Source organism: Pseudomonas sp. GL_117 (assembly GCF_057835125.1).
This window is the reverse complement of record NZ_CM174418.1, coordinates 1320689-1378359: the sequence shown is the minus strand read 5'-3', so window position 1 is coordinate 1378359 and position 57671 is coordinate 1320689. Positions and strand designations below refer to the sequence as shown.

45 protein-coding genes and 10 pseudogenes (2 of these 55 running past the window's edge) are annotated in these 57671 nt (G+C 51.3%); 19 read left to right on the top strand and 36 right to left on the bottom strand.

The annotated features are described in order from the left end of the window. The 3 genes from rsxB to AC3ISR_RS06040 form a co-directional block, all read left to right on the top strand. Positions 1-95, top strand: the end of a protein-coding gene (rsxB, locus tag AC3ISR_RS06050) for an electron transport complex subunit RsxB (protein WP_192297302.1). Its footprint begins 868 nt before the window's first position; 95 of the gene's 963 nt are visible here — the last part of the coding sequence; its start codon lies off the left edge, out of view; it ends in the stop codon at positions 93-95. Between the two features lie 185 nt (positions 96-280). Then, a complete protein-coding gene (gene nth / locus AC3ISR_RS06045) occupies positions 281-919 on the top strand; it encodes an endonuclease III (protein ID WP_192297303.1) in 639 nt (212 codons plus the stop codon). A 107-nt stretch (positions 920-1026) separates the two neighbouring features. Next, the gene (locus AC3ISR_RS06040) at positions 1027-1209 is read left to right on the top strand and encodes a PA3496 family putative envelope integrity protein (RefSeq protein ID WP_192297304.1); all 183 of its coding nucleotides are present in this window, start codon (positions 1027-1029) and stop codon (positions 1207-1209) included. 94 nt (positions 1210-1303) lie between these two features. On the opposite strand, the gene AC3ISR_RS06035 is transcribed toward AC3ISR_RS06040, so the two are convergent. The 4 genes and pseudogenes from AC3ISR_RS06035 to AC3ISR_RS06020 all read right to left on the bottom strand — a co-directional run bounded on the left by AC3ISR_RS06035 (position 1304) and on the right by AC3ISR_RS06020 (position 3008). Beyond that, the gene (locus tag AC3ISR_RS06035) at positions 1304-1915 is read right to left on the bottom strand and encodes a response regulator (protein WP_489324835.1); all 612 of its coding nucleotides are present in this window, start codon (positions 1913-1915) and stop codon (positions 1304-1306) included. A gap of 71 nt (positions 1916-1986) precedes the next feature. Further along, a pseudogene (locus AC3ISR_RS06030) lies at positions 1987-2153 on the bottom strand (ATP-binding protein); the annotation flags it as partial. Beyond that, positions 2141-2513: pseudogene (locus tag AC3ISR_RS06025) on the bottom strand (IS21 family transposase); the annotation flags it as partial. The pseudogenes AC3ISR_RS06025 and AC3ISR_RS06030, both read right to left, overlap by 13 nt. A 225-nt stretch (positions 2514-2738) precedes the next feature. After that, positions 2739-3008: a helix-turn-helix domain-containing protein gene (locus AC3ISR_RS06020; protein ID WP_065890145.1), complete on the bottom strand. Its 270-nt coding sequence runs from the start codon at positions 3006-3008 to the stop codon at positions 2739-2741. A 1844-nt stretch (positions 3009-4852) separates the two neighbouring features. Here AC3ISR_RS06020 and AC3ISR_RS06015 point away from each other — a divergent pair. After that, entirely contained in the window at positions 4853-6256 is a 1404-nt protein-coding gene (locus AC3ISR_RS06015; protein WP_489324616.1) for a hypothetical protein, read from the top strand. A 287-nt stretch (positions 6257-6543) separates the two neighbouring features. On the opposite strand, the pseudogene AC3ISR_RS06010 reads toward AC3ISR_RS06015, so the two are convergent. Further along, positions 6544-7164, bottom strand: a pseudogene (locus AC3ISR_RS06010) (tyrosine-type recombinase/integrase). A 386-nt stretch (positions 7165-7550) separates the two neighbouring features. Then, positions 7551-7880, bottom strand: a complete 330-nt coding sequence (locus AC3ISR_RS06005) for a hypothetical protein (RefSeq protein ID WP_489324615.1) — start codon at positions 7878-7880, stop codon at positions 7551-7553. Between the two features lie 307 nt (positions 7881-8187). Here AC3ISR_RS06005 and tnpA (AC3ISR_RS06000) point away from each other — a divergent pair, with 307 nt between their 5' ends. The 3 genes and pseudogenes from tnpA (AC3ISR_RS06000) to AC3ISR_RS05990 form a co-directional block, all read left to right on the top strand. Further along, positions 8188-8511, top strand: coding sequence for an IS66-like element accessory protein TnpA (gene tnpA, locus AC3ISR_RS06000; protein WP_011600737.1), 324 nt, complete (start codon positions 8188-8190; stop codon positions 8509-8511). After that, entirely contained in the window at positions 8508-8843 is a 336-nt protein-coding gene (gene tnpB, locus AC3ISR_RS05995; protein ID WP_011600736.1) for an IS66 family insertion sequence element accessory protein TnpB, read from the top strand. Before tnpA (AC3ISR_RS06000) ends, tnpB (AC3ISR_RS05995) begins: the two co-directional genes overlap by 4 nt. A 61-nt stretch (positions 8844-8904) precedes the next feature. Then, positions 8905-10281, top strand: a pseudogene (locus AC3ISR_RS05990) (IS66-like element ISPpu19 family transposase); the annotation flags it as partial. Between the two features lie 30 nt (positions 10282-10311). Here AC3ISR_RS05990 and AC3ISR_RS05985 read toward each other — a convergent pair. The 3 genes from AC3ISR_RS05985 to tnpA (AC3ISR_RS05975) form a co-directional block, all read right to left on the bottom strand. Then, a complete protein-coding gene (locus AC3ISR_RS05985) occupies positions 10312-11838 on the bottom strand; it encodes an IS66-like element ISPpu19 family transposase (RefSeq protein ID WP_489324834.1) in 1527 nt (508 codons plus the stop codon). A gap of 61 nt (positions 11839-11899) precedes the next feature. Further along, a complete protein-coding gene (gene tnpB, locus AC3ISR_RS05980; protein ID WP_011600736.1) occupies positions 11900-12235 on the bottom strand; it encodes an IS66 family insertion sequence element accessory protein TnpB in 336 nt (111 codons plus the stop codon). Further along, positions 12232-12555 (bottom strand): IS66-like element accessory protein TnpA, encoded by a 324-nt coding sequence (gene tnpA, locus AC3ISR_RS05975; RefSeq protein ID WP_011600737.1) that lies wholly within the window; start codon positions 12553-12555, stop codon positions 12232-12234. The genes tnpB (AC3ISR_RS05980) and tnpA (AC3ISR_RS05975) overlap by 4 nt, the downstream gene beginning before the upstream one ends. Positions 12556-12645: 90 nt before the next feature. Here tnpA (AC3ISR_RS05975) and AC3ISR_RS05970 point away from each other — a divergent pair. The 5 genes and pseudogenes from AC3ISR_RS05970 to AC3ISR_RS05950 all read left to right on the top strand — a co-directional run. Next, positions 12646-12816 (top strand): annotated as a pseudogene (locus tag AC3ISR_RS05970) (transposase domain-containing protein); the annotation flags it as partial. 719 nt (positions 12817-13535) lie between these two features. Then, the gene (locus tag AC3ISR_RS05965) at positions 13536-14198 is read left to right on the top strand and encodes a hypothetical protein (protein ID WP_489324614.1); all 663 of its coding nucleotides are present in this window, start codon (positions 13536-13538) and stop codon (positions 14196-14198) included. A gap of 752 nt (positions 14199-14950) precedes the next feature. Then, positions 14951-15172, top strand: a pseudogene (locus tag AC3ISR_RS05960) (transposase); the annotation flags it as partial. Positions 15173-15394: 222 nt separating this feature from the next. Next, the gene (locus tag AC3ISR_RS05955) at positions 15395-16744 is read left to right on the top strand and encodes an IS110 family RNA-guided transposase (protein WP_489324613.1); all 1350 of its coding nucleotides are present in this window, start codon (positions 15395-15397) and stop codon (positions 16742-16744) included. A gap of 42 nt (positions 16745-16786) precedes the next feature. Beyond that, positions 16787-17626 (top strand): annotated as a pseudogene (locus AC3ISR_RS05950) (IS3 family transposase); the annotation flags it as partial. A 380-nt stretch (positions 17627-18006) separates the two neighbouring features. Here the strand turns inward: AC3ISR_RS05950 and AC3ISR_RS05945 are convergent. Continuing rightward, the gene (locus AC3ISR_RS05945; RefSeq protein WP_489324833.1) at positions 18007-18408 is read right to left on the bottom strand and encodes a winged helix-turn-helix transcriptional regulator; all 402 of its coding nucleotides are present in this window, start codon (positions 18406-18408) and stop codon (positions 18007-18009) included. Next, positions 18382-18573: pseudogene (gene tnpB, locus AC3ISR_RS05940) on the bottom strand (IS66 family insertion sequence element accessory protein TnpB); the annotation flags it as partial. The gene AC3ISR_RS05945 and the pseudogene tnpB (AC3ISR_RS05940), both read right to left, overlap by 27 nt. A 253-nt stretch (positions 18574-18826) precedes the next feature. On the opposite strand from tnpB (AC3ISR_RS05940), the gene AC3ISR_RS05935 reads away from it, so the two are divergent. Further along, positions 18827-19042 (top strand): DUF6429 family protein, encoded by a 216-nt coding sequence (locus tag AC3ISR_RS05935; protein WP_489324612.1) that lies wholly within the window; start codon positions 18827-18829, stop codon positions 19040-19042. Between the two features lie 245 nt (positions 19043-19287). On the opposite strand, the gene AC3ISR_RS05930 is transcribed toward AC3ISR_RS05935, so the two are convergent. From AC3ISR_RS05930 to AC3ISR_RS05855, 16 genes and pseudogenes are all read right to left on the bottom strand, one after another. Further along, on the bottom strand, positions 19288-19971 hold the full coding sequence (locus AC3ISR_RS05930) for a hypothetical protein (protein WP_489324611.1): 684 nt from the start codon (positions 19969-19971) through the stop codon (positions 19288-19290). Beyond that, entirely contained in the window at positions 19968-20831 is an 864-nt protein-coding gene (locus AC3ISR_RS05925) for an RHS repeat-associated core domain-containing protein (protein ID WP_489324610.1), read from the bottom strand. Before AC3ISR_RS05925 ends, AC3ISR_RS05930 begins: the two co-directional genes overlap by 4 nt. 32 nt (positions 20832-20863) lie before the next feature. Further along, positions 20864-24850, bottom strand: a complete 3987-nt coding sequence (locus tag AC3ISR_RS05920) for an RHS repeat domain-containing protein (RefSeq protein WP_489324609.1) — start codon at positions 24848-24850, stop codon at positions 20864-20866. A 360-nt stretch (positions 24851-25210) separates the two neighbouring features. Then, positions 25211-26319, bottom strand: a pseudogene (locus tag AC3ISR_RS05915) (DDE-type integrase/transposase/recombinase). Positions 26320-27212: 893 nt separating this feature from the next. Next, positions 27213-29441: a type II secretion system secretin GspD gene (gspD, locus tag AC3ISR_RS05910; RefSeq protein WP_489324832.1), complete on the bottom strand. Its 2229-nt coding sequence runs from the start codon at positions 29439-29441 to the stop codon at positions 27213-27215. 564 nt (positions 29442-30005) lie between these two features. Continuing rightward, entirely contained in the window at positions 30006-30608 is a 603-nt protein-coding gene (gene gspM, locus AC3ISR_RS05905; RefSeq protein ID WP_489324608.1) for a type II secretion system protein GspM, read from the bottom strand. Next, positions 30598-31569 carry a pilus assembly protein PilM gene (gene pilM, locus AC3ISR_RS05900; RefSeq protein WP_489324607.1) on the bottom strand — a complete coding sequence of 324 codons (972 nt, stop codon included), beginning with the start codon at positions 31567-31569 and terminating at the stop codon, positions 30598-30600. Before pilM ends, gspM begins: the two co-directional genes overlap by 11 nt. A 110-nt stretch (positions 31570-31679) precedes the next feature. Beyond that, entirely contained in the window at positions 31680-32396 is a 717-nt protein-coding gene (locus AC3ISR_RS05895; RefSeq protein WP_489324606.1) for a hypothetical protein, read from the bottom strand. Further along, positions 32393-33013: a prepilin-type N-terminal cleavage/methylation domain-containing protein gene (locus AC3ISR_RS05890; RefSeq protein ID WP_489324605.1), complete on the bottom strand. Its 621-nt coding sequence runs from the start codon at positions 33011-33013 to the stop codon at positions 32393-32395. The genes AC3ISR_RS05895 and AC3ISR_RS05890 overlap by 4 nt, the downstream gene beginning before the upstream one ends. Further along, on the bottom strand, positions 33010-33396 hold the full coding sequence (locus tag AC3ISR_RS05885; RefSeq protein ID WP_489324604.1) for a type II secretion system protein: 387 nt from the start codon (positions 33394-33396) through the stop codon (positions 33010-33012). The genes AC3ISR_RS05890 and AC3ISR_RS05885 overlap by 4 nt, the downstream gene beginning before the upstream one ends. Continuing rightward, positions 33393-33827 (bottom strand): GspH/FimT family pseudopilin, encoded by a 435-nt coding sequence (locus AC3ISR_RS05880; protein WP_489324603.1) that lies wholly within the window; start codon positions 33825-33827, stop codon positions 33393-33395. Before AC3ISR_RS05880 ends, AC3ISR_RS05885 begins: the two co-directional genes overlap by 4 nt. A 23-nt stretch (positions 33828-33850) precedes the next feature. Then, positions 33851-34273: a type II secretion system major pseudopilin GspG gene (gene gspG / locus AC3ISR_RS05875; protein ID WP_489324831.1), complete on the bottom strand. Its 423-nt coding sequence runs from the start codon at positions 34271-34273 to the stop codon at positions 33851-33853. Between the two features lie 16 nt (positions 34274-34289). Continuing rightward, positions 34290-35501 (bottom strand): type II secretion system F family protein, encoded by a 1212-nt coding sequence (locus AC3ISR_RS05870; RefSeq protein WP_489324602.1) that lies wholly within the window; start codon positions 35499-35501, stop codon positions 34290-34292. A 2-nt stretch (positions 35502-35503) separates the two neighbouring features. Next, entirely contained in the window at positions 35504-37210 is a 1707-nt protein-coding gene (gene gspE / locus AC3ISR_RS05865) for a type II secretion system ATPase GspE (RefSeq protein ID WP_489324601.1), read from the bottom strand. Positions 37211-37641: 431 nt separating this feature from the next. Then, entirely contained in the window at positions 37642-40056 is a 2415-nt protein-coding gene (locus AC3ISR_RS05860) for a S8 family peptidase (RefSeq protein ID WP_489324600.1), read from the bottom strand. A gap of 21 nt (positions 40057-40077) precedes the next feature. Continuing rightward, positions 40078-41061 (bottom strand): AAA family ATPase, encoded by a 984-nt coding sequence (locus tag AC3ISR_RS05855; RefSeq protein WP_489324599.1) that lies wholly within the window; start codon positions 41059-41061, stop codon positions 40078-40080. Positions 41062-42100: 1039 nt separating this feature from the next. On the opposite strand from AC3ISR_RS05855, the gene AC3ISR_RS05850 reads away from it, so the two are divergent. Both AC3ISR_RS05850 and AC3ISR_RS05845 read left to right on the top strand, forming a co-directional pair. Next, on the top strand, positions 42101-42649 hold the full coding sequence (locus AC3ISR_RS05850) for a hypothetical protein (protein WP_489324598.1): 549 nt from the start codon (positions 42101-42103) through the stop codon (positions 42647-42649). Between the two features lie 1225 nt (positions 42650-43874). After that, positions 43875-44120, top strand: a pseudogene (locus AC3ISR_RS05845) (IS3 family transposase); the annotation flags it as partial. 127 nt (positions 44121-44247) lie between these two features. On the opposite strand, the gene AC3ISR_RS05840 reads toward AC3ISR_RS05845, so the two are convergent. From AC3ISR_RS05840 to AC3ISR_RS05815, 6 genes are all read right to left on the bottom strand, one after another. Then, entirely contained in the window at positions 44248-44739 is a 492-nt protein-coding gene (locus AC3ISR_RS05840) for a hypothetical protein (protein WP_489324597.1), read from the bottom strand. Further along, entirely contained in the window at positions 44732-46684 is a 1953-nt protein-coding gene (locus AC3ISR_RS05835; RefSeq protein ID WP_489324596.1) for a hypothetical protein, read from the bottom strand. The genes AC3ISR_RS05840 and AC3ISR_RS05835 overlap by 8 nt, the downstream gene beginning before the upstream one ends. Before the next feature lie 76 nt (positions 46685-46760). Continuing rightward, positions 46761-48479: a hypothetical protein gene (locus AC3ISR_RS05830; RefSeq protein ID WP_489324595.1), complete on the bottom strand. Its 1719-nt coding sequence runs from the start codon at positions 48477-48479 to the stop codon at positions 46761-46763. A gap of 304 nt (positions 48480-48783) precedes the next feature. After that, entirely contained in the window at positions 48784-50151 is a 1368-nt protein-coding gene (locus AC3ISR_RS05825; RefSeq protein WP_489324594.1) for a hypothetical protein, read from the bottom strand. A gap of 751 nt (positions 50152-50902) precedes the next feature. After that, positions 50903-52120, bottom strand: a complete 1218-nt coding sequence (locus tag AC3ISR_RS05820) for an argininosuccinate synthase (protein WP_029295244.1) — start codon at positions 52118-52120, stop codon at positions 50903-50905. A gap of 129 nt (positions 52121-52249) precedes the next feature. Beyond that, positions 52250-53158, bottom strand: coding sequence for a flagellar protein MotY (locus tag AC3ISR_RS05815; RefSeq protein WP_192297305.1), 909 nt, complete (start codon positions 53156-53158; stop codon positions 52250-52252). Positions 53159-53314: 156 nt separating this feature from the next. Here AC3ISR_RS05815 and pyrC point away from each other — a divergent pair, with 156 nt between their 5' ends. Together pyrC and rnt are read left to right on the top strand one after the other, a co-directional pair. Then, positions 53315-54361, top strand: coding sequence for a dihydroorotase (gene pyrC, locus AC3ISR_RS05810; protein WP_192297306.1), 1047 nt, complete (start codon positions 53315-53317; stop codon positions 54359-54361). Beyond that, complete coding sequence (gene rnt / locus AC3ISR_RS05805; RefSeq protein ID WP_083359903.1) at positions 54358-55029, top strand: ribonuclease T; 672 nt, start codon at positions 54358-54360, stop codon at positions 55027-55029. Before pyrC ends, rnt begins: the two co-directional genes overlap by 4 nt. Positions 55030-55235: 206 nt before the next feature. On the opposite strand, the gene AC3ISR_RS05800 is transcribed toward rnt, so the two are convergent. Further along, entirely contained in the window at positions 55236-55838 is a 603-nt protein-coding gene (locus AC3ISR_RS05800) for a peroxiredoxin (RefSeq protein WP_003172097.1), read from the bottom strand. 242 nt (positions 55839-56080) lie between these two features. Here AC3ISR_RS05800 and AC3ISR_RS05795 point away from each other — a divergent pair, with 242 nt between their 5' ends. Then, complete coding sequence (locus AC3ISR_RS05795; RefSeq protein ID WP_010564137.1) at positions 56081-56299, top strand: bacterioferritin-associated ferredoxin; 219 nt, start codon at positions 56081-56083, stop codon at positions 56297-56299. Between the two features lie 201 nt (positions 56300-56500). After that, entirely contained in the window at positions 56501-56971 is a 471-nt protein-coding gene (gene bfr / locus AC3ISR_RS05790; protein ID WP_192297307.1) for a bacterioferritin, read from the top strand. Positions 56972-57040: 69 nt separating this feature from the next. Here bfr and grxD read toward each other — a convergent pair whose 3' ends face one another. Both grxD and AC3ISR_RS05780 read right to left on the bottom strand, forming a co-directional pair. After that, positions 57041-57379: a Grx4 family monothiol glutaredoxin gene (gene grxD / locus AC3ISR_RS05785; protein WP_065906770.1), complete on the bottom strand. Its 339-nt coding sequence runs from the start codon at positions 57377-57379 to the stop codon at positions 57041-57043. Between the two features lie 77 nt (positions 57380-57456). Continuing rightward, positions 57457-57671, bottom strand: the 3' end of a protein-coding gene (locus tag AC3ISR_RS05780; RefSeq protein WP_192297308.1) for a molybdopterin oxidoreductase family protein. Its footprint extends 1894 nt past the window's final position; the window shows 215 of its 2109 coding nt (coding positions 1895-2109); its start codon lies beyond the right edge, outside the window; its stop codon occupies positions 57457-57459.

The window sequence follows — 57671 nt, the reverse complement described above, 5'->3', positions numbered from 1 at the left end:
AAGCGCAGGATCGGCTGGCCGCCCCGCAAGAACTGGCCGACGCACAAAACCGGCTCGATGAAGCGCAACGTCAAGTCGATGCCCTGGGCACGTGACCTGCAACGTTGAGAACGGTCGGCAACTGTTTGCTGCATTGCGCTCACGCTAGGGTTGTTACGCGGCGAGGCAGACACCACTTTGATGCCTACCGGGTTTATCCTGCTGGGGTTACTACTGGCAGGGGCCCGGCCTGGACCCTTTTCACCTTCACGCTGAACACCGGCAAGGAACCACTCGTCCCATGAACGCCGTAAAACGCCTGGAAATTTTCCGCAGGTTTCACGAAGACAATCCGGAACCCAAAACCGAACTGGCCTACTCCTCGCCGTTCGAGCTGCTGATTGCGGTGATCCTGTCGGCACAATCCACCGACGTAGGCGTCAACAAGGCCACGGCCAAACTGTACCCGGTAGCCAACACGCCAGCGGCAATCCATGCCTTGGGTGTCGATGGGTTATCGGAGTACATCAAGACGATCGGCCTCTACAACAGCAAGGCCAAGAACGTGATTGAGACCTGCCGGATGCTCGTTGAGCTGCACGGCGGTGAAGTGCCACAAACTCGCGAAGCGCTGGAAGCCCTCCCCGGCGTAGGGCGCAAAACCGCCAATGTCGTGCTCAACACCGCGTTCCGACAGTTGACCATGGCGGTGGACACGCACATTTTCCGGGTCAGTAACCGAACTGGTATCGCCCGCGGCAAGAATGTGGTCGAGGTGGAAAATCAATTGATGAAGTTCGTGCCCAAGCCGTATCTGCTCGACTCCCATCATTGGCTGATCCTGCATGGGCGCTATGTTTGTCAGGCGCGCAAGCCGCGCTGCGGCAGCTGTCGCATCGAGGACCTGTGCGAATACAAGGACAAGACATCAGACGATTGAGCAATCATTGGTTTTTTTGATCTGTCGATTGAAAAAATCTTTTTTACCCATTCATGGATTATCGTTATAAGGAGCGCCAACGGCAGTCTTAGCCCGGAGTGAACCTTATGAGCACTGGCAAAGAACAATTGGATGTAGAAGACGACCTCGTTGCAGAGCCGGATGACGATGGCGAAGCCCCCGTTGCGGAGGTGGCCAAGACCAATCTGAGCAAACGTCGCACTATCGACAATCTTCTGGAAGAGCGACGCTTGCAAAAACAACTGGCCGATTACGACTTCGACCTCTGACCTGGCCATTGACGACCAGAAGCCTCCCTGACGGAGGCTTTTTCCCAACGAGTACTCTGGTTACCTATCAGCGTTTTGATGGACCCCTTCCCACCTATACCAACCCATTGCGCTGGGCCAGTTCAATCAGGTCCACCAGGGAGCGGGCATTGAGCTTGAGCAACAAGCGCGTCTTGTAGGTGCTGACGGTCTTGTTACTGAGGAACATGCCATCGGCGATCTCCTTGTTGGTTTTACCACGGGCCAACTGCTGCAACACCATCATCTCCCGGCCCGAAAGGCGTTCAACCATGTCGGCCTCGCTGGCATTGCCCATGGTAGAGCGCACCGAATTCAGCGCCTGGTTCGGGAAATAGCTGTAGCCGGAAAGCACCGCCTTGATAGCGCTCAGCAACTCGGTCAGGTCCTGTTGCTTGCACACATACCCTGCCGCCCCCGCCTGCATGCATCGCATGGAGAAATGCCCCGGAGCCTGTGACGTCAGTACCAACACCTTGAACGGCGCAGGCTGTTTGACCGAAGAAAGCCGGCAAATAACTTCCAACCCATCGAGCTTGGGAATTCCAATATCCAGTATGACAATGTCCGGCATATGTTCCCGTGCAAGTTGCAACGCATCGACACCGTTATCGGTCTCGGCAACGACCTCATAACCATGACGCTCCATTAGCATACGCACAGCAAGACGAATGACGGAATCTACTATTCGTAATGAAACGCTATTTTTAGGATTATCCTACTGATTGTTAAATATTTTTTATTAAATAGAACTATGTAAAGGTAACGCACGCTGTAGCCTTCCCGGCAGGCCTGTGGGCCAGCGCGCAAGCGAGCCAGTTACCCAAGCCGGTCTGGCCGCCGATAATCAGGCTCAGCCCTTCGCGCAGCCACCGGCCGCTGCCCAGTTGCAAGCTCAGGGATTTGTCCAAGCCAAGCGGGCTGCGAGTTGGAGCTTCACCAGTTGGTACTGACCGTCGACTTCGACGTGGTTGTCAATGTGCATCCGTACCTTGTCCGGCATAGACGTACGGATGTACTGGCAGCGGTGGAAGTGCTGATTGGTCGATGGTTTCGAAGGCTGAGCGGCGTGAGCTGGGCAGTTTTTTGAAGGGCCTGTGGTTAAGTCGTCCGAGCAGCACGCCGATGGCCGTATTAAGTTCGCCCAGCGAGAACAAGTGGCGGTTGCGCAGGGCCGCGAGGATCCAGCGCTCGGTCACCTGCACACCAACATCGACCTTGGCTTTGTCCTTGGGTTTACGCGATCGCGCGGGTAACACGGCAAAGCCGTTGTGCTCGGTCAGGTCACCGCAGCCGAAAACACTCTCCAAGTTTGCGACTTGCCGCGCCAATCGACGCTGGAGGCTTAGGTGAAATTCGATATTTAAAGCCGCCGTCTTCAAACGGACTAACCTTGTTGACCAGTGTCTTCACGTAGGCGTATCTGCCGCGACCACAGCATCTCATCTGATCCACTAATCAAGCAGGTACGTATGCAAGGATGAACACGTGGAATTTTCTCTCATTAAATGCTAACTCAAACTATCGAGTTCGTTATTTACTCTGGCTAAAAGCTGCTTTGAATCCTCCTGCTCCATGTTGGTGTAGACCGCAGCAAGAAGCGTCAGGGGATGAATCCCTAAACTCCTAGCAATAGCAGCCATTTTGGGCAGAGTCGGGGTTTTCTGTCCGCTTTCGAGTTCACTGATGTATCCCTGATTTATGCCAACTGCATTTTGAGGGAGCCCTTTGGCACGACGAATAGATTTGACGGTGAATCCGAAAGCCTCTTTGAGATCCATTTGCTGTCCCGCAAAAGGCACGATAAGGCCTTGCTGCGGACTAAAGAGCTATACGCTATAGCGATATATGAATTTTTTCTTCTATGTGTTTTTTGTTTTTTCGCTCGGATCGTTCTCAACGTGTCCATAGAGGCGCGAACATCTGAGGGTATCGTTCGTCACGCGGAGCATCGGAAACTACCGGAGAGCGTTGTTTGAGATGGCGAGCGGAAAACAGAACTCGGGAATACTTCTTCCTTCGAAGATCTAGCTCCCCGAGCTTGTAGCTGGCTATCGATGTCCGATATAGAACGGCACTCTGGTCGTTGTCCACGCCAGTGAAAGCAACAATGCTTTCAAGCTCTTCTAAAGCCCAGGCGCTGCGCCCGCTTATGGAGGGTGGGCACATCATGTGTACGTGCCTGACCACTACGTCTTGGGCTGTTAAAAGGTAGTGCCGTAGCTCATACGCACACTCAACCATTGCTGCGCGGTTCTGTTGACCGGTTTGAATTGACGTAATCGTAGCAATGAAGCATAGCCCCTCTATTTCGCAATGGGTCCACGTTCTTACCTCTTTATGCTTTGGGTCGAAAAGGAATATCACTCAGCGCTCCGATGTCGTGCCCAGAGAGGGCCCATTGTGTAAAACGTTAGATTATATATGCTATAGCAATATTTTAGGGTCGCATCCACACCGGTCGTCGACACCTGCTCTTTGAAGGGCTACCCACTTTTCCATTGAATGTCGCGTTGAGAGCGGTAGCAGCGTGCCAGGGGCTCCTGTCAGAGGTCATGATGAAAGGAAAACGTAAGGTGAAAAGCAATAGGTGGTCATTGCAGGCTCAGTTCGGTCTCGAAGTCAGTCGCACACTGGCTAAGAGATCAGATAAAAGAGCCCAAAGATTTCTTGATGCGGCTTTAGTATTTGGCAGCGATTTTGAGCCGACCGGACGTTTGGCTGGCGGCTCGCACAGCTCTAATTCAGAGAAACCGTACAAGTGTGCCTAGCCTCCTATCGCGAACACCGCTTGCTGGGGATTCACGTCACCTGCGCGTGTTTCGCAAGCACTGACGAAGTTTCACCGGAAACCCCGACCAACAAAAAGGGGGTCAGTGTCTTCAAGGTTGCGATGGATACGCAAAGAAAACCCAAGGGCCAATGCCCCAAGGAAGTACGGAATCGACCGAAGCCGAAAAAGTGGGGGCCAGAAACGGCAAATCCCGTTCTACGCTCGATTCTCAGCCGTCAATTGCATACGTTCGACGGGGCAGGACGCTGTTACTTGGCACGGGGCCATTTGACTTTCATCAGAAGCGGGATGCGATTCGAAGATCCCTGTAACCACCCTGTGGTTCACGCCTAGATGCAGATGAAAAGTAGTCAATCCATAATGACTGTTGCCGCTGACCGAAAACTGACACAGTGGGTCAGTTTTCAATCAGCGGCAACAGGTTAAGCTCCAGCGAGCGCGAGACATTTTGCTCTCTGCGCAAAATCTAGTACCCCCGTTCAAACCAACCATCACGGACCATTGGTGCGTTAGCTCCGGCCAGATCAAGGTCATTATCGGAAGAGCGATGCGAGGCACCACTACTCTCGCGTACCAACAGGTGCTGGGCGGTTGTCAGTAGGGGCTCTGAAGGCTCGCTATCGATCAGCTTACTGGTGGGCTGGATGCTGGCGTGGGGAGCTTTCCATCCACTCGACTCTTGCCTAGATTTCAGTGCGGGGAAAGCCTTCGAATGAATTTGGCAATCTACGATTTTCATGCATTACTGAATGAGGCTTAAAAGAGTGGTATCAAGGGTTCGCAGCTGCGGCTGCCCCACCGGAAGCGACGTATAAAGTTTTGGACATTTTTATGGCAAAGGGACTTAAAGAGAAAACCATATACGCCTGCATGGATGAGGATCGCTGGGAGTCAGGTCCTCAGTCACCAATAATTCTTGATGGCGTTGATGTGCAGTCATTCAAGGGAGCGGCCAAGACGCTTTTCTCGAATAGAGCTGAATGGATACCGAAAACATGGATTGTCGCACTTGATCCAGGGTCACCTTTGTTTAAAAAGATCAGCAGTTTGCATTCAGATGGCAATACAGAGACGGGTTGGTACGAGGTAAAGTTTGTACTCGACAATGGCGCAGGTAGCAATGGGCTCCTGCAACCGTTGCGAGCACTAGCTAATGAGGTACCTGAGAGGGTTCGTGTAACAGGCGTAGAGATGCTCACCAACCGTCGTACACAGAATAAATTGAATCGTTTTTCCCGATTACAAGGCGCTCCGCGGGCCACAAAGGCGCAGATTAAACAGCTGCTGGATCTCGCGGTCGCTGACATCAGGAGCCCGATGATAACGGTCTATGACGTTGGGCAAGCTAATTGGAATGCCTTGGTCGATACACATGAGTGTCCCACTTCAGCGCCAAAGGTTCGCATGTTCTTCGACTTCGGTGTGCCGACCGGGTGGAACTATAACACCTTACCCACGCCTCCCCTCGACCCTTTGGCCTCCTCAACAATTGAACCCGGCGCTCCAGTGGTCCTTTCGCATTGGGATCTGGACCACTGGGCTGGCGCAGCACTAGGCCAACCCTTATATGGATCACGAGGTTTGAGGATCCGCTGGGATTCACGTGCAGTAAATGACCGAAAATGGCTGGTGCCTAATCAAGGGCGGTTCAGTTCCGGTCAACGAATTTCCCCGACCTCGTGGCGCTTAGCGATAATTTTGTATCGTCAGGGCAATCTGATGGTCTGGCCCACATTGCTCAATACCGTTCAATCGTCACGGGGTGATTGGCTGGTAAAGTGCGTACCGGCTCCCGGCGTCAAATCGAATAACAACAACACGGGGATAGCTTTCTCAGCGCTGCTGCACGAAGAGTGGCGCGGCTACACATTGTGCCCCGCCGACGCGGAGTTTTCGTCCGTTTTTTTCAACCTTCCGCAATCACTAAAGTTCTTCAACCTCATCGCTAGCCATCACGGTGGAAACCTGAAACACCCGGGGCTTATTCCACCTGCGCTCTATGGCAAGCACTCGAGACTCGCCATATCTCATGGCGCTAGATATGGACATCCAACCGCGGCGGCGAAAGCAGCTTACACCGCGAAACAATGGATAACTCAGCACGAGACACAAGCCAGGCTCCCTCAGCCGGGACTACAAGATAGTGGGACGGTCGCACTCCCGGGCTGGCCTCGCAGCTTTGAAAAGCACTGTGCAACCTGCTCCTCCAGAATCGAGACGTGCCCTGTACGGTAATCTGCAACTGGACCGACCAGGTTCGCGCAACGATTCGTTAACAGCGCACTGAGTGTGGCCCCATTCGCTTTAGCGGGCGTAGCTCGACGCTCGCTGATCGGTAACACGATCAACCCAAGGTGCCCGCCGAGGCTCGCAGAAGCGGGTCAACGGCCCGCAAAAAACCGGCGTCATCGAACGCCCGTCCCCTTGCGCGCTGCGGGGCGGCGGCGGCGGCGGCGACTCTTAGGCTAGGTGGACGCTTCTGGCCGATAGCGACGGTCTAGTATCAACCGTCGCAGTGGCGGTCAAACCTCCGTCTGTTCTGCCATTTTCCAAAGCATCATCGACTTCTATTCCCAGGTGTCTAAAGGTGCTTTCGAGCTTCGTAAGACCAAGCAAGAGCTGGATAGCTCTCAGATTTTTCGTCCTACGATAAATCAGCGTTGCCTTGGTTCGCCTCAGCGTGTGAGCACCGTACATGGTTGGGTCAAAGGCCAATAGTGGTTACCCATGCTTTGACTATCCCATCATATTGCCTGGTGGATAAATGGTCTGAACCGTGCAATCGGCTCGGAAACAGGAAGTCCTCACTGCGAAGGCACGCCTGATGCATCCAAGCCTCCAGAACCGTTCGAGTTGGTTCGGTAATTTCAAATTGCACGGGATGACGGGTTTTCTGCTGCATCACGATAGCCCGTGACGACACGTGCTCCCATGAGCTATGTCTCGTACTCGCAGCTTGGTTAAGTCACAGGCACGCAGCTTGCTGTCGATAGCCAAATTGAACAGCGCCAAATCCCTCGTCTTCTCAGCAAGCTGAAGCCTCACTCGGATCGCCCAGATATCCCTGACTCGGATCGGTGCTTCTGTCCGACAAGCTTTCCCTTATTCCATGGTTGATGCCGATACTTAGCAATGGTATTCATGGTGGTGTCCTCCACGTTGGTGGAGGATTAGGGTGGATCAGCCGTGCAGTACCGTTGTCGTTATTAGGCCGACAGCTGACTGCCTCCCATGTACGGGCGTAGGATATGGACCTAGTTCATCTGCCGAGAGTGGAGTGAGTTTCCAATGAGTGATTCTGTGCAAAGGACTGTGATATGTCAGGATCCAGGCGATGGCAGCGAGGATGTGATCATTGATCTGCCTCCGGATGTCCTTGTAGAAATGAACGTCGGTCTCGGTGATTTATTGACCATCGCGCGGGTCGACGGAAAGATAGTGCTAAAGCCAATTCGTGACGCTGATACGAAACCCTAGGGCTAGAATTGGCCGGCAACAGACTAGCTTGGCGCCTGCTGATAAACATGATTTACATAGATTTGACCGATACCACTTCTACATACCGGAATTTCTTTCTGGCTGCTTTGGTAGCTTCCTGCCCTGCCAGCAGCGTGCTTAGAGTATCGGCTTCATGGACGATCTCCAGCGTCCTACCTTCGAACTCATTGCTCACACGGAGAGTAACCAGAAGCCTGGGGGTAAAGGCTTTGGAGACCTCCTTTTTCGCCACTTTTGATAGGGGCGCGGCAGTGACGTTCGGCTGGATCTCTTCCACCGGAGCGGTGGTCACCGGCGCAGATATTTCAGCGTCGCCGAACAACGCTTCGCGCATCTCTTCTAGGGTCAATTCTTTGTTCATGCTGGTGCTCACGAGCCTGATCACTAAACCAGCGCAATTCTAACAGCTAGTTTTGGCGAAGCAGTATCCAGCACCGGAATGTGTAATTCGCACTACCCTCCCGAGAGGAATAAAGCTCCTCATTCGGGTCGCTACTCCCCACATCTCAAATGATCATGTCCAGCGAACGAGCGACAGATGACAGGTTGATTCAGCAGAATCACTGTATGCGTCCGGCCAAGTCATCTACCCGGCCCCGCAAAGCCAGGACATGGTGTGCACTTAAATTCAAGTGGACACCAGTTCTAGCCTTTTAAGCGGGTATTTCATGCAGCCGACACGCCGTTCGTATTCCAAATCCTTCAAGGCCCGGGTCATTCAAGAGTGTGTCCAACCCGGCGCTTCGATTGCCAGCGTTGCCCTTAGCCATAGCCTCAACGCGAACCTCGTCCACAAATGGATTCGGGTGCAAGCGCAGAAAAGCACGGCGCTCCAACCTGCATTCATCCCATTGCCTATACACGAAACAGCCCACGGATCCTCAGCGAATATCAGCATTGAGATTCTGCACCCGCGCGGCACCGTCAAAGTGAACTGGCCAACCGATAATGCTGCTGCCTGTGCCGCATTCCTTCGAGACCTTTTGCGATGATCCGCATCGACGCCATCTGGCTTGCCACCGAGCCCATGGACATGCGCGCCGGAACTGAAACGGCGCTGGCCAGAGTGATCGCGGTGTTCGGCGCGGCGAAGCCGCACTGCGCCTATCTGTTTACCAATCGCCGTGCGACTCGGGTCAAAGTGCTGGTACACGATGGGATTGGCGTCTGGCTGGCGGCACGTCGCTTGAACCAAGGTAAATTCCATTGGCCAGGTGTTCGGCAAGGCAGTGAATTGCAGTTGGATACAGAGCAACTTCAGGCCCTGTTGCTTGGCCTGCCTTGGCAACGGGTTGGCGCTGGCGGTGCAATCACGGTGCTTTAGAAACTGTAATTAGCATCTTGGTTTGCTGTCGCAGACGGTCTGCTTTGGTAAAATCCAAGGCATGACTTCCTCGCCTAATCTCGATCAAATGACTCCCGACCAACTGCGTGCATTCGCTGCGCAATTGCTGTCGCAAGTCGAGACCATGGGCAAGAAGATCAACCGCGATCAAACGCTGATCGAGAAGCTGACCCACGAGATCGCACAGCTCAAGCGTTTGAAGTTTGCCAAGCGCAGCGAGCAGATGAGTCCTGATCAGGCCAGCCTGCTTGATGACCTGATCGATACTGATATCGCGGCGATTGAGGCCGAGCTTCAGGCGTTGCAAATAGCACCAGCAGCGACCGAGGAAAAGCAAAAGCCCAAGCGCACGGCATTGCCGGCAGAGTTCCCACGCACGTTGATCCATCACGAGCCGGACAACACTCACTGCCCATGCGGCTGCGCACTGAAGCGCATCGGTGAAGATGTCAGTGAAAAGCTGGACTACACGCCGGGTGTGTTTACCGTTGAGCGCCATGTTCGTGGCAAGTGGGTTTGCGATGACTGCGAAACGCTGATCCAGGCGCCGGTGCCGGCGCAGGTCATCGACAAGGGCATCCCGACGGCCGGGTTACTTGCTCACGTCATGATTGCGAAGTTCGCTGACCATCTTCCGCTTTACCGTCAGGAATCGATTTTTGGTCGTGCCGGCTTGGTGATTCCACGCTCCACGTTGGCTCAGTGGGTTGGCATGACAGGCGTGCAGTTGCAGCCCCTGGTCGATGCCTTGCGGGACGTAGTGATCGGGCAACAGGTCATGCACGCGGATGAAACACCCGTGCAAATGCTTGCTCCAGGCTCGAAAAAAACTCACCGATCTTATGTTTGGGCGTACGCCACCAGCCAGTTCTGCGAGACAGCCGCTGTCGTCTACGACTTCAGCCCCAGCCGCGCCGGCGAGCATGCTCGTAACTTCCTGCAAGGCTGGAAAGGCAAGTTGGTTTGCGATGATTTTGGCGGTTACAAGGCCAGCTTCGAACTCGGCGTGACCGAGATCGGCTGCATGGCCCATGCCCGGCGCAAGTTCTTCGAGTTGCACGCAACCAACAAGAGCCAGATCGCCGAGCAGGCCCTGCGCTACATCCAGCTGTTGTACGAAGTCGAGAGCGAAGTGCGCGACCTGGAGCCGAATTTACGGCGCCGAATACGGCAAGAAAAAGCCGTACCGGTGATGGATAGGTTGCATGCCTGGATGATCGCGCAGCGTGATGTTGTGCCCGAAGGGTCGGCTATCAGCAGAGCACTCGATTACAGCCTCAAACGCTGGGCAGCGCTGTCGCGCTACCTCGATGACGGGGTGGTTCCCATTGATAATAATTGGGCGGAGAACCAGATCCGGCCATGGGCTCTTGGACGCAAGAACTGGCTCTTCGCCGGGTCACTACGCAGCGGAAAAGTATGCGTCCGGGCATCACGTCTTGCGTGATTAAACCGGCTTCCACTTATGCGGAAGCAACTGCTCAATTTCACTCGCCCGCTGCGTCGGCAGGCGCGTGAGAACATCCTTTAGATAGGCGTACGGATCATGGCCATTCAGCCGTGCTGACTGGATCAAACTCATGATCGCCGCAGCCCGTTTTCCGCTGCGTAGTGACCCGGCGAAGAGCCAGTTCTTGCGTCCAAGAGCCCATGGCCGGATCTGGTTCTCCGCCCAATTATTATCAATGGGAACCACCCCGTCATCGAGGTAGCGCGACAGCGCTGCCCAGCGTTTGAGGCTGTAATCGAGTGCTCTGCTGATAGCCGACCCTTCGGGCACAACATCACGCTGCGCGATCATCCAGGCATGCAACCTATCCATCACCGGTACGGCTTTTTCTTGCCGTATTCGGCGCCGTAAATTCGGCTCCAGGTCGCGCACTTCGCTCTCGACTTCGTACAACAGCTGGATGTAGCGCAGGGCCTGCTCGGCGATCTGGCTCTTGTTGGTTGCGTGCAACTCGAAGAACTTGCGCCGGGCATGGGCCATGCAGCCGATCTCGGTCACGCCGAGTTCGAAGCTGGCCTTGTAACCGCCAAAATCATCGCAAACCAACTTGCCTTTCCAGCCTTGCAGGAAGTTACGAGCATGCTCGCCGGCGCGGCTGGGGCTGAAGTCGTAGACGACAGCGGCTGTCTCGCAGAACTGGCTGGTGGCGTACGCCCAAACATAAGATCGGTGAGTTTTTTTCGAGCCTGGAGCAAGCATTTGCACGGGTGTTTCATCCGCGTGCATGACCTGTTGCCCGATCACTACGTCCCGCAAGGCATCGACCAGGGGCTGCAACTGCACGCCTGTCATGCCAACCCACTGAGCCAACGTGGAGCGTGGAATCACCAAGCCGGCACGACCAAAAATCGATTCCTGACGGTAAAGCGGAAGATGGTCAGCGAACTTCGCAATCATGACGTGAGCAAGTAACCCGGCCGTCGGGATGCCCTTGTCGATGACCTGCGCCGGCACCGGCGCCTGGATCAGCGTTTCGCAGTCATCGCAAACCCACTTGCCACGAACATGGCGCTCAACGGTAAACACACCCGGCGTGTAGTCCAGCTTTTCACTGACATCTTCACCGATGCGCTTCAGTGCGCAGCCGCATGGGCAGTGAGTGTTGTCCGGCTCGTGATGGATCAACGTGCGTGGGAACTCTGCCGGCAATGCCGTGCGCTTGGGCTTTTGCTTTTCCTCGGTCGCTGCTGGTGCTATTTGCAACGCCTGAAGCTCGGCCTCAATCGCCGCGATATCAGTATCGATCAGGTCATCAAGCAGGCTGGCCTGATCAGGACTCATCTGCTCGCTGCGCTTGGCAAACTTCAAACGCTTGAGCTGTGCGATCTCGTGGGTCAGCTTCTCGATCAGCGTTTGATCGCGGTTGATCTTCTTGCCCATGGTCTCGACTTGCGACAGCAATTGCGCAGCGAATGCACGCAGTTGGTCGGGAGTCATTTGATCGAGATTAGGCGAGGAAGTCATGCCTTGGATTTTACCAAAGCAGACCGTCTGCGACAGCAAACCAAGATGCTAATTACAGTTTCTAAAGCACCGTGATTGCACCGCCAGCGCCAACCCGTTGCCAAGGCAGGCCAAGCAACAGGGCCTGAAGTTGCTCTGTATCCAACTGCAATTCACTGCCTTGCCGAACACCTGGCCAATGGAATTTACCTTGGTTCAAGCGACGTGCCGCCAGCCAGACGCCAATCCCATCGTGTACCAGCACTTTGACCCGAGTCGCACGGCGATTGGTAAACAGATAGGCGCAGTGCGGCTTCGCCGCGCCGAACACCGCGATCACTCTGGCCAGCGCCGTTTCAGTTCCGGCGCGCATGTCCATGGGCTCGGTGGCAAGCCAGATGGCGTCGATGCGGATCATCGCAAAAGGTCTCGAAGGAATGCGGCACAGGCAGCAGCATTATCGGTTGGCCAGTTCACTTTGACGGTGCCGCGCGGGTGCAGAATCTCAATGCTGATATTCGCTGAGGATCCGTGGGCTGTTTCGTGTATAGGCAATGGGATGAATGCAGGTTGGAGCGCCGTGCTTTTCTGCGCTTGCACCCGAATCCATTTGTGGACGAGGTTCGCGTTGAGGCTATGGCTAAGGGCAACGCTGGCAATCGAAGCGCCGGGTTGGACACACTCTTGAATGACCCGGGCCTTGAAGGATTTGGAATACGAACGGCGTGTCGGCTGCATGAAATACCCGCTTAAAAGGCTAGAACTGGTGTCCACTTGAATTTAAGTGCACACCATGTCCTGGCTTTGCGGGGCCGGGTAGATGACTTGGCCGGACGCATACGCGGAAAACGGGCTGCGGCGATCATGAGTTTGATCCAGTCAGCACGGCTGAATGGCCATGATCCGTACGCCTATCTAAAGGATGTTCTCACGCGCCTGCCGACGCAGCGGGCGAGTGAAATTGAGCAGTTGCTTCCGCATAAGTGGAAGCCGGTTTAATCACGCAAGACGTGATGCCCGGACGCATACATTTGAAAAAAATTTAGCGCAAATACAGAAATCAAAATCGGTGCAAAAATCACACTCCTACGCAAAATCTAGGTCTGCTGACTAACCGATCGTTTGCAGATTTAACGTAGAAGCGAGGATTTCGACACGGCGTCTGCGTTTTTACACAGCCTGGGCCGTTTTCAGCCGGTCTCGACAGGCAGAAAACGGCCAATTGTGTCCTTCACGAAAGGTAGCTTAGGGTCGATTCTGTTGAAACAGTCGGTTTTCTCAAACTGCCAAAAGATTAATCGGTGAAAGCGCCTCTTTTACGCACTGCTAAGTGAAATCTGAGTCTGAATGCCTTTACGGCGATTCAAGATTTCAATCTCATGCGCGTACTTTTCCTGCCGTGAAAACCACATCCGACTTTTTCAACAGAATCGGTCTAAGGCCGACACTCACGGCAGCTTATTTGCTCACATCCCAATTGTGTAGGGGTATGTTGGGGATTTTGAATGATAGCCCCATGGTTGGTGTCTGTGAGGCTCGCCCGCAAAAAGTTGCATAAATGCATAAAATGCTTACCAGTAACCTCTCAGTACTTGATAACCCAGTCAGCCGATGTTCGGAACAGAACACAGTTAAAGCTTTCCACTTGCACGATGAAAAATACAAGCTAGAGTCATTGTTAAAAATCATATTACCCCATGGTTATAGGCAGTTATGACATGAAGCTATTTTTTACTAGCATGATACTTTCTGGATTGCTTTTGATTTTAGCTGCCTGTGCAGTTCCTGGACGACCTCTAAGCCAAGAAGATATGTCATCATTGATCTTATGCGCGGCGGGAGGGGAAAATGGACTTTCCGCAAAACTGACAGGAAAAATAAAAGTTCCTAGCAAAGAATTTGAGACAGAATTAAGTTTTTCCGAGAAAGTTAAGACGGCTATTTTCTCAGAACCCACGATAAACAGTAGCGACAAAGTTCTAATTTACAAGTCTTATCTAGGCTGCATAGATAAGTTCGAAACCACAAAAAAAGAAGGACGGCTTCAAGTTCAGGCGAAGAATTCAAAGATTGAGTCCTGCCGAGTGAAGCTCACCTGCGAAATTGAGAAGCTTGATTCCGCATGTCGGTGCCGTACGATTATAGAGTCTGAGGCCGGCAAAGCTGGTCTCGGTAAAAACGCCACTAACAAATTGGTCATGAATGAGTGCTATAACTCAGGTTCGTCAATAAACACATGTTGGAACAACGACGAAATTTCATCAGCGAGAATAGAGTGCACCTCTCTCCTCACTGCTAATAATACAGCCCCCCCTACACCTGCAAAAAACACATGCTTATATAAGAGTGAACATAAATCGGATCCGTGGTGGAAGTTTTAATGCTCGGCTTTTTCATTCAATATTACTCCGAACCCCATATTAATCACTTTAAGAAACTCAGCACAAATTGATTTTTTTTGAGATTGGGCTCTTAGATCACTATCAGAACTTTTCTGAATAGATAGATAGAGATCCGAATCCATTTTTTCATGCCTGCATTCCACTTATGGCCTGAAAATACGGTACTTTAGTACTTTGCTCATGGAGCCTTGCGGTCTATAGCGGCCCTGGATCTGCCCTAATTTTTCCCTAAACTGTCCCACTAGTGCCGCTGCTATCCGCGGATTTTCTCGAAAGGAATCGATCCATGTCAGGTGATTACTCAGTACCCGATGTACTAGAACAGATCTATGACAATCAGCTCGCGTTGGACGCGGCGATAATGGAGGTAACGTTGTGGCTGGAACAGAGGGCTTCGCCAGAGCTAGGCGACATTATTTGTGGAGCACTGGAAGCAATTGGGGAATACGCTGGCCACATCAAACAGGGCTAGGCCAAACTAAGAGCTCCGAATCTCAGCTAGCGCCACCTCATTCAGTGGGAATTGATGCACGAGGAATTTCACACCAATGAGCGAGTTGAATCGAAAGCATCCCTTGGCGAAATTGGTCGAGGCATTAGGCAGTATTTGTCCCGTGCCACGAGGCCGGCAATCCGATGTACTGAGAGAAGAGTCATTGAATAGGCGGCTGAATCGCCCCTAGTTTCGTAGACACCTCCAAGCCTTAAAATGAGGCCCATTAGGAGGTGCCATGAGCAACCAGCGTTATCCCGAAGAATTCAAAATCCAGGCGGTCAACCAAGTGACCGAAAAACAGCTTCCTGTTTCAGAGGTAGCTGCGCGATTGGGCGTGTCCGTGCACAGCCTCTATGCCTGGATTAAGCGCTACACCAAGCCCCAGGAGCAGCGGGTTCAGGAGGACGATCAGAGTGCTGAGCTAAAGCGGGTGACGGAGGAGCGAGACATCTTAAAAAACCGCCTCCCCGGCGTTCCGCGCCCCATTGGATTAGAAACACTGCGTTCTACACTGATCTTACTGGACAGTGGTCGCTGGCTTTTTGGAGGCTTAGTCCCCGTCAAAAAACTTGACCCAGGGGAAGCTGCGGACCCGTTAGTGGTGGCACGTTCCGTGACCCCGTTTAGGAAGGTGATTTGATCCGAGTCCCCGTCCAGTTCAACTTGACTGGAGATGCTCATGAAAAAGCATGATCTGAAGCAGCGTGGGTTACCGGTTATTCATGATTACGCAGCCGGCATTGATATTGGCTCACGCTTTCATGTGGTGGCCGTTCCTGCAGACCTGGCCAAAGAATCCGTTCAAACTTTCCAGGCCTTCACTGCCGATCTCGAGCGCATGGCCAACTGGCTGGTAAGTCTTGGGATAACGACGGTCGCCATGGAATCAACAGGCGTTTACTGGATTCCGGTTTACGAAATACTGGAAGCGCACGGCCTTCAGGTCGTACTCGCCAATGCGCGTGATGCCCGTGCGGTGCCAGGACGCAAAACCGATGTGAATGATGCACAGTGGATTCAACGACTCCATGCATGTGGGCTGCTTCGGGCCAGCTTTCACCCAGATCGTGAGATTTCGGCTTTGCGCAGCTATTTGCGGCTGCGGGAGCGTCATCTCGATTATGCCGCGGCGCATATTCAGCACATGCAAAAAGCTCTCACGCACATGAACCTGCAATTGCATCACGTCGTGGCCGATATCACCGGCTTGTCGGGGATGCGGATAATTCGCGCCATCGTCGCAGGCGAGCGCAGCCCCTCCTCGTTAGCGGCGCTGAGTGACAAGCGCTGCAAGGCGAGTGTTGATGTGATTGAGGCATCGCTGGTCGGCAACTATCAGCTCGAGCACGTTTTCGCTTTGACGCAGGCGCTGTCCATATATGACGCTTATCAGGCGCAGCTACTGGTTTGCGACCAGCAGATTGCACAAACGCTGATTAAGCTCTCGCAGGAAAAGACACTGCCCGCTGAGCCGCTACCAAAACCACGGCATAACACTCGGCAACCCAACGCGCTCAATTTCGATGTACGTACCTTGCTCTATCAACTGGTCGGTGTTGATTTGACCCAGATCCACGGCATCGGCCCCTACCTGGCTCTTCGGCTGGTCGCCGAGTGCGGCACGGATCTAAGTCGATGGCGAACTTGCCACCATTTCACTTCCTGGCTCACTCTTGCGCCCGGCTGTCGCATCAGTGGCGGAAAAGTTCTTTCGGCCCATACCCGCAAGACCAAAAATCGAGTGACCGCCCATCTGCGCTTAGCCGCTGTGACCGTCGGCAGAACGAACACGGCATTGGGTGCGTTTTATCGGCGTCTCGCGGCTCGAATCGGCAAAGCCAAGGCCGTCACAGCTACCGCCCGAAAGATCGCGATCCTGTTCTATAACGCCATGCGTTTCGGTATGAGTTATCAAGACCCAGGAGCCGATCACTATGAGCAAAAATATCGCGAGCGAGTCGTCAAAGGCCTACACCGACGCGCGGCTGAGTTTGGTTTTACGCTGCAACCAGTGGAGGGTGTTTCTTAGGAAGGCCAGTGCTCTCCTGCTTTTGGACGCCAAAGATCACTCTCGTTGATCTGTGAGCTGGGCGAGCAGTACGGCGTTAACGATTGCTGTCGTGTGTTCGGAATAAACCGCAGTAGCTTTTACGCATGGCGTCAGCGCCAAGGCAAAGTGAGCCCTAAGCGTGAGAAGCTCAAGGCCATGCTGGTCAAGCACCACAGGGCGTCGAGAGAGTCTGCGGGTGCTCGGACCTTGGCTAAGCAGCTGCAAGCCGGCGGGCATGATGTCGGGCGGTTCATGGCTCGCAGCTTGATGCGAGAAGCAGGCATTGTCAGCCGTCAACGCCGGCGCCATAAGTACAAGTCACCCGGCGTGGAAGCTTTGGTGGCACCGCATGTGCTCAAACGCAAGTTTGATGTTACGGCGGTCAATCAGGTGTGGTGTGGAGACGTGACGTACATCAAAGTCGGCAAGCGTTGGCTGTATTTCGCGGCGGTTCTGGACTTGTTCGCTCGCCGGATCGTGGGCTGGTCGTTTTCGATGATCTCCGATGCCACGCTGACCTGCGAAGCCCTGCGGATGGCGATTGAACTGCGCGGTCGCCCAAAAGACGTACTGTTTCACTCCGACCAAGGTTGCCAGTACACCAGCCATAAATTCAGAAATGAACTGCTGGAACATGGACTCCGGCAAAGCATGAGCCGTAAAGGCGAATGCTGGGACAACGCACCGATGGAGCGTTTCTTTGGAAGTTTGAAATCAGAGTGGGTGCCAGAAGCAGGCTACGGATCGGAACATGAGGCCCGAGCGGATGTGCAGCGCTATGTATCGCGCTACAACATCACCAGGCCGCATAGCTACAACGACTATCGGTCACCAGTCGCCAGGGAGAAGTTGGCGGCGTGAAACCTTAATCGGTGTCCAAGATTACTTGACCAGTTCACTGCGGCTCCTAATCCCCGCCAGCGCGGTTGCGTGGTTACTCGCTGACCTCACCCAACCGGACGCAATCCCTCCACAGCCAACGTTTGGTTGACGATGCTCCGACGACAGCAATAGATCTAAAGATGCCGGTCACGAGGACCTGCTTTCGGCCGATTCTGTTGAAACAGTCGGCTTCGAACTCCACGCCAGCAAAGTACGCGCCTGGGATTGAAATCTGAATTTTTGGCAGAAGGTTCAGTACTCGGATTTCACGTAGCTGCGGGAAACAGAGGTGTTTTCATCCATCAATATTCGAGTGTTTTGGGAAAACAGATTTTTTCAACACAATCGGCCAGAAGCGGTCACTTCGTATCACTCGAGATGTCAGAGTCGTATAGAATACGAACATCGCGAAAACCTTCAGCATTCTCTGCCACCCACATCCACAATGGAATCATCCGTGCTAGCAGGCCCCGCCCCAGCTCGGATAATTCGTAGTCGACACGTGGCGGCACCTCGTTGTAATCCTGGCGTGTTACCAAGCCGTCTCTTTCCAACCGGCGCAAGCTACGGGTCAACATCCGCTGCGTCACGCCCCTCATGCGCCTGGCTATCTCCGCATGCCGTAGCCGTCCCGCCACACCTAGTGTGTGAACGATTCCCAGGGACCAGCGATTACCAGCATGGGTGAGAACTTCTCGCTTCAGACCATCATCTTCTGCGCTGAGCCAAAGGCAGAATCCGTTGCGCTCCCAATATAAAATCTTCACTCGGTTGCGGGACTTGTTGAGGACAACGAAAAGTACGGAGTCAAATACTGCGACTTTAATACCGAGCTCGACTAGCGCAGCTAAGCCGTCGATGGACTTTCGTAAGTTGGCCGGCTTGGGGTACAGATATACATTTTCAACTTTGGCATCGGGTCGCATAATAGCGATGCTTGCTCCTGAGGTAATCGGGAGCACAGCATCTGGGATCAGCTCAGTGCTTTGAATGTGGGGTTTATGGAGCGCTTACGCTTCTTCGGTTGAGGATTACTAAGATTTACTGCCCTGGAACTGCTCGCCGGTATCGCATAATTAAACGCGCTATCCATCTTGATGGCCGTAGGGTTTACTGTGAGGCTATAGAACGAACGGAGCAACGATTATGGAATAAGACGATAAACTGATTGAATAAGCCATGCGTGTACTATTGGTAACCTTCCATTTTGATAACCGCAATGCTTGGAAAAGGTTCGACTTCGAGACCATGAGCCGATTGTATGAATATGATTTCATCAACAATCCGGTGAACAAGAACAAATCGATTTGGTTGACGCCTGAAGGGCTAGAGCGCGGTCGACCGATTTTTGGGGTAAGAACTCAAGTGGAGCATATATCCGACTCGGATACCTAATTTCATACCACGGCCATACAGTATGGTGAGGTTTATGGATCGCATACCATACGCCACTCTCACACACCAAAAAAATTTGCGCGTCGGCGCGAGGGTTAACCTTCCACGGGATTAATTGGTCTTCCCCAAAACTCGGAACATCTTTAAGTGGCAAATGATGAAATCACAAAAAACTTACCAGTAACTACAAAAAGTGATTGAGAAGATAAAGGGCCAATCAAATAAATGATTGGCCCAAATCTGGACTAACGCCTCATAAAGTCAAAGATATCGGAAGTATATGAAACCCGAAAACTACCCGAATCGGGAATTATCCCACCCACCGTTGAAATCTCAGAAAAAACAGAAGAAAAAAGATGAAAGTTTTTTTCCACATAAGGGATGAATGCGAATTCAAGTTGATACTCTCCCTGCATTACAACCAAGTGATCAAGTGCAAAATAGCTAACTGTCTTCCCTGAAACTCTAGACTCATTATCACTCAGATAAGAGATATTTAGCTTCTGACCAATCGGACCGTCTATCTCTATAATAGAATCACGTACCTCAGCATTCAAGTGATCCAAACCGAAAAAAACAGATGAGCCTTTCAATCCAGAGAGAACAGCATCCAGATCTTTGAATTTTTTGTTCCAAGCAGACTTCCTTAGACAATAAATAGGCGCTCCAGCCTCTTCATCGCCCAAAGCATTGGAGCTATACAAACCATAAAACTCTCCGCCTTTATCATCAAATACAGAAACCCCCATCAATCGAGTAAATACAATTAGACCGTAACTCCCAAATTCTGCACTCAGAGTGGACACATCGACCATTAGTCGTTTGACCAAGTGCTGCGCAGCAGGTGGCGATATATATTTTCTACTTACGGGTTTATAGGTTGCGTTAAGACCTGAAATATCTTGTTCCCAATATATACTTTCCATCATTCACCACCCTTCATGTCTTTGAGCTTGCCCACGTACTCAGGGTTACCCGATCCTCTACGGTCCACTGTCCAGACGTTAAGTTTTTTATCGATTGCCAAATTTCGTTTAGAGTCGCCCATACCCGACTTCTCGACATGCGCATCGATACCCTGATCCTTCCACCACTTGTCGGATGGGACAGACGTACTTCCGACGGGCGCTTCGGGAATAACGTCAGAATCTGTTTCACCTCCAGAGTCTTCACCTTGCTCATTGGAAGATTCTGATTGAACTGCATCGATATGGACTGCCCCGATAATCAGCGCACCACGGCTAACACCACCTACATAATCATTATTTTTATTGGAAGCGCTCCCCAACCCACTAGCCGATTGAGAACTTGAGAAAACTTTCTGCACAACGTATGTAGCAGTTAGAGCTGCAAATAATGCTGTAATCGCTGGATAAGCGGCAACCAAAAATGGCATCTCTCCAGATGGATCATTATATTTATATGGATTATTGTTCGCATAAGCAAACCGGTTGAAACTAAAAGAATCTCCGACTTTAGGCAAAACCGGATCCACGCTCAAAAACCTTCCAATCTGAGGATCATAATATCTGGATTGCATATAGGTAAGCCCAGACCCCGCATCATTCACATGACCAGTAAATCCAGGCCCACTACCAGATTTATCTAGTTCATTTTGACCATACGGTCGGTACTCAACCTTCTTTTTAATTACTCCAGCAGAATTGCTTTCAAGAACAGGACTTCCCAATAAATCCGTATGGTAATAGGTAACAGTCCCCGCCTGTGCAACACTAGCAATTTGTGCAAGAAGCAAAAACAGGACAACTACTTTTTTTACAAAATACATAAACTAACCTCCACCTAAACAATGAAATTAATTCAATCTACTTCCTTGGCAATTAATTTCTCATTTAGAAAATAGTAGTTTGTAAATTTTCCCGTTTCGGTTATGAATTCAAATAGCAATTTACCTTGAGAGTATCCATACATTGTATTGCCACCTGCCAGTAAATCGTTTTTCAAAACTCGGTTACCAAATGCATCATAGGAGTAAGCTTCTAACCCCATATACCGCTGCAATTGATTAGCCATATTGAACGGCAGCGTATTACCTGATTTCGATATCATATTACCGCGCGAATCGTATTCAAACGTATGTATAGGTTGCCCATCTGTCACTATGGAATTTAGCAAATTACCTGAACTGTAGTTGAATGTTTTAACTGAACCATTTCGAGTAACCTTTCGCAAATTATTAAGCGAGTCATACTCATAAGTTTCATCCCCCCACATTCCAGGTGCAGAGGCTGCTGCCAAACGATTCAAAGCATCATAACTCATACTCTTAGAACGAGTACTACCTGCAGCACTATCCACTAATTTCACAAGATTTGCATTTGGATCATAAGTTAACTGTTGATCGAAACTTATTCCTGAAGGCCCCGTATATGCAAGTCCATTTGTAACCTGCCTTACGTTTTGCTTTGCAAGATATTGAATGGAGTTCCCATAAGTAAAACCTTTGAGTTCGCCGTTTGGAAAATACGAGATCTGAGTTGCCAGATTACCTACTGTAGTCGCTCGCCCTAATGCATCGGGGCTATACTGCAAAAATTTTCCATTTGGATAGGTGATACTGGCTAGGGTACCATTACCGTCATATGCGTATGAAATCCTACTATCAAAACCATTAGCATTAAGAGTTGCGTCTAACAAAAGACCTCTATAATTTCTGTTATAGATCCAACTTACAGTACCGGAAGAAGCCTTTTTAATATTTCCGACTGAATCGTAAGTTAATTTTATTTCAGGCGTTCCGTCAGGATAGACAGTACCGAGGGTTCTATTCATTGAGTCATAGGAGGTAACCATCTTCTGACCTTCTAAAACTTCAGACTGACATCCGGGGCCGGTTAACACTTGACCGTAAGCAGTCCAAACCGCATTTCCCGCAGCGTCATACCCTCTAACGGTGCTCCCGGTTTCCGGTTCACGAAAACGGCACAACCTCTTATATTGATCGTAGTAATATTCTTTCACTGAACTTAGCGCTGCGCCTGCATAAGTTCCCTCTTGAGTGATCGTAGCCGGATTGCCATAAATATCACGCTTGATAGACTGTTTAATTCCACTCCACTGAACTACAACAGGAAGACTATAATCAGGTTTATCTAAAGCTTGGAAAGTCGAAATTTTCGTATTACCACTGGGATCAGTAACTACTGTTTGCAACCCAGAGTTAAACACAGTGCTAGTGAATAATTTTCCAAGTTCCGAATCCTGCTCAACCTTATACTTCCTACTTAAAGCATCATAATAATACCGCACCCCTACATTTAGCGACTTATAGTCAGCAATAGCTGCGTAACTTGGATAGGAAGAGAATATGACATTACCTTTCCAATCATACTGAGTTGATTTAGTTATTGATATACCACTGCCAGCACGGGAAGATGCCACGGGACGCAACCAACCATCATGAAGAACCTCTTCTACAAGCCCACCAGTTGTCTTCGTAGTTTTTAGCGAGCCGCCTACATAGCTGTAAGTGTAGCTAGTATTATTCCATTGCGTAGTGTCGCCTATTGGTTGCGACTCAGAGAGAAGCCAGCCAGACGCATTGTAAGTATAATTTCTCACCGCGCCTGCTTGATCTGTGGCAGAGACCACTTCACCATAACCATTAACACTAACCGTCTTAGATGTGCCATCGGGATAATCTATTCTTTGTGGAACTCCCAACTTATAGTTCGAAAGGAGTGTAGAATGATTATTTCCATCCGTAAAACTCGCCAGTTCCCCCTGAGGCGTCCACGAGTACTTCATTTTCAACAACCCAAACTGGTAACGCGCCAATAAATCTCCATTTTCTGCACTCACTTCATTATTAAAGATCACCTCACCAGTATCTATATTTGTACGAGATACAGGCTGACCTATAATCCACTTACTTTCATTATTATAATAATCAGCACGCTCTCGAAGAGGAACGGTTCCAGGCAATGAGTTTGATCTTGATGTGCTTACAGGCATAGCATAAGAGTTGTATGAATCAACCTTCCAAGTGTACGTGACGCCTTCCTGCTGGATCGTCTTTATTTGTGTAGGCCTTGTCATCTCCATAGGAGCCGTATTAATTGCAGACCAAGCCATAGGAAACGCACCTCTTTTAGGAGAATACGGTCCTAAATTAGATGGCGCATAGGTATATACTTCTGTTTTCAATGGAGCAGCCGCAGCGCTCGATCGCTTTTCGTATTTCTGCAAATCTCCTTCAGTTTCTCCCCAAATATTGCTGTACGTATAACTCTCGACTTCGCCGCTGGGGTGCGTAACAGAGGTAGAAACAGTCGGAGCTGCAGCACCTTCGCTAGTATTTATATTTATTCCCCCAGACCCAACATATGAATATGTAGTAGTATAATTAGACCCAACAGTTGCATCGACATAGCTTTTAGACTGCAGCGCTACTAACCAGTAAGGATTAGGATTATAGTCTGTAACCTCAACTAAATCTGACACAGTGAAAATACAGTGTGGTGGCTGATTTTTACGTACAAACCAAGTCTTCCCGTAACTGTAAGTAGCTACTAGACCACTAGGATGTTTGATTCTAGCTGTCAATCCTCCAGGAAAGCCTCCATTTTCGCCTGAACGACAAGGGTTATCTCCCGCATTTGTTGTACTCAAATAATTTATGTTCTGGATCGGGTGCATTGACAGCTCCCAAGCCCTGCTGTCAGGCAAGAGAACAGATGTCAAAAAATACTTTTTATAAACCTGCCCCTTAGGCACATTCTTGCTTACGATGTTATATGTGTAGTTCCAGGTCTTTTCAGGAACACCTGGGTTGGCGATGCTAATCTTTTGAATCAAAGGTGTTCTTGCTTCTTTACCAAAAACGTCTGCATCTGCCGCAACCCAAGTTACATTTACGCGACGACCATCACTGGCCTCAATAGATTTTAGCTTTTTCGATTCATAGGCAAATGTGAGGCTATTCCCAAACTTATCTTCCATTTTAGTGGGCAAGTATAAGGCTTGATCTCTTTGAATCCATGGCCCAGCCTCAACATAATAATCAGTATTGATATTAGGCATAATTACTTGTTGAGCAACATGAAAATCAAGCCAATCCAGCCAATATTTTGTTCCTTCCGGCGAGATAACTAAGAAAGCTTCGCCCGGCTCACCATTGGCAGTTTTTGCTAGACATGTAACACTCCAACCATCCTTTGTAACTATTGAGACCTTTTTCCCATCAACAGACTTATTTTCTAAACTTTTTAGAAGTTCTTTACTGTCTCCATTCGTCCTAAATTGGGCGCCCCCCCACCAATCCTCCGGTTTCAGTTTATAATATGGAGAATGACTTGCATAAGCACCTACAGGCTTACCAAAACTTGAACAAACAGCGTCTGGGTTACTTCCTTCCGTCCTCCAGCGCCCATGAGACCCTACATCATTATAAACCGGCCCTTTTCCCACCACATTTCTATCACTGGGGACAAATGTGGTAATTCGCGGAAGGTCAAGCTCCCAGTCAGCGAAAGAGTCTCTTACATTGCTACCACTATCGTATTTATCGGAAGCATCAAAAACTCGCGCAATTTCAATATCTAATCCCCGCCCCTTCAGTAATACATCTACCTGCCTAAAACTTAGTTGCCCAGTTTTCGGGTAGTAATTTTCGCCAAATGGATTTTCACCTAGAGGTTGAATGGATCCTCCATTTTTAATTTTTTGAAGCCCCAGATCTTCAGGATGCAATCCAGAATTTTCAGCATAGCTACTTAATGAAATGACAGAAGCGAACACGCTAATAGCAAAGCAAAAAACTTTTCCATACTTCAAGCCAATTTCCATTTTACCGTCCTTGTCCATATCCAAGTACTCAAGCATTGATATACCAGCATTTTTAATTTATTCAGTCGAAATCCATATGCAATCCACTCCTAGAAAAATTAAAATACATAACCACTGGGCTCATTCATACTCTACTGCTAGGTTCAGCTTTTTAAAGCCGAAAAATATTCAAAACACATAAACGCTATTGGTTATCATTAAATATATCATCAGCAAATGCCTCTTCCAAATATTTTGTTACCTTTTACCTAAGTCGTTGAAATATCAAGCTGATGTCGACTCACCGCAGCGAAATTCTGTAAAAATCTGTAATACCAGTTGATTTTTTCCGTCACCAAGATTGCGTGCCCCCTGTAGTGGTCAACTAATCCTGGACACGATTTTAAGTTTTTTCTCGGCCTGAGCCGGTGGCAGCCCATCGTTGAACTCATGCGGTCTAACACAGGTTCAGCGATGCAAAAAAAAATGGCTGATATCAAGTTGTGCTTCCCGTGCAGTTCGATAGCCCAAGGTCGGTAGCCATTCCGTTTTCAAGCTGCGAAATACGCGCTCCGTCGGTGCGTTCCCATCAGTTTCCTCGCCGACTCATACTCTGACGCATGCGGTATCGCCACTATCGCCACTATCGCTGGCGAATGAGTCGGCTTGCATATTGCGATCCCTGGTCCGAGTGGAATAGCTGACCCGAAGGCCTGCCACGCTGCTCGTAAGCCATATCAAGCGCCTTGATCACCAGTTCCGCGTCTGCCTTTCCGATAGCGCCCAACCCACAATTCGACGCTTACACAGATCCAGGACTACAGCCAGGTATTACCCATCGAACTCGCGATTCAATATGTTCGGGATATCGAGTCGTTCAACTGTGGCTCGTTTCTATGAATGTGAGCCGGGTTGTTTACTCACTAAAGCAAGCTCGCGCATCAAGCTGCGCACTTTGAATCGACCAAGTTGTTCACCGTCTTCACGCATCAGTGAAAGGATGCTGCGACTGCCCACAGCATTTCGACTTTGCGCGAACAGCTCACTGACTCGGCTACGCAATCGAAGACATTCAACATCGAGTGGCCGGCGCCGCAGGCGCTGGGCGTAGAAGCAAGAGCGGGTGACCTCAAACAGCTTGCACAGCCAATCAATCGGCTCACGGGCACTCAACCGATCAATCGACGCAGACGCTCGAGATCTTCCGACATCAAGAGCGCAATAACCTTTTTAAGTATGGGTTTTTCTCGCTCAAACCGGGTGATGCTGGCTTCCACCTCCTGAGTTTTCTGCTGCTCTGGGCTCGGCGCCCTGCTCTGAGGATTGACGCCTTGGCGCTCTTTCTGAACCTAGTCAACCCAGCGGCGCAACGCTCACTCGCCAACACCCAGTGAACGGCTGGCTTCGATGTAGCTGTAGTTTTTCTTGAGCACGAGGTCGGCAGCCTCGCGTTTGAATTCAGCAGAAAAGGAACGGCGTTGTTTGGTCATCAGACATCTCGATCTGGCGAGCATCCTCGCCTAAATGGGTGTCCGGTTTCATTAGACCACTACATTGATGGAAGATATCCGGTAGCGGCCTTTGACCAAATGATCGCATCGCTCCCGGGCCTTCCCATAGCTCATAGTTAGAGGGAGCCTTATAAAACGGTTGGAAGCGGATCGATGTGAGGGACAAGTAAAGATGTGTTCGCCAACCGCTTACGTTTTTACTAGAGGCAAGAGAGATTAATACTTCATATTCATCTATGAATAGCGTCCGGCAAAGCAAATGAGGTTTTCTCAACCCATCGATTGAATAATCTCAAAACCTTCCCGAAATCATCGAACACTACGCGCCACTCACTTAGCATCAGCCATAATGAGTCCGCACTACTCACCGCCTTTTAGGCCGTGAACGATTTCACTTCCGAGAAAAGTACTGCATTATTCATTAGCATGATTTTAGTCAGTGCATCGGCATTTGCCGCCTGGTCGGTTAAGTTGTGAATACCTGGACTGTTATACTAGCCAGACATCCTAAGCCCAGCTTGTTGGTCTGACGATGCAAGTTACCACATCATGCTCGCTCTCCCTTTTTAACTCCCAACCTCGACAATTGCCAGCGACTCACGACGACCTCCAAAAGCTCCGTGGATAACCGGCGAAGCAAAAGGAATACGTTTCCAGAGGGCAAGCCCTCAGTATGATTTTTAATCGTCTGACTGCAGGGCATTTGTAAAGCAGGCGTGGACCTCAAGTGTACCATTAGCAAACAAAGCGCCTACAAAATGGTGCGGTTTAGACAATCAAACTGTAATTTAAGAGGGTCTAAACTTTAAAACTACTGATCGTGATGTAATATGAAATTATTGGAAAAGTCATAAAAACCTAAAAGATAAAATTTATAGATTTAAATTTCGGGAATATGTGAATTCTTTTTTCAGGGGATGTGGTTGCATTAGCTGCAACTGCTCTCTGTACTCATCCGTGATTTTCTTCGCCTGGTTACTACCCGAGATAACCTTAGGCGTGATCAAAACGATCAATTCCGTGCGACCTCGATTGCGACTAGTGCTGCCAAAGAGCCAACCAAGCCCCGGGACTTTTCCTAGATAGGGCACGCTGCTGTTACTATCGACACGATTGTCTTTGATCAGGCCCCCGAGAAGGACAGTCTCACCGCTTTGCACTGCAACTTGGGTAGAAACCGCTCGCGTTGAGATGGTAGGATTGCCATTAGCGTCGGTAATGGCGCTCGCATCACTCACTTGCTGCTGCACATCCATGTATACGAGACCACCCGGATTGATTCGTGGTACTACGTCTAAGATGACCCCCGTCTGAATGTATTGCACTGAACTGGTGGTGACCAGAGAACTGCCTGTGTTAATAGTCGTCTGATTGATGGGAATATTGTCTCCCACCTGAATCTGTGCCTGCTGGTTATTCATCACAACCAGAGATGGGGCGGAGAGTACGCGCGTATTACCACTGGCTTCCAATGCACGGATGGCAATCTGCAGATTATTGCTTACAAAAGAGTAAAACAGTGCGTCGGTTCTCCCAAGCGCAGCGCCACCTGCGCCCAAGGCGCCCTGACTTCCAGAAACGTTTTGAATACCGGGCGTCGTCGAATTTCCGGCCAGGTGACCGAGGTACCACTGCACACCCAAATTGAGTGCTCCGGTCAGACTTACCTCAAGGATCCTGGTCTCGATCTGTACCTGCATGGGTAGGCTGTCCAGGCGTTGAATCGCCGAATGAATCTCCTCCCACTCGGTAGGTCGGCATCTCACCAGCAGTTGGTTAGTCGCTTTCTCAGCAGTGATTCTAACCGAGGTGCTGCTATTGTTATTCTCGCTAGGGATAGTGGGCTCATAGGTATCCCCATCTGTATTCTGCGTAACGGTATCACTGCCCGACTCTACTCTTGGGTTGTTTCCCGAGACCATACTGCCCAGGCCACCTTCGCCGGAGATGGTCGAGGCAGCACTATTTAATCCACCGTTGGACCCAGTGTTGGATGAGATTGTCATAGTACGCAGCCCGGGGGCGACCCGAGCCGCGGGGACCTCACTGGTGGGTGCACTGCTATAGATCTGACGTAGGTAGCCCGCAAGGTCGGTGGCTTTCAGGTTGCGCACGTCATATACGTACATTTGTGGTTCGTTGCCGCCGCCCTGATCAATGGTATCGATCCATTGGCTTATTTCATTGAGGTACTCGGGTTGCGCAGAAATCGCAACGATGGCATTGGTACGCGCGATCGGTAAAAACCGCAGCATACCCGCCATCGGAGTACCGCTTTGAGCTCCAAACATGCGATCCAACGCAGGCATCAGGTCGCTCACGCTTGCGCGCTTAAGCCCAAACACGCCGATGGACATGCCTTTGAGCCAATTCACGTCAAACGTATCAATGGTGCTTTGATAGTTGTTGAGCTCTTCCTGGGTTCCGGCCATAACCAGAACATTGCGCGAGGCGTCGATCAGCAAAAACGCATTTTCACGTGCAAATGGCTTAAGCAACTTTTGCATTTCAATTGCCGAGAGGTAATCAAGTATATACATGCGCGCGGTTAGGCCGCCCGGAGGCTGATCAATCGTAAGACGAGGCACCAACTGGCCAGCCACTGCCTGGTTAGCTGGCAGGACAACAAAGCGGCTGCCTTGACGGATCAGGGCGTTGTTGGTCCACGACAACAGGGTTTGCAAGATAGAAAGGGCCTCGCTTGGAGCAACGGGTTTGGATGTGGAAAAAGTCACTTCACCTGTCACGCCTTGAACAATGCTGAAATCCTCCTTAAGAATGTCGCCTAGTATTAGATTGACCACAGTCTGGATGGGCTGATTAGTAAAATTGAGCGAGATGCCATCAGCCCCCACCTGTTTAGGCTGAGCGATTGCTGCAACTTTTCCTGGCGCAACGAAACTGCGATTGCCGCGAATGACCTGCCGTTCCGGCGGTGTTTGGTGCTCGCGTACAGAGGTAACAACAGGTGACGACATCGGTGTATCCGCTACTGAGCGGTCAGCGCCGATCCCGGCCAAACCTTCACGTATCAAGGTGTCTTCGCCACTTGGCTCTTGTTGTGTAGGGGCAACGCACCCATGAAGCACGAGAGCAATCATCAAACAGATTGAGATAGAGCGATAAGCCACGTTGCACTGTCCTTAGTAAATCGTCTTGAGTGAAAGAAATATCGCGGGCATTAGATCAGAATTTGGGCTTCGTACCAGAAAGCCATAGAGTCTCATTTTTACTACCATAAGAGAGTTGAACCTGACGTTCGCTTATCCTGGTTACCTTCCAACCGTTGGGTAACACATCCCCCTCCCTGACCTTGAGTCGGTTTTCGCCTTGCTTGATCAAGACCAAGCGCGTTACCCCCGTCACCGCGATTCCAGTGACCACCATGTCATCAAGACTCGGAACTATCATTGGGGTAAGCGCGGCGAGCGGGTCTGGTAGGCGTAAAGGGTTGAACAATGGCCTTTCCCAAATAGCGGCGTACTCGGTTAACGGTAATGTGGTCACAGGACCAGTAGTCGATACAGCAAACTCGGAAGTTGGCAAGTTGGAGAGTTCGGGCCAAACGATACTGTGAGTGCGACGTAGCCAAAGCGCTATGCACACGACCATCAGAGTACAAACCACGATTGCTAATATTAGGTTACCTTTATGACGAACCAGCATCACCGTTGTACCTCAGAGACGAGAGAGTTCCGTAGGTAACCAGTGATGAGCAACTGCACGCTCAACTGACTGCGACTGCCGTCAGTTGATGCAACCATTTTCCGCAGGCTCATGGACTCAACAATCAGGACTGGATGGCTGTTTTCGATTCGGTATAGCAAGCGCGTGAGTGGCTCAGCTTCACAGCTTAGATTTACATTTATCTTAACCGCAGAAAACCCGTTTTCAGTATTGCCGTTGACGGGCATACGACTTGAGATGGAGCATCCATGCCCATTGGCGGCACTGTATTGCACATAAGTAGCCAAAAGGCCCATCAGTTGGGCTCCTGCCGCTCCGCTGTCGGCGCCTGACAGCAATGTTTGGTCGGCCTGATCCTGAGCCTGGACAGTTGCCAGTTGTTTCTCCAAAATCTCACGCTGGGCTAAAAGCGCCTGGTAATGTTGATAGTTCTCGCGGAGCACCTGAGCTTCCTGATTAATGCCCGACAAGGGTGCAGTGAACCACCAATGTACAAACAACAGATACCCCAGTAGCAAGCTTACTATAGTGAGGGTAACGGCAATCAAACGTTGCTCAAACGGTTTTAAATTAAGGAGCACGCTGCTGGTCCTCTCGCTTAAGGTGAGCGAGCACCGAGAACCGATCCTTGCCAGTTAAAGTATCTGCCTGGATAACTCCCGAAAATCCCGGATTAATCAGGCTATTACAGCTTTTCATCTGAGAGATCAAGCCACTCGCCTGATCACTCTGACCATCAAAGCTGACGTCGCCGGCCGGGTTGACGCTCAACTGCTCTAGCCAGGCATTTGATGGAATGCATTGACTGAGTTCGCTCAACAATCCAATCATCGAATGGGCTAGGGCTTTTCGCCCGTAGACATACTGGCCTTCATCTTGGATAGCACTCAAACTCTGGCGAAGGCTCTGCACTTCTTGGGTCCGATGGCGCAACTCCGTAACATCACTGCGCATCGCGTCCAATTTGTTTTCACGATCCATTACCCACAGATGCATGGCCAACAGGATAAAACTTACACTCATTGCTGCAAGAATTCTGCCGACGCGCCGGCTTGGATCAGCCTTGTCAGCCTGCCAATCGGCGGGGATCAAATCCAATCGCTGTCGGCGGCCATCCCCGTCCAGAATATCGACTGCTGCTATCTTCAGCCCCTTATCGGATAGGGTCCGTAGCATGGCATGAAGGCGGTGCCTAGCTATCACGACGAAATTCACCTGCAGGCTTTTATCAGGACGAATTACGGGACGCTCAAAGTCCAGATATACCTGATCAGCCGTGAACGGCATGTACCGATCCACCTCGTACATCATGATGGCAGACAATTCAGCAGCCGCCGTCGGTGGTAGCAAGATCTGTCGAGTAAGCACGTCATCAGAAGCCAAGACGAGAATATACTTGGCTAAGAGGTTTGAGCGGCGAACTTCTCCGGACTCTACGTTGGTAAGATTGTGGTCCCATAACCCCGCGTCTCGCGAATAGACCAGGACTTCGTTGTCACTTATTACCCACCGCTGCCATTTTTCAGGCAGAAACCCGATCAACTGACCGCCCCACCAACGCATGAACGAAGGCAACGGTGAGGCGTGCCAGTAGTCCAGCAGAGGGCCCAGTCCGAAGCGCAAAATGAGCTTGCTTACAACCGTCGCCTTCCTCATTCCTGCCAACGGAGCACGCGGTAAAGTGGAGCGCCTCCCCCTGCGTAGTCGAGATAAAGCGTGACGTGCAGGCTAGCAATGAAGCCATTTGGCAATTGCCCGCGAGCACTTACAGAAACGACTGAACCTGGATATTTGGAAATGATTAGCTGGTTTGGCAGCCTCAAAGCTGCTCGAATATCGGGCGTAGCAAAAGCCGGGTCAGGTTGAGTCAATCCCGTCCATAGTGTGATGTTAGGTTCTAACTTCTGATAAAGCTCGGAATCCATGCCGTCAAACGCCTGCACTTGTTCAAGGAATTTTACAAAACGACCGGTCGCGCGAAAGCGTCTTAACTGTTCGCTGAGTTGCACGGTCTGCGCGCGGGTTGCCCCCAGATAAAGCAGCAATCGCGAAACGGCTTGAGTATCAGCAAAGTTAATGTCCATTTTGCCACGTTCGCTACGAACCGAGAAAGCCACTTTCACGCCATCAAGAAGCGCCTCGTGATCTCGACCGTCCGCTATCAATGGATAGGCCCCAGGTTCAAGCAGCCCCTCGACGGCCAATGCCAAGCCAGCCTCAGCACTGATCAAAGCATGACTGCGGTCAAGCGCACGACGGCTCTGCTGACTCTCAAGACGCACTACGGCAACCACACCGCCCATCAGCACCGCCAAAAATGCCAGCGCCCACAGGACTATCAACAAGGCCGCTCCACGTTCACGAGTCATTGTGCTACCCATGATTCAGTGTCGAGGTTCGAGCGCAGAGCAACCGTCAGGACAGGCCAACGTATGGGCCCCTCGATATTCAGCTCAATACGGACGTAGTTGGGAAGCCTGTCATGCCAGGGCCAATCCGGTCTCCAATCTGTGGGATGCTGATTGTTGTCCATCCCCCGATAACCCAGGCGCAAACTTTCTACATGATGGAGCAGATATTGAGGCTCTCCCCAGGACTGGGTATCAGAGACATCGGTGGGGGCAAACGTTAACATCAGGTCATGGGCGCCTGAACCATCATCAGTCAATCTTAGAGAATGGATCTTTAAGCCCCCATTAAGGGAGTTGGGCAACGGCGCGATAAACTCAATAGTCTGATTCGCGCCGATGAGCACTTTGCCTTTCCGATTCGCGTCACTATCGAGGGCTATCGCTTGCTGCAATGCCTGGCGTAAAAATTCCTGCGCAGCACGTACCTCGTTTAGCCTCGAAGCATAAAGGTTGGACATCTCGAGCGTGTGGCGACTACTAGTCAAGGCTGAACCGACCAATACAAGCATGATACCGATGAGGGTCATAGCCAAGAGCATTTCAAGTAGAGTGAAGCCTTTACTGTGTGCTTTCATGGCGTCTGCCCGCCGCTGCTAGCTTGTGCACGCAGTGTAGTAAAGCGCTCTTCGCGTATGGCGTCTTTAAGAATCAGTTCCAGCTTGTAGACTTTCACTCTATCAGTACTGCGCATTACCGTGCTGACAAGTTTCCAGCGCACACCACTTTCATTACCTTGCCACTGGCCGACCTTTACTGCTCCGCGCGCATGCCCATCAAAAATCGATCTGGCTGTGAGAGCCAAGTAGGTGGCTTCGTCATTTTTTAGCAATGACTTAGTCGCCGAGCCCATCGCATTGAACACAATGAAAAAGCCGATCGCCAGCAGCGACACCGCGGCCAAAAGCTCCAGCAATGTGAAACCGTTTTGGCGCGCGCGGGGAGATAGACGCCCATTCATAAGGGGGAGAGCTCACGCCAGACCGCCACGCCTGTAAGCCAAGCCACGTCAATACGCCATTTACGGCCACCACGTTCCAGATAGACATTGCCGCCACTGGATGCACCGTCTGGATAGAAAGTAAAAACGGCCTCATTTGACAGGATGCCCGCTGCTGAAGTGACTCGCATGTTGATGCCGGAGGGAAGGTATTGCGCACGCGCCCCTGAAACCTCAAAACTCTTATTGACAACATCCAGACGAACGTACGCTGCTCGACCTTCAGATATTGCCAATGAACGAGCGGTGCGCAACGCCAAGGTCAGGTCGCGCCCCGCCTGCCGATCTCTGGATGCCGACGAACCATGGTTTATGCTCAAGGCCAACAAGCTCATGCCGACGACCATTATCAGCATCACGGCAAGCATTTCCAACAAAGTAAAGCCTTGCATTCCACGCCTGCGCGCCACCGTGGTTACTCCCAGTTGCCAAGATCCGCGTTGTACCCTTCCCCGCCAGGCTGACCGTCTCGCCCCAGAAAGATCAGGTCAAAAGGTCCATGTTCGCCGGGTGCGCGGTAAGCGAAGGGATTGCCGAATGGGTCTTGCAGGTCACTCGGTTTGGCATAAGGACCGGACCAGTTTTTGGCTGTCGCTGGCGTGTTGATCAGATCGGCAAGGCTCTTGGGTGGGGAACCGACATCCATGGCGTAACTTTCGATTTTCATCGACAGGCTGGCCATCTGTGCCTTACCCGCACCGTACTTGCCTTTCTCCACGTTGCCACCAACCTGGCGTACCACAATTGTCGCAACGATGCCTAGCAGCACGATGACTGCCAGCATCTCCAGCAAGGTAAAACCACGATGGTGACGGGGCGAGGAGAATGTTTTTCGCATGATGTTCAAATCCAAATTAGATGTTGCTCGTAAGACTCATCAGCGGGAGCATGATGGCGAGCATGATGAAGGCCACCAAGGCAGCCATGACCAATGTAAGACAGGGGACCAATGCAGCGAGCAAACGGTCGATGCTGCGCTTTGCCTCTGTATCGAAAACCTCCGCAACCTTGAGCAACATCTCATCAAGCTGTCCTGATTCCTCCCCGACCTCGATCATCTGCAGCGCTAGGTCAGGTAGCACTTTCTGAGACGCCAAAGCGATCGACAAGGTGCCGCCATTTTTGACTTGGATGCCGGCGTGTTCGATGGCAGATTGCACCGCGCGGTTGTTGCAGACTAGGCGAGCAATACCAAGCGTAGTCAAAAGCGGCACCCCTTGGCTTAGAAGCGTCCCCAAGGTTCGCGCCAGTCGAGCCGTTTCGAGCATCTGCACCAGAGGACCCAGGCCGCCGGAGCGCAGCATACGGCGATCCCATCTAAGTCGTGCCGCAGGGACGCGAAATCGGCGAGCTCCAAGCATCCCTAATACAATAAAACCAATTAGCAAATAAAGCCCGAAGTCACCCAAGAACTGACCCATTTGCAGCACTAACTGAGTGATGATGGGGACCGGAACCCCCAGCCCGTCGAATATCGGGATGAACTGCGGCACCACATAAGCCATCAGCAACACCAAAGAACTCAACACACCGATCAGCAGAAACGCCGGATATATAAGCGCGTTGGTGACCTCTCCCTTGAGCGCATGAGCCCGCTCCAGGTAAAGGGCTAATTGCTTGAGCGTATCACCTAAGCCGCCCCCCGCTTCGCCCGCCTTAACCATGCTCAGATAAAGCGGTGTGAACTGTCCTTTTTCTTCCGAAAGGGCAAGCGACAGTGCTCGACCGTCCTTCACTCGATTCCTGACGCGTGTAACGAGTTCACCACCAGGCAAGTTACTTGGTTGGCTTTGCAAAATAGACAGGCTCTTGTCCAGCGGTTGGCTGGCGCCAAGCAGCGTGGACAGTTGGTGAGTGAACTGGACAAGTTGTCGACTGTTTAGAGGACCACGCTTGAACAGGCCCCGGAGTCCAAATCCCGACGCGGTTTGAGCAGAGGAGACCTCCATAATTATCAGGCCACGCGCTTGCAACATGACTGTCGCAGCTTCCTGAGTGGCTGCTTCGACTTCTCCTTGTTCCCGTCGGCCGGCAGCATCAAGTGCCCTGTATCTGTACTGGGTCATCATCACTCTCCGCGTGTCACTCGCATCACTTCTTCAAACGTAGTGAGGCCCATCAAGGCTTGTCTCAAACCATCCTCAAAGAGTGTGCGCAAGCCCTCCTCGCGCGCAGCCTGCTCAAGCACCGTAGCGCTTACTCGTTCAGTCAACAAAGCGCGCAGAGGATCGCTTAGAACCAGCAGCTCGGTGATTGCATTTCGACCACTGTAGGCAAGGCTGTCCGGCACACCCTCGCGAGGTCGCCACAGTTGGATAGGCCTTACAGCGGTAAGTCGGTCCAAACCGTAAAGTGCTATGAATTCGGCAGAGGGTTCGAAGGGCTCACATACCTCTGGTACCAGCCGACGCACCAATCGTTGTGCCAAGATTGCATTAACGGTGGATGCGATGAGATAGGGTTCCACTCCCATATCCAACAACCGGGTGATGCTCGCAGAAGCACTGTTAGTGTGCAAGGTCGATAAAACCAGGTGGCCGGTCAACGATGATTGAATGGCGATCCGGCAGGTCTCAAGGTCGCGCATCTCCCCGATCATGATCACGTCTGGGTCCTGACGCACGATTGAACGCAAAGCACCCGCAAAATCCAGACCGATGGCGGGTTTGACCTGTGTCTGATTTATCCCGGTGATCTGATACTCAACCGGGTCTTCCACCGTGATTATCTTGCGCTCGGGTTTGTTGAGCCTTGATAGAGCCGCATAAAGAGTCGTGGTCTTACCCGAGCCGGTAGGGCCTGTGACCAGAACAATGCCGTGCGGCCGTTCCAACACATCTAAAAATCGCTGCAGGCGATCACCGTCAAAGCCAAGGCTCGGAAAATCAAGCGAAACGGTCTGCCTATCAAGAAGCCGCATAACCACCGACTCACCAAAGCTTGTAGGCATCGTTGAGACGCGCAAATCTAGATCCTTCCCCTGAATGCGCAACATGATCCGTCCATCCTGAGGCAGCCGGCGCTCAGCGATGTCCAATTTGGCCATGATCTTGACTCTAGAAATAACCGCAGCCGAGGAGCTTGACGGCGGTGCTTCCGACTCGTGTAGCACCCCATCAACCCGATACCTGACCTTCAGGATATCCTCAAATGGCTCAATATGGATATCGGACGCGCGTAGCTCGACTGCCCGCTGGATCACCAGATTAACCAAGCGAATTACCGGAGCTTCTGAGGCCATGTCCTTGAGGTGTTCTATATCGTCTTCACGATCATCGGCTTGAACCAGACTTTCAGTGAGCGTCCCCATCATTGATCGTCCTTGGCCGTAGAACTGCTCGACCAGTAGCTCGATTTCGCTCGGGAGCCCCACCGAGCATCGAGCTTTACGTTCAGTGGCGTATTCCAGAGCTTTCACCGCGGACACCTCCGATGGATCGGCTACCAGGAGGTGAACCTCTGCGTCATCCCATTCTACAGGCACCATGCGATGCAGCTTCAAGAACCGTGCAGGTATAGCAGGGGGACGATCAGCTAGTTCTGAAAGCTCCGCTGAAAAAACTACTGGAATACCACAAACGGTAGACCACGTGACGGCGAGGTCCTGCTCAGAGACCATGCCAAAGCGCAGCAACAGCTCTGAAACACTTTGATTGAGGTCATTCGCCTGCGCCGTTTGGACTCGCTCTGCGTCAGAGGGCCTCAGAATTCCCTTAGCTAAAAGCGTTCTTATGATAGTTTTATCGTGAGTTATTTTTAATTTATCAGGTGTCAATGGCTAATCTCTTTCTGACATAACGTTATGTGCCCCCCCCCACCTAACAGACATACCTAAGTTAGGCAACTAATGATGCTCGTATCATTCTTCCAGCATAGGCACTCCAAACCTCCCTACGAAGCCATCCGCATCGCTTGTCGAGATAACGACATGCTTTCCCGAGGAGATCTGTGTACTAGGTAACTTGGCGGCTCCCGCCCGATCGGCAATTTGGCAGGGCTTTCCAGCCTTCACTTGATCGGATAGGTGGGCCGGGAATTGTGCCTGGGCGGGTGGCAAACAGAAATCGTCCCGGCTTTAGTTTCGGAGATCGGCCTACCGAGCGACGACCAGGATGAAACGCCAGTGTCGTGAAGCAATCACTGGCCCTCCTTCCCGAGGTCCGGTCCCAACAGAAAGCGGCTCATGAAGTTATGCGCTTGAACCGACTAAACTGCCGCCCGCTGTCTGGCCTCTTCTCGCGCCTGGAGCTGCAGTTCAAGCTGGGCTTGGATCTCTGTATACAACTGAGCCCGTTCGTTATCGCGGTCAGCTACTGTCACCACTAGCGAGTAGGGCTCTTTGTCCAAGACGTCCGGGTGATTCCACTCCCGATCTTGACGAACCACGACGACAAACCATTTCTCAGCAGGATTGCGTTGCTTGAAAGTCCACTTGGATGACTGCACCGTACCGCGACTTCTCAGTTGAGCGGAGATATCCCGGTTCGGCTCGGCGTCGTCCCTACGTGTTTCATTTTCCTCCTGCTTGTCCTTGTTGAAGTAGGCCTGCACCTCGTCCAGTGAAGCCCCTTTGACCAAACGGAAACTGATCTGGGTCGCAAGATAATCCAGGCGAGTGGTACGCACTGCCGGCGAGTAGGCCAGCGTGACGCACAACTCCCTCAGACCCCGCGTCTTGCGCAGGTAGGTAGCAGGAAGAGGCAGTTCATAAAACTGGCACGCATCCTTCTCGATGCTCTCTTCGCACATCAATACAACGCATTGATCCGAGGATCGGAACAAGTCACTTTCACTCACCTGGCCGTATCCACCCACATCGCGGGAAATCTCGCGGTTGTAAGTCGCTTTATTGGCTTTGTAGCCCTTGCGCATCTCCTCCGAGAAAGTGCTCTCCACCTCGCTCGACAGGGAGGCATGGTTCACGAGCATGGCTCGCAGAAGATTGGCTGAAGCCTCCGGGTATTCATTCAGCAGACGCCCTGCCAAGTGAGTGATGTAAGGCGCAGAGAAACTGGTACCACTGAGTTCCTTGAACAGCGTATTGCCTTGGAACTGATAGTTCATCGTCAGCACGCCCAGACCGCGCATGTCGGTCTTCCACTGCTGATTGTTGTAATGCACCGGACACGCCAGGTTGCCACCATGAGCGACTAACTCCGGCTTTAGAGCCCCTTTCACCGACGGGCCATGACGGGTGAACGGTGAGGGTTGATTCTCCGATGCTGGAGACAGCTGATGGATTTCGGGGTGACGCTGACTGTCGAAAGTGGCGTCGTGGCGGGAAATGCTGCCAACGGTGAGCACATTTAACGCAGGTGCCGGGTCAATGATGACACTTCGTTCGTGCAGAAGGTATTCCGGATACTCTTCTCTCCAGCTATTCAAGGGTACGGCCGGGTCCTCAGAGCCCATGAAGTTGCCGGTTGAAACGACGAACAGCACGTTGTGCTTACGCGCAAGCACATCGAGGATGTAGGCCAGACCACGAATGTGTGTACCATCGTAAGGAGCGTTGGTGTTTCCCAAGGATAAATTGAAGATGCGGCAGCCCAGTCCCACAAAGTGCTCAACGGCTTCTGTCAGAGTCGCTTCTACCGAGTGCTCGTCATAAATAGCATTGTGGGTATCTGGGCATTTGCGCATGACCTTACCGTTGTAAAGCCAGATTTGCGGATTCCAAAAATTGCTTCGATCACAGGCTTCCACGTCGCCATAAAGCGCAATGCCAGCGACGGCTGTCCCATGGCCTGCCTCATCGAATGCGTCCTGACCCGCCACGAATGACTCACTTTCTGCAATGGCCGATCGAAGCAACGGATGGTTGGTGTTGATACCGCTGTCCAGGATGCACACACGCGCCGCATTGTCGGCCGGGCGTGGAATATTTGCAGGGATCTGAGCAATGTCGCGGTTCAACTGCGGGTAAGAGATGCCAGTCTGGGGAATGAGGTCGACCATGCGCACGTCGCTATGGTTGAGCAGCCCTTGTGCTTGAGCATCGCTCACCTCGACGCGGTACATCACCAAACTGTCGAAGTTGAGCTTGTGGATGGTCTTGATGCCGTTGTCCGCCAGCCACTTTTCGAATGCGGCGCAAAGGCGAATGCGTGCCGGATGATTGGTGACGTGGTGTGGCCAGAGTTCGACGTCCAGTGTGAATATTTCAGAGTCTGGAAGGCCAATATGACGTAAGGCCCAGCTTTTGCGGTCCTCAGCGGACCACGCATCGATACCCTCGATGGCTTCCAGAATCTGCTTGTAGCTAACATTCTGCCCGAGCACGCCCAACTTGTTCAGGTGGTCTTGAAAGATGGCTAGGCCGGCCTCGGTCGCGAACACCACGCAAACCTGCTTGCCCTCCTGACTGATGAATTCCAGGCCATGCTTCTGGAGATTCTCAAAAGTCATCGCGCCGTCGTACTGCAACTTGAATACAAAGGGGGAGTTTTCAGCAGACTTGTGCTGCTTTTCAGCAACACCCGCTGCCGTCGCAAAATAGCCATTAAGCTTCTGGCCATGCCCCCGCAAGTCATCACGTTTGGTGAACTTAGGGGGATTTTTCGTCCGACGACGATTGTTCAGGTTTTCGCGCTCAAAACTCAGATGCTTGTAAGTTGCCAATTCATCGTCCTTGATAGCAGATTAGTGCTTGCGGAGTCCCTCCCGCACCAATGCATTACGTAGCTCTTTGACCGTGAGGAACTCCTGGTTGCGTAATATCATACGCTTCACAGCGCGCCGGACAACACGTTCCACGTCAGCACCACTTTTTCCATCAAATTCTTTTAACAGCTCGGGGTCATCTAGTTCGAACTGACGACGTGTCCCTCGCAATTTAAGCTGTAACAATGCTATTAGCTGCTTGTGATCAGGCAACGGAAACTCAATGGCGTCATCAAACCGGCGCCAAATTGCCGAATCTAGAATACTTTCGTGGTTAGTTGCTGCAAGAATAAGACTCTGCCCGTCATAGGCATCCATCATCTGCAACACCGCGTTCACCACGCGCCGTAGCTCGCCGTGCTCACCGCTATCACCACGCTCTTTCCCAATCGCATCAAACTCGTCGAAAAGAACGATCAACTGATGTTTCGCGATGAAATCAAAGACCTTCCTTAAATTCGCCGCTGTTTCACCCAGGAAAGAGGAGACCAATGCATCGAGACGAACAATAGCCAGAGGGCGGTCCAGTTCGAAAGCAATGACTTCAGCAGCCAAGGTCTTACCGCATCCAGGTGGGCCAAAGAAAATCACTTTTCCTGACGGCTTCATGCCATGGCTACGAAGCACCTCTGCGCGTCGATGCTCTTCCAGCATCTCATCGATCATCGAGGAGCTGCTTTCTGGGAGGATGATCTCCTCCAGCGATCGCTTGGGTGGCCTGATGTCGAGCAACGGTAGTCCACGTTCCTTGTCTACAGGAATGTCAGCAGTAAACTGTGGTTTACGTGCAGACTGAACATGCATATCCCCCCCATAGAGGATCTGCTCTAAATCGTTTGCCAATAAGTGATGTTGCTTTTGGCGCTCTTCTTCGATGATAGCTTCAGAGGCACGACGGAACGCCGCCAGATCTCCGATGGCACCCGCTTTTACAAGTTGCCTGAGTACTTTTCCATTCGCCATTTTATATATCCTGCCATAAGGTTGTTTCTCAGAGTCGTCAACTCATGAAACTAATTCCTGCCCTAAGCAGTGCAACTAAAAGGCTGAATTATTGCGAGCTAACATATAAGGACTCCATTCCATTCTCTAGAGTAAAGAGTATCTAGAACTCCTTACATTAAGCTATACGTAAGAGTATCGCCTACGGTGGGTTTTTGTCCAGTACTTCTCTCGACTTTCCTAGGTTTTGTTGCACCATACGACGAGCGGCAGCGGCCGTATAACCCGCGATATCAAGCACCTGCATCGAAGGATAGCCAGATCATTCTGAACATCACCGACATTAATAACTCAATCAAAAAATATTGATCGCTGCGATAGAGTGCTATCCTCCTCAAACTAACTTTATGCTCGCGATTGACAGAGTAAGTAATACCGAAATTTTTGATTACTACGAAGCGATCTAACTCTCACCTCTCAATAAAATATTTTTTAGACCCTATTCAAAGCAAAGTAACTATCAACGGCGACTGCAAATCAACGCGCGACTGCGCTGCTTGCGGGCCAACCATCCGAAGCAGAATAATCGAGACCTGAACAACCGGCCCAAATAAAGCCCAATAACTTTAAGAGTGGTGGCTTTTAGCCTTTATCATTCCTCGCTAAGGCTTTTTGTTGACGTGCGAATCGCGATTCGTCAACCCAGACCAGCGACATGGTGATGTCGCTCCCTCGTCACAGAAGACTCGCAAAATGACTGACCTAGAAAACTGTGGCCACATCTTCATCTCCTACGCATGGGGCGACGGGTTTGAGAACAAAGAGTGGTTATGTTTGTGTGACCAGAACTATATCAGAGCCGCCCAACAGAAAGGTTCAGGTCTGCACCGCGAGCTGAAAATGTTGGCGGAGATAGCTGATGAACCGGGCGTGCGGATTATGCCCGTCATCCTGGAAGCGGGGTGTGCAGACAAGCTGCCTAAGCCTTTAATCGGGCGCCTCTACCTGGATCTGCAACCTCTGCATCCATCAACTAAACATTGGTATCGGAACGGCTGTGATGGAAGTGGCCGAGGGCAGGACACCGGCGCAGGTGCAAAGTGGCGTCAACGCTCCACTGGCAGCCTTCAAACTACGCGAGCGCGCCCTCACATATTTTAAGGCGCGACCAGTCGAGGTTTGGGGTAATGGTCGAAATTATGAAGTGACGGTATATAGAGAAGGCACCCCTCCAAGTCTGCTTCAGCCCCCGCAGTGGATGTGGGAAAGCAACAATTGGAATTACATGCTGAACGATGATTGCCCAACGTTTTGCCCTGCCAAGGGACGCTGGTACTGGGAGTTTTCCTCCTCCTCCAGCGAAATGCGCCCATTGGCGACTGCGGTTTTATCGGTATTTTTTGATCAACTCGATGGTAGAAAAGCAGAACCCTGGCTAAATCAGGGCGGTATCGTTTTAGCTAACACATTTTTCAGGACTGTCATGGAATCTGAGCCATTCAGATTCGATGCTGAAGATGTCATCGGCTTCCCAATGAGCCACGACGAAGGCTATGAAACACTGGAGAAATTATTGAACGCCGCAGATGAAGGTGAATATCGCGCGTAGCTGTTAGGACGTAACGTACCAGCCGTACGAAGGACATCTGGACAGCTCGCGCAAGCCGGCCTGTGGAAAGCACACTGAAACAAAATGCCCAGTCGCCTAACCATCGAACCCGTATCGCAAGCGGGCCTAACAGGCCTGATTGACAATCAGCAGGATACACTTTCACCATCAGTCCGAGGAACTCCAGCGGTATCGCTGATACGACCGCCGGCGCTCAGTTGTACGAATGGAAATGAACAAGATAATCCGGGGTATAGGTAGAGGACCGGCCGCTGCGAGCAACGAAATTCAGTTGAACCGGCTGCGAGGCGACAGTCAGAACATCCTTCCTGAAATCCATGCGACTGAGGAAGTCACGCTCCAGCATGGACTCGAAAGCAACACCCTGTCCGAGAAAAGCAAACACTCCAGAAAGGCTACGCGTCGTAGATTTTATGCGCCTGGCAACTGAGAACCGAGGCTGGTTGCAGCTAATGCTATTCATAATGCGGCCAGTTGCACCTATTTATAAGTTTTAGTTGCATAATATTGGGGTAAATCATACGACAGAATGTGGACTTCAGCGTAGGTGCGTTGCATTTATTCCCAAATGTCACACCCTCTTCGCCAATAACTGGCAACAACCCTGAACTTCCCCAAAAAGCATCCAAAGCTTATTTTTTATCGGCACTGATAGAAGTGGTGACCTTGGCTTCACCAAGCATATATATACTTGCATAGTACCTTGGGCATTTATGAACATTCGCGTATAGGCATGAAGAAGGAGCATCCCTCTCAGAACTTTTGTTTCTATACCAGAAGGAATCGGGGATAGTGATAGGCATCGCTATTACTCCTTGAAAAGTCTAACTTCTATTAGACGGCACTCCATGTCGGATGGCCTATCGTATTACGCCCCCTTGTCGTCCTTTTAGTTCTTGCCTTGCTTTGAGGCTGTCGCGGCAAACGCGACATTGCCTAGAGGGAATCACGACAATTTCGACGGCAAGTTCTGCTGCCCTCTAGATTCGAAAGCTGCGTCGATGACGCTACCCATTTGTCATCACTGTGTCCACCGTACGCCCCTAGACATTTTCTGCCCGTAAGGACAGGTTGCCTTAGGTCGAAAGCCGTGCGTCGTGGAGTCAGCACTGCGACTCTTCGACAAACAGTGGTACAAAACTGAGGCTATGACGACATGGATAGAGGCGAATGAATAAGCTGAGTCCCTATGTGCGTGAAGACTGATGCGAAGCTGATTCGTTCGATGTCGCGCAAAGGCTGCTCACCTGACAACGCGGCTTGTGAAGGTTTCTTCGGCCGACTGAAAACGGAGCTGTTCAATCCTCGCAACTGGCAGTCAATGAGCATCGAGCAGTTCATTCAGAACTTGAATTTATACATTCGCTTGTACAACGAAAAACGTATAAAGATTTCCCTCAGCGCGCTCAGTCTCATTGAGTATCGTGAAAGCCTGGTGTTAGCGGCATAACCAGTCCAAGTTTTTCGCATCCCCCATGTCCATGGCATAAGAATGAGTCTGCACACACTGTTCTAATATACGAAGTCCTGCTTAGGTGGAGCTAATGCCGATGTGCACTGATAAAAAATCACAGCCACTATCTCAACTTTATCGGAACTATAACTTTGGCCTCAAATTTTTCTAATGCTTCGCGCAGAGACGTATTTTCTAGTCTTAGGTCGTCATAGATATTGGAGAGATGATCATACTTAGCTTTCATGGAAATTAAATCCAGCTCTGTTTTATGATGTGAATTCGAAAGTGCCAAATACCTGCTCTTCCATGCAGACGCTAACTCAGACGCATTACGACGACTGGAGCTCCGCTTTGAAATATTATTTAATTTTTCCAACCATTCATCTATCGAATCGCTCAGTATAGAATGCTGTACAGCAAAAATTGTAGTTTTCCCCAACCCTGCACGGCGGCACAACTCGCTTTTACTAAGCCGTCCATTATTAGCTAAATAAAAACCGCCAGAAGCCTGTATTTCTTGCTCAATTTCTACCATGGCGGCCAGAATTCTTGTCCTGACACCCAGAGTACGTAGAGCCCCATTCTTCACGGCCGCATCCTTATAGTTACTCACATGCCAACTCCAGAGAAGTGATCAACCGTCTATACTCAAAAAGATCAGATTCAGAAATCTCAATACCTTCAAATCTTGAAAGCTCGTTGGAACATTGGTCAAGAATATTGGACAGCAAAAGTAAATTTCCCGACGCATGGGCGTCTGAGCCCTGCGCCAAAAGAGCAGAAAAAACTAACTCAACATCTCGCCGTGCCAACCTATCTTCAATTCGACTCACACAATCACTACCACAATTACAAGGTGTAAATGACTTCCCAGGTTTGATGCAGATAACTCCGGGACGTATTATCCGATACCCCTCACCATTGAGGCTAAGAAGCGTGGCCAACTCTAAAGTGGTCTTATCATTCCATTGTTCACCGGCCGACGAAACTTCCCTATTTTTAGCTCTAATCGCCGCCATAACTGATGGCATCGCTCCACCGCCATAGCCGGCGTAGGTTCCGTCTCTGCATTCGTTAGCATCACGAACGACCTCTAAAATGTTACTGCACCTTAAAATCCTCAATTCTCGCGCGACTAAGGCAATATCGGCCTGCAACGACTTATCACTGAGCATATAGCTCAACGTTTGCTCTATGTTCTGATGTCCGAATATATTTTTGAGAACCATAGGGCTTTCTGTAATAGCAAGTGCGGCTAGCCTCGCAACAGTTTTTCTAAATCGATGAGTATGAATCCGATGCCCGCCTGGATTCGGACTAAATCCAAGTCGTTTTGCCAAGCTGATAAGCGCATGATTTGCATCAACGAGCGGATAAAACCATTCTCCTTGCCCTTTATCAGTAAGTTTCACAAATAGATAATCTAAACTAGCCGGCACAATACTTTGGCGAGCGACGTAAGCTTTCGAAATTGCTGCAACCAAATCTGACTGTTGCACAAGAAATACCGCGATGCTAGGTGGAATATTCCAAATTCGCTCCTCACCGAAATGCGACAAAACGAATTTAAAAGTTCGACCTTTCACTCGATAAGTACCACCGCTCGTTTCTACAATTGCATCCCGACGTACAGACAACACTTCCTGACACCGCCCCCCCATTGCTATAAATAAAAGCCAGAGATGTGCCGACTGGAGGGCACCACAAAGAACTTTTAGCTCGCTAAAATCTCTTGGAGGCCATATAGTCTCGTTGTTTTTTGAGTTATTATAAACAGACCCAAGGTTAATAATAGGTTCTAAATCTGTAGTACACTCACCCCAATCATAGCCATCTAAGACCTTCCGCACGGACTCAGCGAAAGAGTCTTGTGGGCATTTAGATACTTCCGACAATATAGTGATCACCTTGGGACCGACGAGCTCAGCCAGTGAAATAACTTTTTGCCCCATGGACGAAAGATAGCTATCGGGCAAAGGTTGCCAGGGATTTTTTCTGTCCTCGGGGCAGATCTCCGTACGCCCCCCCGCCGGATCCAACGTTCCGGAATAAAACTGTGCACTAGGACCGTCATTCCATAACCCAAGCTCTACGAGCTTATGCATTCTTCTGACTTCTAGCCGATGTAGTTGCGCCCCCTTCATATATCCATCTATCTGGGAGCTGGTGAGGCATGACACCAACCCCAACAAATCTGCGTTTTCATATCTATTTACAATACCAGCCGCTAGTATTTTCGGAATAGATGCATATAGTATATTAGCTATAGTTGTAGGATCTAAAAAATAGCCATTAGTACGCCTAGACGAACTGGGCCCAAGCCTGATCAAAAGAGCATAACGCGCCAGCCACATTTCCGCCTCATCCAGCAACGATATAAGAGCAGGCGTGGGCTGATAGCTTTCTGGAAGATGCTGTATCACTCTATCCCTAAGTATTATCGTAGCTTTCGCAGGGGTGAGAGTACGCCCAATCATTTCTTTAGGCGTCTCCCAACGACCGTAGCTATGACCATGGCCAATCATGGCTTGGAATTCGGCTATTTCTTCAGTGTGCATATGTTGTATTCGCTCCAGCACTATGCCAGAGCCGGTCCAAGCACCGTGATTAATGACATCAAGCGGCCAATCTCTCTTAGCGGTTAATCTCACTTTTGTCTCTCCGCCGATTGATAGTCAACCCAGGAACATGATGCGAGCCAGAGGATATTTTAGATCGCCATAGATTGCGAGATTGATCCACTTGCTTACGATCAAAATTACCAAGCGCATATATTCCATTTTGAAGTTCTATTTGAAAATCTGAAGACATCCACGCCTCAATTGGTATTTGAAATTTTATCTCTATCAACTCCTCGACACGCATCGATATGCCATCAAGCGACTCTCTAAGAATTACGGCATTTTCAGGACATACTAAGCACCGATGAGCGCTACAAAACCCCCCTTTTTTGGATTGTAGGCGCTCTGGCGGATTTAGAGGGTTGCTGCACCCTACTCCGATCCTGCTCTGCAGGATCTGTCGATATAAATCCAATTGATCCTTTTGCTGTGCCGAGACATTGCCGATTTTCTGCATGTAAGCAAGTAAGGAAGGCTGCACATTACCTTCTTTTATAAGCAAAAAAAGATTTCCAACAAAGCTTAAAAATTGCCCATCCCTCTCAGCATTAAAAAGGTTGTTATCAAGATATTTCTGAGTGGTAGATACTCTCGAATGCGTTAGTGCGCGCATTACGGCTACCACATTTCCTCCACTATGACGCCAGACATACTCAGCAAACGCATCTCTAAAGTCTGAAGGGGTGAAGTTTTCTATGACTTCTTGGCCAGCGTGCCGTAGTCTCTGGTTGGTTTCATGTAGCACTGTAGTCAGGTATGTGACATGCCCAACCTTCGCCCCCTTCGACTCATTGATCCAGCTGATACCGCCTTTTCTAGCAACGTATAACCACACGCTTTTTGTTCCCTCTTGAAGCTGCACTACCTTCTCGTATTGCTTCAATATATCCAGATGTGGTGCTTGCAATGAAATCAATTTATCTAATTTAGCGTTTTCTTCCGCCAAATCGTGAATCAATTGTCTACGAAGGTAATTAGTACGCTCTAATACAATCCTAATTATAGAGCCTGCGCCAAACTTGGTTTTCCACAGCCCGACAATAGGTTGCGCGTTTCCTCCAGCCCTCGCTTTTGTTCCTATTAGAACAAAACAAGTCTGATCGCTCGGATGGTCGTGCAGCCACTCTTCAGAGCACGAAGCATCAAGTGATAACAGCACTGCCGGGTTCCATGCAGTCACAGCAAGACACATATGAAACGCTGAGTTGATATCCGTTCCGTTTTCAAACTGATTTACCCACATTTCATAGAGACGAAAGCCGGTCCGAGCAGTAAAGTCTTTTGGGTTCGATCCATCTCTTAATTGATCGCCGCTTGGAAAAACTTGAGAACATCGTATCTGAGCGGCTTTTAAAAACTCCCACTCACGACACAATTTTGATTCAAAAACTGTCGACGGTTCAAAGCCATCCGTTCTCATGATATCTAATTTCATCCAACGTTTACGGGTCAGCTCCCAGTTTTCTTTCAATATACCTCTTAACAAAAGCACTGGCCGTGCGTGAGGTAGGTAACGCGCCACAGGTTTTTTTTCACCTACCGCCCAATAGAGCTTTGGGAGTCCACGATCCTGTCGTATCGTATTGACGATAATTAAAAAAAAACGAAACCTGTCGCCTTTAATATTTTTTTTGCACGCCTCTTGATAGTGAATAAAACTAAGATCACACACATCTTCAATTTTTGCGAAATCCACACCTAGAAGAGCGGCTTCCTTTTCAACATCATCCATTAAGGAAAACCAGCTACGCATTGAATACCTAACTGTATTCAAAGTAGATTTAGAATAATAACGGGATATTAATTTAAAAAATGGGGCGATTTGACGTATCAACGTTGGCCGGCCCGAAAATCTATGCTTGCAGCGGGTATCCGAATCGAGATTGCCCGTATCAAAAATTCGTAGATCAACCAGCGTGGGTTTAACGGGGTGATGGGTCCAGAAAACCAGCAAACTCTCAGGGGTTATTTTTTCGGGAACCAGTAAAGCCGGAATAAGGGAACCATCCGCCGCGGCGTGATTCTTATTATAGAACCTAATCACAGTTCTTGTCCGAGTCACTGCAAAGCTCTTCAGTCCACTTCAAATGAAAATTTAATGCGAACGACGAGTTGTCAGTAAACCACTTTAGATAGATAAGGGTGGTCTCTTTTGATTTATGCCGCAGCTGTGGAAGTATTTCTAACAAAATACAGGTTTCGGCATTAGTTCTAAGTGAAATCAGCAGTTCGCTTTCAAACTCGGTTCCTGCAAATTTAACCAGCACTCTCCTTTGCTCATCCATTCGCTCCCACAATAGAGAGCATGCCCAATAATCTCTCGCTTTGTGAGGGCTCCATCCTTTGGGAGGAGTCGCTAACCTCCAGACTTCATAAATCTGATCGGCGGTGTATCTAAGCCCTGATACTGGATTCAAAAACAATTGTACAGATTCGTCACGTATCCTCCGCTGAGCTTTCAAGGTAACCGCGGATTTTATAGCAATCCCTAAAGCATGAGGGCGATCGTTTTTTCGATAGTAATGGATCCTAAGTGCAAGTTCGTAAGAGATACGTATACGGCCTTCTGGCCCTATCTTGTCACCATGAGAATATCCGTAATCGGGCCCTTTGGTACCGTAGCACATCTTCAGCGAAACCAACTTTAATCTATCAGGCATTGCAGGATTAATAATATCCCAATCATCCATGGCCAACGGCAATGTATCAACACGCCAACAAGATGCTTCGGTGATCCTGATAGCGGACTCCATAATTAGGTCAACTATTAAAACTTCAGTATTGCCTCTAACTGGCCTTGAGCCGACCCTTGCACGCCAACTTATCAACGCTTGTGTATCAGGCAGTACAATAAAGCTGTTGCTTTCTCTCAACCGTGTACCCGAAGAGGTTTTTGCGCGTGCACGACGATTATCAGCAACTAAAGATTTATCATCATATATAGTGTATTGAGCATTCTGTTTCCGGATTCTGTACCCTCGAAACTCTGCCCACGCCAGGAAACCCAATGCCGAATCAACTCTTACATTGATCGTCTTCTCACTCAGACTTCGATTATCTCGCGACCAGACACCCTCAATCATCTCGCGTTGATACTTACCTATTAGATCTTCTACAACATCAATATTTAGCGGATCAATCAATCTGCAGCCGCACCATTCCAGGAAATTGCACAGCCAACTGCCATAATTTTTTATGCTTTTGGAAGAAGGTGGTCTGACAAAGTTCCGTGTTTCAACCCTCGTTGGCGACCACCTACCCAAAGCCCGGTCGATGAGATATTCACTTCCCAAACGATGAAATCCAGGCCTTGCATCAAAGATACATGGAACGTGAGCAACCTTACCGTAATTGTTTTCTACGAGAAAGTTTGGATCCGTGTAAACCAACTGATAAGAAGACATTTTTTTCATCGCTTAGGTAGAAAATAACAGCGTAGCTCGATTGCCGTTCCCTACAACCTAAAAATAGCACTTCTCAGACGAACGGATAAGATGATCATCCACGATCAGCACTTTATTCATAAGAAAGTCCAATTTCGCTGTTCGAATTATTCAGAGCAAGCACAATAGCCTAGTCGTTTCCTAGTTGGCATAGTATTCCCCCCCGCGCAACAGCAAGCAGAGACCCAACCCACAACGCAATAGGAATTGACCTACAAAAAAACGCAAAGTCGACCGTAGCGAGTTGTATGAGGCCTTTCAGATCTTTCCGGTCCCACACATATTTTGAATAAATTATCCCTCGGATATGGGATGGACGGCGAAAGTAGCGCACACGACTTTCAGGAAATATCCCTTGCTTGTGGCCATCGCCCCCTTGAGATGCCAAGAAAACCACCACCTTTTTAGTTCCATTAAACATATTCATTTACACCCATATTTCCTACAGAGCATTCAGCGCACAACAATTAAATTGTGCTTACTTGTGTGATTTATCTGTAAGACATAGTTCCTTGCCGGGTGTAATTAATTCATTTCACCTCGCAAACAAGCCATCAAGTGCAGTTGGCCCGGCAGACAAATTTCCTGTCGCCTTAACTTCAACAAAGTTTAAACATCGATAAACAAAAGATCGAATCAAGGCTGCCTGGCTTTTCATCGGGCAAAAAAAAGCCCCTTCAACAAGGGGCTTTCCTTAGAGTGTCTTGAACACTCAGAACAACTTGCGACCTTTGTTGGCCGCAATGCGCATGCGCAGTGCGTTCAACTTGATAAAGCCCGCTGCGTCCGCCTGGTTGTAGGCGCCGCCGTCTTCTTCGAAGGTGGCGATGTTGGCGTCGAACAGCGACTCATCGGATTTACGCCCGGTGACGATCACGTTACCTTTGTACAGCTTCAGGCGCACAACGCCGTTCACGTGGACCTGGGAAGCGTCGATCATCTGTTGCAGCATCAGACGCTCAGGGCTCCACCAGTAGCCGGTGTAGATCAGGCTGGCGTACTTAGGCATCAGCTCGTCTTTGAGGTGAGCCACTTCACGGTCCAGGGTGATGGACTCGATGGCGCGGTGAGCGCGCAGCATGATGGTGCCGCCCGGAGTTTCGTAGCAGCCACGGGACTTCATGCCCACGTAACGGTTCTCGACGATGTCGAGGCGGCCGATACCGTGTTCGCCACCGATACGGTTCAGGGTCGCCAGCACGGTAGCCGGAGTCATTTCGACGCCGTCCAGCGCGACGATGTCGCCGTTGCGGTAGGTCAGTTCCAGGTACTGTGGCTTGTCTGGCGCGTTCTCCGGGGAGACGGTCCATTTCCACATGTCTTCTTCGTGCTCGGTCCAGGTGTCTTCCAGCACGCCGCCTTCATAGGAGATGTGCAGCAAGTTGGCGTCCATCGAGTACGGGGACTTCTTCTTGCCGTGGCGCTCGATCGGGATTGCGTGCTTTTCAGCGTAATCCATCAGCTTTTCACGGGACAGCAGGTCCCATTCACGCCAAGGGGCAATCACTTTGACGCCCGGCTTGAGCGCGTAGGCGCCCAGTTCGAAACGCACTTGGTCGTTGCCCTTGCCGGTCGCGCCATGGGAAATGGCGTCGGCGCCGGTTTCGTTGGCGATTTCGATCAGGCGTTTGGCGATCAGCGGACGTGCGATGGAAGTACCCAGCAGGTACTCGCCTTCATAGACGGTGTTGGCGCGAAACATCGGGAAAACGAAATCGCGGACGAATTCTTCGCGCAGGTCGTCAATGTAGATCTCTTTCACGCCCATGGCTTGCGCCTTGGCACGTGCAGGTTCGACCTCTTCGCCCTGACCCAGGTCAGCGGTGAAGGTCACCACTTCACAGTTATAAGTATCCTGCAGCCACTTGAGGATCACCGAAGTGTCCAGGCCGCCGGAATACGCGAGAACGACCTTGTTTACGTCGGCCATGCCATCACTCCACGGGGTTGTACGGAAAGGCGACGATTCTACCGATCAAAACCGTGAAATTACAGGGGCGCGACAGCAAATGAAGATAAAGCGACAGATTATGTCGAGAGGGCGACCGGTGGTCGCACCTTATGAGGTGGCTGCGGGATTACTCCGGACCGCAGCCTGGGGTGCCGGTTTCTCGGGAGTTGCGACCCGCTCCAGCTGAATATTGACGCGGCGGTTGCGTGCGCGGTTGGCAGCATTGGTGTTGGGCGCCAGCGGGTAGCTTTCGCCGTGGAAGCGCAGGGTAATCTGCGACTCCTCGATGCCATTGGCCTTGAAGTAGTCCATCACCGCCAATGCACGACGCCGTGAAACATCACGATTGGTCAGGCGGTTGCCGCTGTTGTCCGAGTGGCCGTTCAACTCGATGTGGTTGACGGTCGGGTCTGCCTTCATGAATTCAAGAATCACCGCCAGCTTCTGCTTGGCCGCCGCATCCAGCTCGATGCCACCGCCCGGAAAGCCGACTTCGGTCTGCTTGACCTGATCGTAATTCATCGGCAGCAGCTTGGCGGTGCACAGTTGATAGTCGCTGTAGGCCTTGTTGAATTTCACCGGCAACAGGCGGATTTCCGAGTAGCCACCCTCACGCCCGTAATGCCGTACGGTCGGCGAACGCCCCTCGAGCAAACCATTGAACAGGCGCCCGGCCTGGGCCTGGGAGCTGTTGAACAGCACTTCGCCACTGCCGGCACGCACGGCTCCCAGATTGATGTCGCCGCGTCCGGGCTGCCAAGGTGCGGCAGCGGCCAGCAAGGTGGCCGAACCTGCGCCCAGCGAACCATTAAAGGCTTTCAGACGAAACGTCGCCTGCTCGCCGGCCCGGCGCACGAACTCACCCGAACCAAAATCGGTGATCGGTTGGCTCAGACGGCACTCAAACTTGTCGCCCTCTACCTTCCACTCAATATTCTCCAGACGTGTCTGGAACGTGAGGGCCATCGCAGGCAGGCTGGCGAACACACTGAGCAGGGCTAGATAATGCTGGCGCACGGGAGGCTCCACTGGTTTCTACAACACTTCAAAGCGTCATACATCGATAAGGCATACGAAAGGCTATCGGATGCATCCTGTAAAACTTGATAGCGAGTGCCTGCAAGAGTCTTTTCCGGTAGCATTCCCACCAGATTGACCCGCCTGGAATCCCCAATGTCCGACCGCCTGACCCTGCTGCGTCCCGACGACTGGCATATTCATCTTCGCGATGGTGCTGCGTTGCCCCAAACCGTGGCCGATGTTGCGCGCACGTTTGGCCGTGCCATCATCATGCCTAACCTGGTACCTCCGGTGCGTAACGCCGCTGAAGCCGACGCCTATCGCCAGCGTATCCTCGCTGCGCGCCCGGCCGGCAGCCGCTTCGAACCGCTGATGGTGCTCTACCTCACCGACCGCACCCAGCCCGACGAGATTCGCGAGGCCAAGGCCAGCGGCTACGTGCACGCCGCCAAGCTGTACCCGGCTGGCGCGACCACCAACTCCGATTCCGGTGTGACAAGTATCGACAAGATCCTGCCGGCCATCGAAGCCATGGCCGAAGTCGGCATGCCGCTGTTGATCCACGGTGAAGTCACCCGTGGCGACGTGGACGTGTTCGATCGCGAGAAGATCTTCATCGACGAGCACATGCGTCGCGTGGTCGAACTGTTCCCGACCCTCAAGGTAGTGTTCGAACACATCACCACCGCCGATGCCGTGCAGTTCGTCACCGAGGCCTCGGCCAACGTCGGCGCGACCATCACTGCTCACCATCTGCTGTACAACCGCAACCACATGCTGGTGGGCGGGATTCGGCCGCATTTCTATTGCCTGCCGATCCTCAAGCGCAACACCCATCAAGTGGCACTGCTGGATGCCGCCACCAGTGGCAATCCGAAGTTCTTCCTCGGCACCGACTCCGCTCCACATGCCCAGCATGCCAAGGAAGCCGCGTGCGGCTGTGCCGGTTGCTACACGGCCTATGCGGCGATCGAGCTGTACGCCGAAGCGTTCGAACAACGCAATGCCCTGGACAAGCTCGAAGGTTTCGCCAGCCTCAACGGCCCGCGTTTCTACGGCCTGCCGGCGAATACCGACCGCATCACCCTGGTCCGTGAAGACTGGACCGCCCCTGCCAGCCTGCCGTTTGGCGAGCTGACTGTTATCCCGCTGCGCGCCGGTGAAACACTGCGCTGGCGCCTGCTGGAGGAAAGCAAGTGAGTGAAGACCATTACGACGACGAACACGAGCACAGCGGTGGCGGTTCACGCCACCCGATGGCCGAGCGGTTCCGCGGCTATCTGCCGGTTGTCATCGACGTAGAAACCGGTGGTTTCAATTGCGCCACCGACGCCTTGCTGGAAATCGCAGCCACCACCATCGGCATGGATGAACAGGGTTTCGTGTTCCCGGAACACACCCACTTCTTCCGCGTCGAGCCGTTCGAAGGCGCCAACATCGAGGCGGCGGCCCTGGAATTTACCGGGATCAAGCTCGATCACCCGCTGCGCATGGCCGTGAGTGAAGAAGCGGCACTGACCGACATCTTCCGTGGCGTGCGCAAGGCGTTGAAGGCCAATGGCTGCAAACGCGCGATCCTGGTCGGCCACAACAGCAGCTTCGACCTGGGTTTCCTGAACGCCGCCGTGGCGCGGTTGGACATGAAGCGCAACCCGTTCCACCCGTTCTCCAGCTTCGACACCGCTACCCTCGCGGGCCTGGCTTACGGCCAGACCGTACTGGCCAAAGCCTGTCAGGCAGCCGGTATCGACTTTGACGGTCGCGAAGCCCACTCGGCGCGCTATGACACCGAGAAGACCGCCGACCTGTTCTGCGGCATCGTCAATCGCTGGAAGCAGATGGGCGGCTGGGAAGACTTCAACGACTAACAGCGCTGTCGTAGTGAGCGGGCTTGCCCCGCGCTGGGGGGCGAAGCCGCCCCAAATCCAACCGCCTCCATTTTACTGATACACCGAGGTGCCTGGGTTTAGGGCGGCTTCGCCCCCCAGCGCGGGGCAAGCCCGCTCACTACAGGCATTTTCCGCCCATAAAAAAACGGCCTTCTCAGGCCGTTTTTTTGTACCTCAAATCTGGCTTACAGCTTGCCAGCGTTCTCGGTCAGGTAAGCCGCAACGCCTTCTGGCGAAGCGTTCATGCCTTTGTCGCCTTTTTTCCAGTTGGCAGGGCAGACTTCGCCGTGCTCTTCGTGGAATTGCAGGGCGTCGACCAGGCGGATCAGCTCTTCCATGTTACGGCCCAGCGGCAGGTCGTTGATGATCTGGGAGCGCACAACGCCCTTGTCATCGATCAGGAACGCGCCACGGAAAGCCACGCCGCCTTCGGACTCAACGTCGTAGGCCTTGGCGATGTCGTGCTTCATGTCGGCAGCCATGGTGTATTTGACTTTGCCGATGCCGCCATCATTGATGGCAGTGTTGCGCCAGGCGTTGTGGGTGAAATGGGAGTCGATGGAAACGGCAACCACTTCAACGTTACGCGCCTTGAAATCGTCCATGCGGTGGTCCAGAGCGATCAGCTCCGACGGGCAGACGAAGGTGAAGTCCAGCGGGTAGAAGAACACCAGGCCGTATTTGCCTTTGATGGCTTCAGACAGTTTGAAACTGTCTACGATTTCGCCATTGCCGAGGACGGCAGGTACATCGAAATCCGGGGCTTGTTTGCCGACGAGTACGCTCATTGGGTATCTCCTGATGTGAGGGTGACGATTGAAGTAAAAGGACCGGCCCAGTCTGGCGCCTGTAGGCGACAACCCTGTGACGCAGTCACGCTTCGTGAAGACCGACCATCATACACTGAAAAAACCGTTCGTCAGCGCAGGGGCAATACGCGCAAATACCCTACGAATCTACTTTGACAATCATTCTCGTTAACATTAAGATCCATCGCACTCAAGCCTTAAACCCGCGACGGTTCTCCCTTATGTATGTGTGCCTCTGTACTGGCGTCACCGACGGACAAATCCGCGAAGCAATCTACGAAGGTTGCTGCAGCTACAAGGAAGTGCGTGAAACCACCGGCGTTGCCAGCCAGTGCGGTAAATGTGCTTGCCTGGCCAAGCAAGTGGTACGGGAAACCCTGACGCAGCTGCAGACAGCCCAGGCCGCGCTCCCCTATTCAGCAGAATTTACACACGCTTAAATCGGCGTGTTTTAAAGAACCGGACTTAGTGTCCGGTTTTTTTATGCCCGCAATTCAATAAGTTAGCGCTAAGACGCGGAACACAAACATTCTTATTCCGATTAATTTTCATTTATTATTCAATAACTTAGGTTTGACACTAAGGTTTTCGCCGCTCAAACTCCGCCCTATATACAGCTATTACAGGGCAGGACCCCAGTCATGAAAGGCGACATCTCAGTCATCCAGCAACTCAACAAAATCCTTGCCAATGAACTGGTCGCGATCAATCAGTACTTCCTGCATGCACGCATGTTTGACGATTGGGGCCTGGAAAAGCTGGGCAAGCGTGAATACAAAGAATCGATCAAAGCCATGAAGGACGCCGACGCGCTGATCAAGCGCATCCTGTTCCTCGAAGGCCTGCCGAACGTGCAGGACCTGGGCAAGCTGAGCATCGGCGAGCACACCCAGGAAATGATCAACAGCGACCTGAAATTCGAGCAAAAGAGCCACAGCGACCTCAAGGCCGCCATCGCTCACTGCGAAACCAAAGGCGACTTCGGCAGCCGTGAGCTGCTGGAAGATATTCTGGAAGACCAGGAAGAACACATCGACTGGCTGGAAACCCAACTGGGCCTGATCGACAAAGTCAGCCTGGAAAACTACCTGCAATCGCAGATGGGCGAATAAGCCCCCGGTACGCAGGTATAAAAAAGCCCCGCTCTCTCACGAGAAGCGGGGCTTTTCATTGCAAGCGAATCAAGCGTCAGTCTTGGCCGCCGCGTTTGCCGCCGCTTCCTTGATCAGCGCTTGCAGCGAACCATCAGCCGCCATCTCAACGATGATGTCGCTACCGCCGACCAATTCACCGGCAACCCACAGTTGTGGGAACGTAGGCCAGTTGGCGTACTTGGGCAGGTTGGCACGGATTTCAGGGTTCTGCAGGATGTCCACGTAAGCGAATTTCTCGCCGCACGCCATGATCGCCTGGGAAGCCTTCGCGGAGAAACCGCACTGAGGAGCGTTTGGCGCGCCCTTCATGTAAAGCAGAATGGTGTTGTTGGCAATCTGCTCTTTGATCGTTTCGATGATATCCATGGAACACCTCGGCTGGAACTTTGCGACTCACAGGTCGGCACGGTGGCGCATTGTAACGCAAAATTCCAGCGCGGTGCTCAGGCGGCTGCGACCTGAACCGGAACGCCGTTGAGCGCAGCGTTGCCCGACAACTCGTCCAATTGCCGCTCGTCGGTCAAGTCGTTCGCACTCGCCCCCGGCTGCCCACTTGCAATGCTCATCTGCACACCCGGACGGCCATGGCCCCAACCGTGGGGCAGGCTGACTACACCGGGCATCATATCCAGGCTGGCCAGTACTTCCACTTCGATCA

Bases quoted from the DNA above. Each gene is read 5' to 3' on its own strand.
- gspG (WP_489324831.1), bottom strand. From the start codon at position 34,273: ATGCGAAAAACATTCTCCTCGCCCCGTCACCATCGTGGTTTTACCTTG.
- tnpA (WP_011600737.1), top strand. From the start codon at position 8,188: ATGCAGCCGACACGCCGTTCGTATTCCAAATCCTTCAAGGCCCGGGTC.
- AC3ISR_RS05830 (WP_489324595.1), bottom strand. From the start codon at position 48,479: ATGGATGATGTTGAAAAGGAAGCCGCTCTTCTAGGTGTGGATTTCGCA.
- AC3ISR_RS05955 (WP_489324613.1), top strand. From the start codon at position 15,395: ATGAAAAAGCATGATCTGAAGCAGCGTGGGTTACCGGTTATTCATGAT.
- AC3ISR_RS05825 (WP_489324594.1), bottom strand. From the start codon at position 50,151: ATGTCTTCTTATCAGTTGGTTTACACGGATCCAAACTTTCTCGTAGAA.
- AC3ISR_RS05835 (WP_489324596.1), bottom strand. From the start codon at position 46,684: ATGCACACTGAAGAAATAGCCGAATTCCAAGCCATGATTGGCCATGGT.
- bfr (WP_192297307.1), top strand. From the start codon at position 56,501: ATGAAAGGCGACATCTCAGTCATCCAGCAACTCAACAAAATCCTTGCC.
- AC3ISR_RS05800 (WP_003172097.1), bottom strand. From the start codon at position 55,838: ATGAGCGTACTCGTCGGCAAACAAGCCCCGGATTTCGATGTACCTGCC.
- AC3ISR_RS05870 (WP_489324602.1), bottom strand. From the start codon at position 35,501: ATGACCCAGTACAGATACAGGGCACTTGATGCTGCCGGCCGACGGGAA.
- AC3ISR_RS05925 (WP_489324610.1), bottom strand. From the start codon at position 20,831: ATGTATTTTGTAAAAAAAGTAGTTGTCCTGTTTTTGCTTCTTGCACAA.
- gspD (WP_489324832.1), bottom strand. From the start codon at position 29,441: ATGATTGCTCTCGTGCTTCATGGGTGCGTTGCCCCTACACAACAAGAG.
- AC3ISR_RS06020 (WP_065890145.1), bottom strand. From the start codon at position 3,008: ATGGATCTCAAAGAGGCTTTCGGATTCACCGTCAAATCTATTCGTCGT.
- AC3ISR_RS05880 (WP_489324603.1), bottom strand. From the start codon at position 33,827: ATGCAAGGCTTTACTTTGTTGGAAATGCTTGCCGTGATGCTGATAATG.
- AC3ISR_RS05895 (WP_489324606.1), bottom strand. From the start codon at position 32,396: ATGACTCGTGAACGTGGAGCGGCCTTGTTGATAGTCCTGTGGGCGCTG.
- tnpA (WP_011600737.1), bottom strand. From the start codon at position 12,555: ATGCAGCCGACACGCCGTTCGTATTCCAAATCCTTCAAGGCCCGGGTC.
- AC3ISR_RS05985 (WP_489324834.1), bottom strand. From the start codon at position 11,838: ATGACTTCCTCGCCTAATCTCGATCAAATGACTCCCGACCAACTGCGT.
- AC3ISR_RS06015 (WP_489324616.1), top strand. From the start codon at position 4,853: ATGGCAAAGGGACTTAAAGAGAAAACCATATACGCCTGCATGGATGAG.
- AC3ISR_RS06040 (WP_192297304.1), top strand. From the start codon at position 1,027: ATGAGCACTGGCAAAGAACAATTGGATGTAGAAGACGACCTCGTTGCA.
- AC3ISR_RS05820 (WP_029295244.1), bottom strand. From the start codon at position 52,120: ATGGCCGACGTAAACAAGGTCGTTCTCGCGTATTCCGGCGGCCTGGAC.
- tnpB (WP_011600736.1), top strand. From the start codon at position 8,508: ATGATCCGCATCGACGCCATCTGGCTTGCCACCGAGCCCATGGACATG.
- AC3ISR_RS05850 (WP_489324598.1), top strand. From the start codon at position 42,101: ATGGAAGTGGCCGAGGGCAGGACACCGGCGCAGGTGCAAAGTGGCGTC.
- grxD (WP_065906770.1), bottom strand. From the start codon at position 57,379: ATGGATATCATCGAAACGATCAAAGAGCAGATTGCCAACAACACCATT.
- AC3ISR_RS05935 (WP_489324612.1), top strand. From the start codon at position 18,827: ATGCGTGTACTATTGGTAACCTTCCATTTTGATAACCGCAATGCTTGG.
- AC3ISR_RS05855 (WP_489324599.1), bottom strand. From the start codon at position 41,061: ATGGCGAATGGAAAAGTACTCAGGCAACTTGTAAAAGCGGGTGCCATC.
- AC3ISR_RS06005 (WP_489324615.1), bottom strand. From the start codon at position 7,880: ATGAACAAAGAATTGACCCTAGAAGAGATGCGCGAAGCGTTGTTCGGC.
- nth (WP_192297303.1), top strand. From the start codon at position 281: ATGAACGCCGTAAAACGCCTGGAAATTTTCCGCAGGTTTCACGAAGAC.
- AC3ISR_RS05885 (WP_489324604.1), bottom strand. From the start codon at position 33,396: ATGAATGGGCGTCTATCTCCCCGCGCGCGCCAAAACGGTTTCACATTG.
- AC3ISR_RS05795 (WP_010564137.1), top strand. From the start codon at position 56,081: ATGTATGTGTGCCTCTGTACTGGCGTCACCGACGGACAAATCCGCGAA.
- AC3ISR_RS05965 (WP_489324614.1), top strand. From the start codon at position 13,536: ATGAAGCTATTTTTTACTAGCATGATACTTTCTGGATTGCTTTTGATT.
- AC3ISR_RS05920 (WP_489324609.1), bottom strand. From the start codon at position 24,850: ATGGAAATTGGCTTGAAGTATGGAAAAGTTTTTTGCTTTGCTATTAGC.
- AC3ISR_RS05890 (WP_489324605.1), bottom strand. From the start codon at position 33,013: ATGAAAGCACACAGTAAAGGCTTCACTCTACTTGAAATGCTCTTGGCT.
- tnpB (WP_011600736.1), bottom strand. From the start codon at position 12,235: ATGATCCGCATCGACGCCATCTGGCTTGCCACCGAGCCCATGGACATG.
- pyrC (WP_192297306.1), top strand. From the start codon at position 53,315: ATGTCCGACCGCCTGACCCTGCTGCGTCCCGACGACTGGCATATTCAT.
- AC3ISR_RS05930 (WP_489324611.1), bottom strand. From the start codon at position 19,971: ATGATGGAAAGTATATATTGGGAACAAGATATTTCAGGTCTTAACGCA.